The sequence below is a fragment of the Mucilaginibacter terrigena genome, from assembly GCF_004168255.1.
GTDB classification, from domain to species: domain Bacteria; phylum Bacteroidota; class Bacteroidia; order Sphingobacteriales; family Sphingobacteriaceae; genus Mucilaginibacter; species Mucilaginibacter terrigena.
This window is the reverse complement of the sequence record NZ_SEWG01000002.1, coordinates 461,372-517,612: the sequence shown is the minus strand read 5'-3', so window position 1 is coordinate 517,612 and position 56,241 is coordinate 461,372. Positions and strand designations below refer to the sequence as shown.

Below are 56,241 nucleotides of genomic sequence, written 5' to 3'. Positions count from 1 at the left end.
ATACGAATAAATACTAATAATAATTTAACAACACAAAATGAAAAATTCATTCAAAATCGCATTTTTAGCTTTAGCTATCGCTGTTTCAGCTGCTGCTTGTAAAGGTTCTGGTTCTGCATCTTCAGCTGATTCTGCTGCTGATACTACAGTTAAAGTTGACTCAACTGTTAAAGTTGATTCTACAGTTAAAGTTGATTCTACTGCTAAAGTTGATTCTACTGCTGCTGATTCAACAAAAAAATAATTTAACGCAACCCGTTAAATATTAAAGGATTACATTGTAATTTTTTAAGTTTTTTAATTTTTTAAAAAGGTAACCTGCATTTTTTTAAAAAAAAGTGGGTTACCTTTTTTTGTTTTGGGTATTAACTATCGAAAAACTATTAAATCACTTAAAAAAACAAACAATGAAAAATTCTTTCAAAATCGCATTCTTAGCTTTGGCTATCGCTGTTTCAGCTGCTGCTTGTAAAGGTTCTGGTTCATCTTCTGCTGCAGATTCAGCTAAAATGGACTCAGCTAAAATGGATTCTGCTGCTACTACAGATTCAGCTAAAATGGACTCAGCTGCTACTACAGATTCAGCTAAAATGGACTCAGCTAAAAAAATGTAATACATTTTTTTTACAAGAAGCGCCCCCGGTTTACCAGGGGCGTTTTTTTGTGCCTTTTATTTTGCCCAAAACATTCGCCCGCAATTTTGTTTATTGGTGAAACACCCGCACATGAAATACTCCGAGTGGAAAAACCTTAGCGAAGAAGATAAAAAGAACACCCACTGGCGCCACCATCCACGCATCAGGATAGCTACCATATTCAGTATATTATTCGCATTATTATTTTTTGTGGTAATGTTGCGGGTATTGCAAAACAGGCGCGTACACGTAAACCGTAAGCCAAACGCAAAAGAAGCGTTTGCCATAGCCCAGGTTTTTGTAACCGATAAGCTGCGCCAACCCCGTACCGCAAGTTTCCCTAAAAATAATTTTCAGTCGGCTATTGATACCGCGCTTAACAGTTATAATATATCTTCGTATGTAGACGCGCAGGATAGTACAGGCAAAATGGTAAAATCTACCTGGGAAATAAAGCTATCCTATACCGGTGGCGATTGGGCCAACCGTAACAGCTGGAAAGTTAAGGAAATGATCATCACCCGCTAAGGGGCCTTTAAAAATAGGCCCGCCGCCCCCAAATCAAATCCCTTTGATGTATTAGGGTTTTGCAAAAAAAAGGCACAAAAAAAATATTGTTTTAACTAAAAAACAATATTTAAATGCGTTGTACTATTCAAAGGTTACGACCTTCCTCTGAACGCGGATATTATCCAGATGATTATAAGGATGACGACAATTACGGCTATAACGCCTACGGCAGCGCCGGCTTTAAAAATACCGCCGATAACAGAACATCCGCTAAAGGCAACCATTGCCAAAGCGATTAATAATAAGTTAATTTTTCTCATGGTAGATCATTGTAAGATTTATGATGTAAATCTTATTACAATAATCAGACCCGAGTGTTACAGCAACAGATTTGAATCAGATTCTTCTGTTTCTGTGTTCTCGTTTGGTAAAAATTGTACAGCAATCAATACAATAAAGATTGCCAACAGGCTCATTGGTACAAGAGTTTCAACAGCAACTAACAATAGTTCCATAGTAAATTATTTGGGGGATAATAATTAAAACTAATTTATTCTTTGCTTAGCTCAAATCGCTATTCTTCATTCAGGTTGTCTAAATCTAAAAATTGTTTTTTAAAAAATGCAAGGAATGTTGATAAGTTAATAAAAAAGTTACGAAGTGGATAACTATAAGCATTTTGAACAGAAACATAACTTAAAGCCTAATTATTTAAGGCTGATGTGTAAATTCGCTGCCCTATGAAGCCACCTTTAATAACCCTTGATAAAGTATCTGTAAAATTCCCCAACATATTGTTGTTCAGCAATTTAAGCTTTACGTTACAGCAGGGGCAAAACTGGGCCTTAGCGGGCAAAAGCGGCTCGGGTAAAAGCGTTTTGCTACAAGCTATTGCCAGTAATGTGGGTATAAATGGTGGCAGCATCACCTATGGTTTTATGGATGATGTGTATAAGGCCCCACCCACCGATGACTTACTTACATTCCATCGCTTTATAGCCTTTGCAGGGGCCAGGCATCATTTTAAAACCCTTTCCAACACTTCCGATTTTTATTACCAGCAACGTTACAACTCGTCCGACTCGGAAAACACCCTCACCGTACGCCAATACCTGCAAACTGTAAAGGTTAATCAGCATAAACCACCTTACTGGACATTTGATAAAACCATTGCTGCATTAAACCTTACAGAACTGTGCGACAAGCAAACCATTAAATTATCAAACGGCGAAACCAAACGCCTGATGATTGCCGCCGCCCTGCTTAAAAACCCGCTGATACTATTACTGGATAACCCCATGACGGGGCTGGATGTAGCTACACGTAAAGCCTTTAATGTTTTGCTGAATGAGGTTTCGGCGTCGGGCATCAGTATCATGATGGCCACACCTGCATTCGAGATCCCCGATTGTATAACCAACGTTGCTGTGTTAGATAATGGCGCTATCAGCCAAAGCCTAACAAAGCAGGAGTTTGAAACGAGCGGGCATCAATCGGCAGAAAAAACAACTGTTGATACCGCGGCGCTAAAGCAGTTATTAAATACATCGGCAGTAAACCATAGTTACAAGCAAATAGTAAGCATGCGCGATGTGCATATCCAATACGGTGATAAAACCATCCTTAACAAAGTGAACTGGCATATAAACCCCGGCGAGCGCTGGGCATTGCTTGGCCCTAACGGCGCGGGTAAATCAACCCTGCTGAGCTTAATTAACGGCGATAACCCACAGGCATACGCCAATAACATCGTACTGTTTGATAAAAAGCGCGGCACCGGCGAAAGCATCTGGGATATTAAAAGCAAGATAGGCTTTGTATCGCCCGAGCTTTACCAGTACTTCCCTACGGATAACTCCTGCCTGCAGGTTATTGAAAGCGGCTTTTACGATACGCTGGGCTTGTTCCGCCCAAGCAGCAAAGCCAAAGCCGACCTGGCGCTTAACTGGATGAAAGCCCTGGAGATAGACAAATACGCCCGCCAGCTACTTAAAAATATACCTGCCAGCGCGCAGCGCCTGTGCCTGCTGGCCCGCGCCTTAATTAAAAACCCTGCACTACTTATATTTGACGAACCCTGCCAGGGACTGGACGACCACCAGCAACAGCATTTTAAGGCCGTGGTTGATGCCATTTGCGGCATAAGCACCGTAACCCTGATATATGTTACCCACTACCAGCACGAGATACCGGATAGCGTGGATAAGGTGTTGAGGTTGGATAAGGGGGAAGTGGTTAGTTAGAAGGATGAATTTTGAATTGCCTTCTGAAAGCAAAAAATAACATCAACAAAAAGGGAATAATTGAAGGCCAAAAAATATAATACGGCTTTAAAAAACTGATTATCTTATTGAATAATGAAGGTTCATTATTCAATGTGACAGTCCCACACATGATTAAGCCACCCTCATCTATAGTCATTACTCCAGTTTCTGGCTTATATGGCTTTGGCACAGTAATAAACACTTTGTCATTATAAGGGATAAAACCTATTTCCTTTAAGCTATAAGCGGCGTCAATTATATTAACCAGGTCGCGATATTTAGATTTACCGGTAAAATTAACCGTGACACCTTTCCCATATTCTTTATTCCTGATCATCTGTTTACAAATGTCTTGCACCTCTTGCACTACAACTCTATTATTATTCTCATTTCCGGTTATATAAAAATTGGGGTAATTATCAAAGGCCCTGATATTGATTTTAGACTCAAAATGCTTATTCCACTTTTCAATAGTAGTATCATTAAACCAATGCATATCAATAGCAGCCCATTTCTGAAACTGTCCCTGGTATGCAAAATAACAAATACAAAGCAACGGCAAGCATATGAGGCTAATCATCCCCGGAAAGTATAGGCGTTTAAATAAACTTTTCTTAACCCGCGTCATTCACTAAAGTTAAACATAAATATGGATTGTCAACCTAACAACACCTTTCGCCTTAAACCTTTCGCCTTTACCCTCCCACTACGTATATTTGTACATGAATACAGCCGAACTGTTGCAGCGTGCTTTAGCTTTTGATTTTTTGAGCATTGACGAGGGGGTTTACCTTTACAACAATGCCTCAACGGCCGACCTGATGTATGTAGCCAACGAGCTGCGCAAGATCCAGGTGCCGCATGGCAAAGTTACCTGGCAGATTGATAGGAACGTGAATACCACCAACGTTTGTATCGCCAACTGTAAGTTCTGTAACTTCTTCCGCAGGCCGGGGCACGATGATGCTTACATCACGGATATTGAGACCTATAAAAAGAAAATTGAGGAAACGTTTAAATACGGCGGCGACCAACTGTTATTACAAGGCGGCCACCACCCCGATCTTGGCCTTCAGTTTTATACCGATCTGTTCCGCGAGCTTAAACAGCTGTATCCAAAATTAAAACTGCACTCGTTAGGTCCGCCCGAGATAGCCCACGTAGCCAAACTGGAAAGCATGAGCCATTACGATGTGCTTAAAGCCATGAAAGAGGCCGGACTGGACTCGCTGCCCGGCGCAGGCGCCGAGATCCTGAACGATCGCGTACGTCGCCTCATCTCCAAAGGTAAATGCGGCGGGCAGGAATGGCTGGATGTAATGCGCGCCGCCCACCGGCTTAACCTGCCATCATCGGCCACCATGATGTTTGGCCATATCGAAACCATTGAAGAACGCTTTGAACACTTGGTTTGGATCCGCGATGTACAGGCCGAAAAACCCGAAGGCAGTTATGGTTTTGTGGCCTTTATCCCATGGCCTTTCCAGGATGATGGAACATTATTACGTAAAGTACGCGGTATCACCAATAATGTTACCGGCGATGAGTATATCCGTATGATTGCTTTAAGCCGCATTATGCTGCCCAATATTAAAAATATCCAGGCATCGTGGCTAACGGTTGGCAAACAGGTAGCGCAGCTTTGCCTGCACGCCGGCGCTAACGATTTTGGGTCGATAATGATAGAAGAGAACGTGGTATCTGCCGCAGGCGCACCGCACCGTTTCACCGCGAAGGGCATCCAGGATTCTATCAAGGAAGCCGGTTTCGAGCCCCAACTGCGTACCCAAAAATACGACTGGCGCGATGTACCTGCTGGGATTGAAGAGCAGGTGATAGATTATTAAGAAGGGACTTTAGAATCAAGAAGCAAGAACCAAGAGGTTTCTAACTATTTGCGTTAGGGATAGCAGCGGATACCGGCCGGTGACTAAGGCCTGTGCAGTATGAGCGGATAGCCCGGGCTGAAAGCAACGCACCAATAGTCATTTCACGCAAAGACGCAATTATGAAAACAACTTTTCGTGTCTTACTGTCTTTGCGTGAGCACTAACCACGCATAAGGAAAAATAAAATATATTTGCACCTCATGGAAAACATCGGGCAATATATCGAGGCGCTTATTTTTGCATCTGAACAGGGTATCCGTACCGAGGAGATCATTTATTGCCTGCAGGCATCGTTTGAGCATGACTACACTGCCGATGAGGTTACCCGGCAAATAGACGCCATCAGCCAAAAATACCAGGATGATGCGTTCGCTATCGAGGTGGTGAAGATCAACAACGGTTACCAGTTCCTCACCAAAAAAAGATATCACGCGGCCATCAGCCTGCTGCAACTGCAGCGCTCTAAAAAGAAACTGAGCCAGGCCGCGCTGGAAACCCTGGCCATCATCGCCTATAAACAGCCGGTTACCAAAACCGATGTAGAGCAGATCCGCGGGGTAAACTGCGATTACTCGATCCAAAAACTACTCGAAAAGGAACTGATCGCCATTACAGGGAAGTCGGAAAGTGTGGGCAAACCCATACTTTATGGCACCAGCGGCTTGTTTATGGACTATTTTGGCATAAACAACATTACCGAACTGCCACAGCTTAAGGAAATTACCGACAACAGTTCGGCCATTGGCGAGCAATCTGAATAAATTTAAAAATGATTTTAATTAAAAATGATTTTAATTATTTTTACTGGTAAATAATGCTGATTATAGCGCAGCGAAACTAAACACAAAAACAAGTAGGTTATCCGATATAAGTTTTAACAAATAAACATTTATTAAAATGGCAGCTCCAAAAAAACCTTTAAATACCTCTACCAAAAAGATCAGCGATGATGATGATGATGATTTTGATGACGACCCAAAACCGGGCAAAAAAGTGGTGGATGATGATGACGATTTTGACGAGGATATTCCCCTGGATGACGACTTAGGCGTTGCCGGCTTTGACGGGTACGACCCGTACGACGAGGACGACGACGATTAATACCCTTAATGGTATAAAAATATATGCAAAGCATTCAGTAATACGCTGGATGCTTTTTTTATAACCGGCAAAACCCATACATCCCCATGAAGCTTACCGAAGTTAAAAGCAAGGCCGATAAAAACGCGTTTTTAGATGTTGCGCGCATTATCTACAAAGGTGATGATAACTGGGTTTGTCCGCTGGATAATGATATTGAAGCTGTTTTTGACCCGGCGAAGAATAACTTCCATAGCCATGGTAAGGTTACAAGATGGGTGTTGAGGGACGATAGTGGCAACCTCATCGGCCGGATAGCCGCTTTTATAAACGATAAAAAAGCATACCAATACGAGCAACCTACAGGTGGCTGCGGCTTTTTTGAGTGCACTGATGATAAGCAGGCCGCCTTCCTGTTATTTGATACCGCCAAAAACTGGCTGCAGCAAAACGGCATGCAGGCTATGGATGGCCCCATCAACTTTGGAGAGAATGATAACTTTTGGGGCCTGCTGGTAGAAGGTTTTACGCCCCCATCCTACGGGATGAATTATAATCGGCCGTATTACCGCGCATTTTTTGAAGATTACGGTTTTACCACCCAATACGAGCAGATCACCAATCATTTGGATGTGCACAAGCCTTTCTCAGAACGCTTCACCAAAATTGCCAACTGGGTAATGAACAAGCCGGGCTACACGTTCAGCCATTTTAAAACCGCGGAAATGGAGAAATTTGCCGCCGATTTTATAGATATCTATAACGATGCCTGGCAGGATTTTGAAAATTTTGTGCCGATAAATCACACTACCATACTGGAAAGCTTCGAAAAAATGAAGGCCATTATGGACGAGCAGCTGATATGGTTTGCATATGTAGATAACGAGCCTGCAACGTTCATTGTTATACTGCCCGATGCCAACCAAATGATAAAGCCGCTTAACGGCAAGCTGAATTTATGGGGAAAGCTGGTATTTTTGTACCGTAGGTGGCGCGGGGTATCGCGTATGCGAGCCATTGTAATGGGCACCAAACAAAAATTTCAAAAACACGGGCTGGAATCGTGCCTGTTCATCAAATTAAAAGAATATGTGTTGCCCCTAAATCAATACGATGAGCTTGAACTATCGTGGGTGGGCGATTTTAACGAGAAAATGATTGCCATACACGCCGCCGTGGGGGCAACATTTGGCAAAAAGCATTTAACTATGCGTTATATATTTAATAAGCCCGGCTAATATCCGGGCTTATTATTTTATGCGTTGGCTACTTTTTTGTGGCGTAATTCTTCAAAAAGCTCAATAACCTTTTTCTGCAGGTCGATAACCTCAGTTTCGCGGTCCATCAACTTTTTGTTAACGTTCTCCAGTTCGCTGGCAATTTTTTGGTCTTGCTCTACTTCGTTGTAGGTAAGCAGCTGAACTACAGACATTTCGAATAAAACCGCTATCTGCTCAAGGCGCGAAAGGTTTATATCCGTGATACCGGTTTCAATTTTAGAAAATGCAGGAATGGAGATGTCTAAACGTTTAGCAACTTCTTCCTGGCTCCACCCTTTTTGGTGGCGTAATAACCGGATCTTTTTTCCAAGTGTCTTCATATATGACTTTAATTAGGTAAGGTTTCTCAATAGTTAATAAAGTTACAACTTTTTTTATTAACAAACTAATAATCAATAAATTTTATAGTAAATTATTTTTAAGTCCTATTAAATTAATCCCGCCAAAATTACCCGAACTCATCATCAGCAGGTTACTATTGGCAATATTTAAAGCTTCCAGATAGGCTAATAATTTCACCGGTTCATTAAAAAACAGCAGGTTTTTATTTGCAAAGGCCTCTTTTACAGCCTCGGCCGGGTAGGGCTCTATCTTTTTCTGTTCGAAAGTTTTACGGTCTATAAAAACAATAGCCTTATCGGCCTGGTCCATAGTGCCGGCGTATTCGTTCAAAAAATCTTTATTTAAACTGCTAAAAGTATGAAGTTCTATACAGGCTATCAGCTGCCTGTTGGGGAACTGCGTCTTCACAGCTGCTATGGTAGCTGTTAATTTCGACGGCGAATGCGCAAAATCTTTAAATATGGTGGCGTTATCGTTTTTACCAACTACTTCCAGCCGGCGGGCGGCACCTTTAAAGGTGGTAATGTATTGGTAAAAATCGGCGCTGTTGATGCCCAGCGACTCGCATACCAAACGAGCGGCCTGCATATTCAGTAAATTATGCTGGCCAAATACCTCCAGCCCGTAAGTTTTACCATCGGCCACAATACTTGTTACGCCGTTGTCAATGGTGTATTCGGGCAGGCTGTAGGGTATAGTTTCTATGCCGACATTTAACTTTGATACCATTGTATCAAGCACCTCGTCGGTTTGGCTATATATCAACCTGCCATTGGGCTGTATGGTTTCGGCAAAGATCCTGAACTGGTCTATGTAATTATCAAACGTGGGGAACACGTTGATATGGTCCCATGCTATACCGCTGATCACACCAATATCCGCTTTATAGATATGGAACTTTGGCCGCCTGTCAATAGGCGAAGCCAGGTATTCGTCTCCCTCGATAATGATCACAGGTGCATCGTGCGTTAGGCCAACCATGGTTTCAAAGCCTTCAAGCTGTGCGCCTACCAGGTAGTCAAACTTTTTACCTGCTTCCTGCAATACATGCAGTATCATACTGGTAATGGTGGTTTTGCCGTGGCTGCCGCCGATAACCACGCGCAGCTTATCTTTCGATTGCTCGTAAATATAATCGGGGTACGAGTAAATTTTGATACCCAATTCCTGTGCTTTCAGCAACTCCGGGTTATCTATCCGGGCATGCATCCCCAGGATCACCGCGTCGATATCGGCAGTGATCTTTTCAGGATCCCATCCCTCCTGCACGGGCAAAATGCCATACTTAGCCAGGCGCGAAGCCGATGGCTCGAACAGTACATCATCAGAACCGGTTACGTTAAATCCTTTTTTATGCAGGGCAATGGCAAGATTGTGCATAGCACTGCCGCCAATTGCTATAAAATGTACTCTCATTAGTATATGTTAGGGGCAATTAAGCAGCAAATTAACACAAAAAACAGCTGCCCTAACAACAATTTTTCAAATACTATTTAAGCAGCAAAACAGGTATGGTAGAGTTTTTTGCCAGCTGCTGCGATATGCTGTTGTGCATAATAGATTGCAGGAAACTGTAAGTATGCGGCAGGGCAATTACCATCTGTGCTTTGCGGTCGGTTGCAAAATCAAGTATGCCGGTAATAATATCGGGGTTACTTACATAAAAGTACCTGGGATGAAAGCTTTTTAACATGCCGTGCAGGGCGCTTTGTTGTGCCAGTTGTTCGGTATCGGCATCTTTGCCGGCGGCGTTTATATTTACCACCAGCAGCTTAATTACCTGTTTGCCCAATAGCATATGCAAACTATCCATGGGGATATTTTCCTTTACCTTTTTAAAATCGCAGGCTATCACGGCTTCGTCAATTAACTGGTAACGGTAATCGGGCGGCACCACAATAACCGGCGCCGGGCTTGCCTTTGATATTTTGATCACGTGGTCGCCAATACCGGCGCTGCCTTCGCGCACGGTACTGTTGCCAATACTACCCAGTATTACCAAGTCCGCATTGTCTTCGGCAATTACATCAACCACGGCGCGTAAAAGGTGCGAGCGGTTAAGGCGTACGTTTACCCTCACCCCGTCCCTAACCTGTTTGCTTAGCTTGCTTTGAAGTTTTTTCAGCTGCTCCACCCGGTCTTTAGCTTCCTCCTCAATTTCTTCCTGGCGCAGCATCAGCATATTAGGGTCGGGGAACATGCTCTCGTACGGCGAAATGTAGTAAGCGTTCATCAATATAATGGTTGCTACATCGCTTTGGTGACTTAGCCGCGCTGCAAAATCGGCGGCATTGAACGCGGCTTCAGAAAAATCGACAGGTACGAGATAGGTTTTCATATTTGACAAGGTTGAACACCCCCCAAACAGGGTGTTTAAATTTAGCAAATACAAATTTAAAATTAAAGGATACAGCAGGGTTGGAATAGCGGATATTACAGGACAAATTTTGCCGCCACCCACTCTTTGTCTTTTTTGTGGATGATGTATTTGAGGTTATACTTGCGCGCTTCTTCGGTGATGATATCCAGGTCGGGCGATTCGTAAAAACCGCTGAAGTAGATCTCGCCGCCGGGCTTAAGGGCTTCGGCGTAGCGCGCCATCTGGTCGATAAGGATATTGCGGTTGATGTTGGCCAGGATGATATCGTACTGCTGGTTGGGGATAACCTCTTTCGACCCGCAGAGGGCTTTGATGTTATCGATATTATTCAGTGCCGAGTTTTCGATGGTGCTTTCGTAACATACCACATCGTAATCTATAGCGGTAATATCATCAGCGCCAAGTTTGGCGGCAAGTATAGCCAGGATGCCGGTTCCGCAGCCCATATCCAGCACCTTTTTGCCGGCAAAATCATTCTCCAGCATCAGGGCCATCATCATGGCGGTGGTTTGATGGTGGCCGGTGCCAAAGGCCATCTTAGGGTCGATAACGATCTCGTACGGGAACTCCGGCTTTGGCCCGTGGAAAGTCGCCCGAACAAAAACCTGGTCGCCTATCTGTATCGGCTCAAAATTACTCTCCCATACCTCGTTCCAGTTCTTCTGCGGGATAAGCGTAACCTCGTAACTAAACGTGAACATTTCGCGGTAAGCCGCCAAGGTCTCATTCAGCAAACCTTCGTTAAAATCATCTACAGGGATATATGCCTTAAAGCCAAGGTCAACCTCTTCAAAAGTATCAAAACCAATTTCGCCCAAAGCGCCAATCAGTAAGTCCTGTTGGTAATCTTCGGTAGTAATGGTTGTAAAAAGCAGTTCGTAGTAATTCATTTTGTTAGATGGTAGGTTGGGGCTTAAAGTATTTAATGCTATCTATCGCGTAAAGCATCAGCAAATTTAAGGCCCAGTATATTGCCTGTACCCCAAATAATGTAGCCACAGATATCAGCAGCGTATAGTAGCTATCCGCAGGGTTCCAAACAATGTATCCTATAGCTGCCGACAATAGTGAACAAGCCCCTAAAACCGAAAGTACAAGTTTGCGCTTATTTAGTAACTTATTCCAAACCGGAACAATTATCAATAGTTGTGTAAGAAACAATACCGCGTAAAGCAGGGGGCCAACGTACGAAAAGTAAAACATAAGGCTTTGTATCGTAATGGCATTCCCCTCGCCATTTATATCGCGATGCAAATTATCAAGCGCGGTTATCCTGGCAAATACCGAAAACAGTATAAACGTAGGGATAAGGGCTTTGATAAGTAACTTCATGGGAGAGATATGAATATTGAGATATGCGATATGAGACTTAAGACGTTTTGTTTGTCTCAAATCTCATATCTACATCTCAAATCTAACTTAATTGAATGCTTTAACAATATCCGTAAAGTCGCGCGATTTTAGGGATGCACCACCTATTAGGCCGCCATCGATATCCGCGCAGGCAAAAAGCTCGGCAGCGTTTTTTGGGTTACAGCTACCGCCGTACAGTATGGTGGTATCATCAGCAACCTGCTGACCGTATTTTGCAGCCAGTTCCGCACGGATGAACGCGTGGATCTCCTGCGCCTGGTCTGATGTGGCGGTTACTCCGGTACCAATCGCCCAAACCGGCTCGTAAGCCAATACTATCTGTCCAAATTTATCCGCATCTAAATGGAACACACCTTCAACCAACTGGCTTTTGATGATATCAAAATGCTCGTTTGCTTCGCGCTGCTGTAAAGTTTCGCCGATGCAGAAGATGGGTTTTAGACCGTTAGCCAGGGCTGTATCGGTCTTTTTTGCCAAAAGCTCATTGCTTTCGCCAAAATACTGGCGGCGCTCCGAGTGGCCTAAAATAACATAACCGGCACCAACAGACTTGATCTGCTTTGCAGATACCTCGCCGGTGTAAGCGCCGCTTTCGGCCTGGTGGGCGTTTTGCGCACCAACTGATACTTTATTGTAGCCTTTAGCCAGCTGCGCCAGGCTATGCAGGTGAATAAACGTACTGCAAACCACCACTTCCTGGTTACCTGTCGCTTCGTCTTTAACCATGTTTATCACTTCGGTAAATAAACCAAGCCCTTCGGTATAATCAAGGTTCATTTTCCAGTTTCCGGCTACAATTTTTTTTCTCATTTCTATATTTTTATTGATTTTATGATGTATATGATTACACTGATTGATAGCGATCAGTCAATTATTTTCTAAAAGATTTTGTCAGTTCGTACACCTCAGTAAGGATGGCTTTTTCGGCATCGTCAAACTTGCGGTGCGGGCGGCGGCCTATGGCTTTCGCGGCGGTTTCCATCATTTTATCAAAACCGTATTCTACAAAGCCATCCGCGCCACCCCAGCTAAAATCGGGGATATAGTTTGGCGGGTACCCCCCACCAAATACATTGGCGCTAACCCCTACTACCGTGCCGGTGTTAAACATAGTGTTGATACCACATTTGGCATGGTCGGCCATGATAAGGCCGCAAAACAGCAGGCCGGTATTGCGCATGCTTTGGCTCGGGTAATCCCACAGCTTCACCTCGCCGTAATTATTCTTCAGGTTAGAGTTGTTGCTATCGGCCCCTATATTACACCACTCGCCTACCACGGCATTGCCCAGGTAGCCTTCGTGGCCTTTTGAGGAGTATCCCCAAACCACCGCGTTGTTCACCTCGCCGCCAATGCGGCAGTATGGGCCAATGGTGGTTGCGCCGTAAATTTTGGTGCCCATTTTTATTTGCGAGTGGTCGCACAGGGCAAACGGGCCGCGGATATTGGTACCTTCCCAAACCTCGGTATCGGCAGCTAAGTAAATTGGGCCGTTGATGGTGCTAAAACTGCAGCACTCGGCCTGCGCGCCATCCTCGGCAAAAAAATCGTTGCCAATAATGGTATTGGTGCTGCTCATTTTGGCGCTTTTGCGGCCTTTGGTGAGCAGTTTAAAATCTTTACGCAGTTCGGCATCGTTTTTACGGAAAATGTCTTCGGGATGCTTAATAACGATCAGATCGCCGGTATAAACCGTTTCATTAGCGTATTTACCAAAAGGGTCGAAGTTACCAGCGTATAAATCCTTCAGCTTAACAGCAACCAGTTTATTTTGATAAGTTAAAGCCTCGCCGCTTTGTAAGTTATTTATAACCTCAACAACCGCTTCATCCGGGCAAACCGAGCCATTAATAAAAATATTATCGTCCTGAATATTGAGCGGGAACCTGGCCTGCAGGTATGCTTCGGTACGGAAAGAGAAATCTGAGCTTAAATATTTAGCCCATTTTTCGGCGATGGTTAAAATACCTATTCGCAGATCGGCAACCGGGCGGGTGTATGTTAAAGGCAGAAGGGTATTGCGAGCGTCGTCGTCGAAAAGGATGATTGCCATGGGCCAAAAATAAAAAAAGTCCCCCGTTTTGCGGGGAACTTGTAAATATTTTATTGAAAAAACACTTAGCTTCTGTTGTAACGGGTACGGAACTTGTCTATACGTCCGGCTGTATCAACTAACTTCATTTTACCTGTGTAGAACGGGTGCGAAGTGTGTGAAATTTCTAATTTGATCAATGGATATTCGTTGCCATCTTCCCATTTAACGGTTTCGCGGCTTTCGATACATGATTTGGTTATAAAAGAGTAGTCGTTTGACATGTCTTTGAAAACAACTAACCTATAGTTTGATGGATGCAGATCTTTTTTCATTGCTATTGTATACTTTTCTTTCTTATAAAAGAGGTGCAAATGTAACAAAAAAAATCAAAAGTGAAAAGTCAAAAGTAAAAAGTTTTTAACAGGCTGATTTTGCCAATTATTGAGTTAGTGAATTAGCGAATTAGAGATTAACCACGTTCTCTATTTGCTCTGTACAAAAAATCAATCAATCACTAAATAATTAATACTCCGTTGCCCCGATATCAAAAGCATTGCCTGATGGGCGCGCGGTACCGTAATAGTCGGCGTTTATACCGTAAGATGCGGCGTTTGCACCGGCGTTGATGAGCGGCGATGATGGCTGTAAATGAAAATCGTCCCCGTTAAAATTAACAAACCCGCAGGCGTTGATATCGTTACTTATATAATTGTTTAACGCGGTAAGCTTAACCCTGCTGCTTATTTTGTGTATGGCAAGGTTCGAGCCCGGTTTGATGATAGCGTTATTGATAACGGTGTTCATAGGGATGCTCTCGGAGTTCATTTTTATTCCGTCGGCACCCGGTGATACGATAGTATTGTTAATGAATTGGAAGTTTGGCCCCGGTGTGTACCGCGAATCGGCAAAGATGCCGTTGGCTCCGGCGTTGATAATAACGTTATTATATACCACATTATCGCCAAGGCCCAGTACAATAATGCCGTTACCCGGCGCATCTTTAATAAGGTTATTATAACATTTGCCGCCTGTGCCCTCACCTATCTGGATGCCGTTATTTTGCCCGGCAGAAAAGGGCGATAAGCCGGGAGATTTAACAGTGTTGTTATATACCTTACAATCGGCAATAGCGCTGCCCACCTGGATCCCCTCGCAACCGGTAGAATCGATGATGTTGTTATAGATCTTCACATTTTTTACATCGTGGGGCAAAACATTACCACATGCTATCAGACTACCAAATGCATAAAAGGAGTTGCCTATGTAAAGCCCTTCGCCGCCGGTTTTGTGGATATAGTTTTTATGGATGGTAATATTTTGCATGGTGAAATGGCCGCGCTGGGTAGCCACATCGCACGATGGGTCGGTTTTGGCCATGATGCCCGCGAAGCCGCTGTTACGCACTTCTACATTGGCTATCTCAAAATCCGAGCTAAGGTCGTCCATCGTCATACCGATGTTGCCGCCGTTTAAGTCGAATCCATACTTAATGCCTTCGGCGCCATCGCCGGTTATTTTAAAATAGCGGCAGTTTTGGGTTTTAAGAGCGTACGACGCCGTAACAGCAACCTTAAAGGTTACCTTGCCCCCTTTGTTGACGATGGTTATGGGTTGGGCGGCGGTGCCTTTAAAATTTTTAAGCAGCAGCGCGCCGCGCGTACCGGCAGGGATGCATACTACCGAACCCGCGGGGATGTTAGCACCGTCAACAAACCATTCGGATGGTTTAACGGTGTAGGTACAATCAGTATTTGTTTGCGGATCGGTAACGGGAGGTTCAACTTCTTCGCCCTGGGTGGTAACCGTGGGTTTTGCCTTGTCCATAGTGCTTTTAGAGCACATGGCAAAGGTTGATAAAACCAACGCACAGGCTATCCCGCATATAAGGTACTTAGTAATGTTCATTTTTAAGTTTAAACAGCGCTAAAATTATTGGGGCAGGTGAAGATATATATTTATACGCAAATTTTAAACTTATGGTTTCCTTGAGGGTTTATTTTGACATCCTTTATCATGGCTCCTGGTACTCGGCAGCGCCAATATCAAAGTCATCGGCGGCGGGGCGCAGGGTGTTAAAAAAATCATTGACAATACCATACGATAGTACATTTACCCCCGCGTTTATAAGCGGCGATGAAGACAATAAATGATAGTTATCGGCGCTATAATTTACAAACCCGCAGGTATTAATATCATTGCTGATGTAATTATTAGCCGCGGTAAGCTTAACACTGCTGTTCATGGTGTGTATAGCTATGCCCGATCCCGGATCTATGATAACATTATTGATAACCGTATTCATGGGGATGATGGTCGAATTTAATTTTATCCCATCCTGGCCCGGCGAGATAATGGTATTGTTAACAAACTGAAAATTTGGCCCCGGCGTGTACCGCGAATCCGCGAAAATACCATGCGCCCCGGCGTTAATGATATAATTGTTGTATACCAGGTTATCGCCCAATCCCAAAACAATAATACCATTGCCCGGCGCATCTTTCACCATATTATTGTAGCATTTACCGCCACTGCCTTCCCCTATTTGTATGCCGTTGTTCTGGCCGCTTGCAAAGGGTGACAGGCCCGGCGATTTAACCGTGTTGTTAAAAACCTTACAGCCCGAAATGACGCTGCCCACCTGTATGCCCTCGCAACCGGTAGAGTCGATAATGTTGCTGTAAACCTTAACGGTTTTAATATCATGTGGTAAAACCCTGCCGCAGGCCAGTGTAATACCTTCCGCGTAAAACGAATTGCCTATATAGATACCCTCGCCGCCTGTTTTATGGATATAGTTTTTATGAATGATGATATTGCGCATGGTAAAACGCCCGCGCTGTGTAGCCACATCGCAGGATGGATCTGTTTTGGCCATAATGCCTGCAAAACCGCTGTTGCGCACTTCCACATTGGCTATCTCAAAATCCGAGCTAAGGTCGTCCATCGTCATGCCGATGTTGCCGCCGTTTACATCAAACCCATATTTAACGCCCGCAGCACCGGTACCCAGGATCTTAAAGAACTGGCAGTTTTGTGTTTTAAACCCGTATGAAGCCGTAATGGAGGTTGAGAAAGTAACCCTCCCGCCTTTGTTTACGATAATAATGGGCTCATCTGCGGTGCCTTTAAAGTTTTTAAGCAGCAAGGCGCCGCGCGTACCGGCAGGGATGCACACCACCGAGCCAGGGGCTATATTGGTACCATCAACATACCATTGCGAAGGCTGTACAATGTAATCCGGATCGCTGACATCCATCACGGTTTGCCTTTCATCGGCGGCGATATCTTCATCTTCCCCGGTTGTAACAGCGGGACTTTGGGCCGTAACTGTACTTACGGGTTTTTCAATTTTGTTGGGGGTTTTGGTGCACATCGCAAAGGACGATACAACCAGCATGGCTGCCATGCCGCGCAATAGGTAAATTTTCATCAGAGGGGGTAATAAAATGCAAACGGCTTATTATACGGTGTTTAGCACCTTAGGGTTACTCCTAAAAGTTTTGAAAATTTGGAGGGTTGTAAGTCGGTTCGTTGGATGGTTTAGTGGAGGTTAGGTTGGGTTACAAGGCATAAGGCCACAAGCGAGGACGTATGTGGTAGCGTTGGTGCAAGTTAAGGACGCGGGTGCATACTAAGCATACGGCCACAACCGGACACATGCGGTAACATACGAACTACTTTTTATCAACAGTTATAACCGTATTATAATTTAATTGACCTTTAGCTTTGGTAATAGTTACATTGATAGTTACAAAACCATGTGTAATTTTTGTTTCGCGTATCCGATCTACGGCCACTGCCATTAATTTCATATAATATCCGGGCTGTTTGGAAAAAAACATGGTTACATCATTATTCGTCCAAAGTGACGGTAAGTTTTTATAGCATGTTGAATCCCCCGGTTTTAAACCTGCAAACATTAACTCCTTATTATTATACTTAACGGCTATTTTAGTGAATGCAATTTTACCTGCATTTTTAACGCGGATATTAACGCCGCTATCTGATGTTTGACAAGGGCTGTCTTTTAATTGTTCTTGGGTAGTGATCAGATATGATGATTTACAGCCGGATAAAATAATTAAAGCGACTGCGAGTGAAAAGCTTATATATCTCAATGTTAAATTTTTACTGTAATTTACGAAGCATACCGCACATCACCAACTTAAATACTGCAACTAAACGCTCTGGCACAGCTCAATCAGCACCCCATTCGTCCCCTTTGGGTGCACAAAGCAAACCAGTTTATTATCCGCGCCTTTTTTAGGCACATCATTCAATAAAACAAAACCTTCGGCTTTTAGGCGGGCCATTTCGGCAACAATATCGGTAACATCAAAGGCTATATGGTGAATACCTTCGCCGCGTTTCGCTATGAATTTGGCGATAGGGCTATCGGGACTGGTGGCTTCCAGCAGTTCTATCTTATTGGGGCCTGCCTGCAAAAAGGCTGTTTTAACCCCTTCGCTTGCCACATCCTCTATTTTATAAACAGTTGTATTCAGCAGCTTCTGGTAGATGTCACCCGAAAATTCAATATTGTTAACCGCAATGCCAATGTGTTCTATCTTATTCATTTAGTTTAATCAATTTAGTCACCCGATAGCTATCGGGATTAGTGATTTGAAGGGTATTAGTTGGTTATTGGTGCCGGCATTACCTTTCAGCTTTAACCTTTCGCCTTTCACCTTCCTCCTCATGTCCAAATATTGTAAATAAATGGCATCTAAATGCAATTTATAGCGGCTTACTAATGTAAAAGTAAAAGTTTACGTATATTTGTCTTGTTAATTTTTAATCATGAATATCCCCATTTACTTAGATAACAACGCTACAACACCTATGGATCCAAGGGTGCTTGAGGCTATGCTGCCCTACTTTAACGAAAAGTTTGGTAATGCGGCAAGCCGTAACCATCCGTTTGGCTGGGTAGCCGAAGAAGGCGTTGATTATGCACGCGAGCAGGTTGCAAAATTAATTGGCGCTACCGAAAAGGAGATCATCTTTACATCGGGCGCTACCGAGTCTGACAACCTGGCTATCAAGGGCGTGTTTGAAATGTACAAAGAGAAAGGCAACCACATTATCACCGCGGTTACCGAGCATAAAGCTGTTTTAGATGCCTGTAAACATGTTGAAAAACTTGGTGGTAAGGTTACTTACCTGCCGGTTAAAGAAGACGGACTTGTTGACCTTGCCGTTTTAGAAGCAGCCATGACCAACGAAACCATCCTGGTATCTATTATGTATGGCAACAACGAGATCGGGGTTATACAACCTATAAAAGAAATTGCCGCTATCGCGCATAAATACGGTGCCCTGTTCATGACAGATGCTACACAGGCTGTTGGCAAAATACCGGTTAACGTTATTGCCGATGGTATCGACCTTTTAGCTTTATCGGCACATAAAATGTACGGCCCTAAGGGTGTTGGCGCGTTATACGTTCGCCGTAAAGGCCCAAGGGTTAAAGTTACCGCCCAAATGGACGGTGGCGGCCACGAGCGCGGCATGCGTTCGGGCACATTAAACGTACCGGGTATTGTAGGTTTAGGTAAAGCTTGCGAAATTGCAGGTTTAGAAATGGAAAGCGAAGCTATCCGTTTATCGGGCTTACGCGATAGGTTAGAAAAAGCATTAACTGTACTGGAAGAAAGCTATGTGAATGGTAACGTGGACCACCGCTTACCGCATGTTGCCAATATCTCTTTCAAATATGTTGAGGGCGAAGGCTTGATGATGGCCATGAAAGATCTGGCGGTATCATCAGGTTCGGCTTGTACATCGGCATCATTAGAGCCATCTTACGTTTTAAAAAGCTTAGGATTATCTGATGACCTTGCACACTCGTCTATCCGTTTTGGCCTTGGCCGTTTTACTACCGAAGAAGAGGTTGATTACGCTGTAGAAGTAACGAAAACAGCGGTTACCAACCTGCGCAACATGTCGCCGCTTTGGGAAATGTTTAAAGAAGGCATCGACCTCGACTCGATTGAGTGGGCGGAACACTAATTGCCCCCGGCCCCCTGAAGGGGGAGCTGGAATAATTGATTAAGAAATTAAAAATAAACAAACTTCTATTCCCCCTTCAGGGGGTTAGGGGGCTAAATAAACAAAGCTATGGCTTATTCAGATAAAGTAATTGACCATTATACTAACCCCCGCAATGTGGGTACGTTAGATAAAAGCAGCCACAAGGTTGGTACCGGCCTTGTTGGCGCGCCAGAGTGCGGCGACGTTATGCGCCTGCAGATCCAGGTTGATGATAACAACATCATCACCGATGCTAAATTTAAAACCTTTGGTTGCGGTTCGGCAATCGCTTCTTCATCTTTAGCTACCGAGTGGCTTAAAGGAAAAAGCGTTGACGATGCCATGAAGATAGACAACATGGATATCGTAGAAGAGCTTGCCCTTCCGCCGGTGAAGATCCATTGCTCGGTTTTAGCAGAAGATGCTATAAAAGCAGCCATCAACGATTTCCGCGTTAAAAACGGCATGGAGCCAATCGTATTGGAGAAATCACATCACTAATTTTTAGTAGCAAGTATCAAGTAGTTAGTATCGAGACTTTGGTACTAACTTTGAATGAGAAATCTTGATACTTGATACTAATTACTTGATACTAATAACAATGGTAACTGTAACTGATAAAGCAAAAGCTAAAATAGATAACCTGATGCGGGATAGCGGGCTTGATGCCTCGTATTTTCTGCGGGTATCTGTACAGGGCGGCGGCTGCTCGGGCTTATCATACAACCTCGATTTTGATAACGAGGAGAAAAAGGGCGACCAGTTTTTTGAAGACCGCGGCGTACGCTTCGCGCTGGATATGAAATCGTTTTTATACCTGGCCGGTACCGAGCTTGACTTTAGCGACGGATTGAACGGCAAAGGCTTTAACTTCCATAACCCAAATGCTACCCGCACCTGCGGCTGCGGCGAAAGCTTCTCTGTTTAGGCCTCTCCCCGGCCCTCTCCAAAGGAAAGGGTGATTAAGGTAAAAACTTTATATTATAGTAACACAAAATATTAAAAAGGTTGATTATATTTATATAGTCAACCTTTTTTGTTTAATATGATGGAAAACAGGTCGCTTGTTATACTGGGCAGTAACCGCAAAAACAGCCTCACCGAGCAGATAACCCGCAAGGCCCTGGGACAAACCGGGTTTGATCTGATCGACCTGCTCGACCATAAAATTGCCCACTACAACTACGACGGACACTACCCCACCGGTGACGAATTTGAAGCCATCATCAGCAAAGCGCTACCCTACAATAACATTATTTTTGCAACCCCCGTGTATTGGTACAGCATGAGCGGAGTGATGAAAGTATTTTTTGACCGCCTTACCGACCTCATCACCATTAAAAAAGATATGGGCCGCCAGCTGCGTGGTAAATCCGCATCTATGATAGCCGTTGGCGCCGACCCCACTATCCCCGATGGCTTTGAAGTCCCCTTTAAACATACCGCCGCTTATTTGGGCATACATTATAAAGGGTGTACATATTATGCCACGAAGGCATAACGGGAACTATTTAAAGGCAATATCTGAAATACCACCCGGAAGAAATTTAAATCACCAAAAATGCCCTTGGTTGGGTGTTTTAGTTGCTTGTTTATTTTTTGAACCTGATAACATTACAAACGCTTGCTGTAATTAATTGCCGGTCGCTCTATTAATGCATAGAAAATGGCCGAAACAATTATGCTTGTAATTAAGCTTGCAAAAAACAGATAAAACGGCTCAATTTGCCTACTGCGCAACCAACCCACTAAAATATAAGTTACCGGCATGTGCAACAAATATAATGAGTAAGATATTTTGCCGGTGAACATTAAGGGTTTTAAAGAAAACTTATGTTTATATAAAACCACAAAAGCAACGGTTAATAATGGGAAAAGGCCTGATTTAATTGAAACTGCGGCCATAACATAACCTGCAAATAAAAGTAACGACGCAATAAAAAACCCCGTATTAATCTTTTTCACATACCACATAAATAGTATAAAACCCATTGTAAAATTGTAAAGATTGGTGACAATAATACCTGAGTAATTAGCCCCTAAAGCAATACACACCACTGCGGGTATTATTACAGCAACTACTGCTGATTTTGCCGGTATTTTCATCAATACCGGGTACACTAAACCAATAATAATGTAAAACTGAAATTCGATGGCCAAAGTCCAATAAACGTTAAGGTACCACTTAGCATTTGTTACAAATGGCACTAAATAGGTTAAGTGGTAAAAAATTGATCTAAAATTTATGGTGGATAGTGGCTCCAAACCGGCAATAAAAACGATAACTATACTTATCCAATATGGAGGATCTATCCGCAAGATCCTGCGTAACAAAAAAGTAAAGAAATCCTTTAAGATATATTCTTTTTTAAAAAGCGAGTACGGTAATATAAAACCGGAAATAACAAAGAAAATGGCAACGCCGTTTGGCCCAATATTAATAATAGATTGAAATAAACCCGTGGTGTGGTATCCTGTTAAAATACCAATATGAACTAAACAAACCAAAAGAGCTGCAATTGCCCTTAATATTGTGATACTTTCTATCTGTTTATACTGTGCCTGCATCTTCCAAACCAAAAATGCAATTAATTTTTATAAAGACCATAAACAGTATGTACGTAAGTATATTAAGCGGCCGCATTGATACAATACCCCGTAGGATTTATGTTGGCTTATGCGGTTTTTAATTAAATGTAAAATAATTAGCTTTGTTAGCATATAACCTGATATAAACTTGATGAACATTATAGCTGAGCAATCAACTATACCGGAACTGATCCGTAATATTGTTGCCAACATACACCCCGAAGACCATACCTTCCTGATCCACAAAGTAAAAGATACCTGGGTCGAGATCTCTTATAAACAGGCGCTCGAAAAGATCGACGCCCTGTCGGCATGGTTCCTCAATATAGGCATCAAAAAAGGCGACCGCCTCGCCCTCATCATCGAGAATGGCCCCGATTACGTTTATTACGACCAGGCCCTGCAGCAAATTGGCGCGGTAAACACGTCCATTTACCCCACCCTTTCCGAGGCCGAGATAGAATACATCCTAAATGATTCGGAAGCGCGCACCATTATTACGGGCAACCCCTTCCTGTGCCGTAAGGTCTTGAAGGTCGCAAATAATTGTCCTTCACTTATCCGCATTATCCCGGCTTTTGAAGGCTTCGAAAAGTTTACCGAAGGCCTGCAGCTAAACGCAGATGTTGTGGGCTTAAAACGTGTAATTGAAGAAGGTATGGCCATAGTAGATGAACATCGTGCGGCCATCAACGCCGCCCGCGAGGCCATCCTCCCGTCAGATCTTTCCTGCCTCATTTATACATCGGGCACAACGGGTACGCCAAAGGGCGTGATGCTTACGCACCACAACCTTACCGAAAACTGCAAGGCAAGCCTGCAGCAGATCTTTATTATCGAAAAAACCGACCTGTTTTTGTCGTTCCTGCCGTTGTCGCACGTATTCGAGCGCATGGCTACTTATTATATCTGCATGAATAAAGGCTGTACCATAGCCTTCGCGCAAAGCCTGGAACTGCTGGCCCGTAACATGGCCGAAGTTAAGCCAACCGTAATGTGCTGCGTACCGCGCCTGCTGGAGCGCATCCATGATAAAGCCATGAAGAACGGCTTGTCTGCGGGGGGCATCAAAACAAAGATCTTTACATGGGCGCTTAAAATTGGCCGCCAATACCGTTTGGTTAACGAGGCCGGTAAAAAGCCGGGCATCATCCTTAGCGTCGAACAAAAGCTGGCCGACAAACTGGTATTTAGCAAGATAAAGGAAAAAACAGGCGGCCGCTTAAAGGTGCTGCTATCGGGCGGCGGTGCGCTGCCCAAAAATATCGGTGAGTTTTTTGGCGATATCGGCATTAACCTGCTGGAAGGCTTCGGGCTAACCGAAACTTCGCCGGTGATGGCCGTTACCGAGAACGACCGCATTATTTATGGTACCGTTGGCCGCATTATTCCGGGCATTGAGGTGGGCATTCAGCATGTGGATACCAAAAAGATCTATACCAAACAAACCCACGACAGTTTTAACCCCAATTATGAATCGGAAGAGGGTGAGATCATTGTTCGCGGGCATTGCGTAATGAAAGGCTACTGGAATAAAGCTGAAGAAACAGCCGCGGTAATAGACCCTGAGGGATGGTTCCATACGGGGGATATCGGCCGTTTTTACCGTGGTAACCTGCAAATTACCGACCGCCTTAAAAACATGCTGGTAAATGCCTATGGTAAAAACATATATCCTACCCCGGTAGAGAATACTTATTTAAAAAGTCCCAAAATTGAACAGGTGTTTTTAATTGGCGATAAACGCGAATACATTACCGCCATACTGGTGCCCGGCCGCGAATTGCTGCAGGAAACCTTTAAGCTTGGCAACGACTTTTTTGAAAAACCCGACCTGTTCATCGAAGACAAAGAGATCATCGACTGGATAAACAAGGATATAAAGCCACTGTCAAACGAGTTGGCTAAATTTGAGCGCATTAAAAACTTCATTGTAAAGCGTACGCCTTTTAGTATGGAGGAAGGTGAGATAACCCCTACGCTTAAAGCCAAGCGCAAAGTAATAGAAAAGAAATATGCCGATGCTATAGATGACCTGTACAACAACGGAGAAGATGATGCGGAGTAAAGCGAACAGGACAGCCAAATGCTAAAAGAACTTTTTGCCATTAGCGATTATCCCTCGCTGGATACCGAACGCCCATTTCAAAGCAAGTTTGTACTACTGTTAAAAATTTATGGCATAGCTTTCCTGCTTAATATCTTAAGCGCGCCCGTTAGCGTGGTCTGCGATTACCTGGTGACCAACGTTTTTCATCTTAAAAGCATCAGGACACAGTACTGGCAATCGATGTTGAAATTTTTTAAGATGTATGGGTACGCCAGGGCGATCGTCTACATCTGCATTATTGCACCGGTGGTAGAAGAATGTATCTTTCGCCTGCCACTTACCCTTAAAAAACAGCACATCGCTTTAGCGCTGGGCTTTGCTATGCTATTAGCTTCGCGCCTTATACCCGGCCTGCAGCAGCAAGGTACAGTAATAAAGCTTTTAGTGTGGGCTGTGTTAATTACAAGTGGTTATTTGATCTTCAATAGGTTTTTACCCGAAATTAAGCCCCCCGGCAAAAGGCTTCAAACGCGGGTAACTGTTATTTCTATAATAGTTTTTGGGCTAATGCACATTTCCAACTACATGCCGCTGCATTGGGACATATTATTTATATATCCTTTTTACGTTTTACCGCAATTATTTATGGGTTGGTTTTTAACCTATATCCGCTTTAAAAATGGCTTTGTTTGGGGAATTGCGTTGCACATGCTGATCAACAGTGTATCTATGCTGCTGTACATGACATTCAAACCTTAGCGTTATTCGGTTTTTCGAGGTGTGTATTTCCAAAAATCTTTTAAAAGGTTTGGGTTGCCAGTGCCAATATAGCCAACGCCATCTATCGCGAAGCTTACCATATCGTACCGTATAGGGCCTTCAAAATTGGTTATCTTCAACCATTTGTTTCTCATGGTATCGTATTTAAACCAGTCGCCTGCTGTTTCGGTTAATGTAGAGCCAAAACCCACATACCCATCTGTACCTATAGCAAACTGCCCTGTAAAAGCCCTGGGCTTCCCCGGGAAGTCGGCAATTTTTGTCCATTTGTCGGCGTCAGGGTCATACTGCCAAAAGTCTTTTTCGGCAACATCGGGGTAAGCTCCTCCTATACCGGCATAACCTTTTCCGTTAACGGCAAACGCGGCCACGCCAAAGCTGCCGGTACCGGGGTAATCGGCAACGCGCGTCCATTTATCTGCCGCAGCATCATACCGCCACATATCTTTAAAATCGGCGCTGTAATCGTTATCCGTACCCAAGCCCATATAACCTTTGCCATTTATTTCAAAGGCAATAACGTTTTCTCTTTCACCACCTGCAAAATCGGCTTTGCGTGTCCATTTATCATTGGCGGGGTTGTATTCCCAAAAATCATTGTTCTGCGGCACATTATCATCCGGTGTAGCAAGGCGCTGACCGTAACCCGTGCCTACATAACCTTTATTATTGATACTGAAGCCCCTGATATATTCGCCGCCCTGGCCGGGGTAATCAGCCTTTTGGGTCCATTTATCAGTAGCCGGATCGTATTCCCAAAAATCATTTATCAGCTGCGAGTTGAAACCGCCGGCAGCATTACCGCCCAAAATATAACCCTTATTGCCAATAGTAAAACCAAACGACCGTACACGGCCAACGCCTTCAAAATCGCCCAACTGTGTCCAGTAACCGGGTAAACCGTTCTCGTAGTTGGGCACAAAAGGTTTATCTTTTTTGCACGAAAAAAGCGTTAAAGCAACGATCAATAAAATTCCGGCTTTTTTAAATATCATACAGGCTGGTGGCGATAGGTAAATATATCATTTACATTTCAACAATGTATAGCTTATATACGCCGATTTACACCTTTCAGTTGCTTCTCGCGATAATTGGGTCATTGGATGAACCCGACATCTGAACCCGATAGTTATCGGGTATACACATCTGCACATAAATTCACTACCTGTTAAGCAACTCCTGGAAGGTATTAATAAACTGGCCTACATGGCGGCCATCCATTAACCCATGATGCACGGTAACAGAAACGGGCATGCTTTTTTTGCCATCATGTTCGGTAACTTTTCCTAACGAGATCTTGGGCATACTATCCTTAAAGGTAAAATTGCGCGCATGCGTTAACCCGGTGAAATTTACCCATGGTATAGCCGATACATGCAAAACGTTATATACCGGCCTAATTTCAAGGCCCTCGGTACTTTGCACACGCTCAATTTCCAACTGCGCACCGGCTACAAACTGGCCCAGGTCGGGGTGATAATCAATGTAAGAAAAACCGAAGGTGCTATCCGGCCGGCTGATCGTGGTTGATGTATTTACAACATCGTATAAAAACACTTCATCGTTTTCTACCCTGTACCTAAACTCTTCAACTTTGTTGGCGGCCGTTAATATGCAATGCAGGTAATACAGAAAAAAGGATACACCCTGCTCTTTCGCTTTTTGGTAGGCAATAGTTACATCAATATTTACCGTAGCGCCAAAAAGGGGCTCTTCAAACGCGTTAAAAAAGGCGAAATGATGTTTGCGGTACCAGGTATCAAGGTTTATTTTTGTTTTCATGCATTATAGGTACGCTAAAATATCTTTAATGGTAACAGCGCTTTTAAAACGTTCGTTATCTATACTATGCTCAATTTGCTCGTGTGCCCAGGTAATATGGTAAGGCACATGCACCGCGTGGCCGCCAATATTCAATACCGGCATCACATCACTTTTTAGCGAGTTACCTATCATCAGCAATTCTTCGGGCTTTATGTCAAGGTGCTTTATCAGTTTCAGGTAATTGGCATCGTCCTTCTCGCTCATAATTTCGATATGATGAAAGTATGGGTTTAGGCCCGATTTTTTTAGTTTCCGTTCCTGGTCAAGCAGGTCGCCTTTGGTGGCTACCACCAGGCGGTATTTGCCTTTCAAGGTTTCCAGCACTTCTTCTACCCCGTCAAGCAACTCTATAGGCTGGTTCAGCATTTGCTTGCCCAGGTCCATGATCTGCCTTACCACATCGATACTTAAGGTGTTCTGCGTAATTTTCATCGCTGCCTCAATCATCGACAGGATAAAACCCTTAATACCGTAACCGTAAAGCGGCAAATTAGCTAATTCTATCTTTAAAAGCTCGCGTTCCAGTTCGTGCACCGATGCGTATTGCTGCAGAAGGACGCAAAACTGTTCCTCTGTTTGCCTGAAGTAGGGTTCGTTCACCCAAAGGGTATCATCAGCATCAAAAGCGATCACTTTAATGTTCATGGCGCGAAGTTAAGGAATTAGTGATTTAGTGAATTAATGATTTAGTGATTTCCTGTCATGACGAGCTTTTGGAACAATTAACCAAGCAATTGCTATTTAAATTATCTTACATTAACTAAACATGACTTTAACGATATACCATCAACGTGCGCCTTTTTTTAAATGAAATTTTCCTGTAGATCATAACCTCGTTTTCACGTTCAAAAATCAATTCAAGGTTCGTAACTTTCTTAATATTCCACACGGGTTTAGAATTGCCGTATAAGCTGATAAAAGTGATATTATATCCTTTTTTGGTTTTACCAATATCAAAAAAAGTAACGTGCATTTCTTTCCATTCCTGTGGATCAAGATAGCCGGCACTATCGGATTTTTTTTGGTAAGTAAAATTAAATGGCCGCTCTACAGTATCTTTTGTAGCAGTATCTATTCCTACCCAAGTCCCTTGCAGGTAGCTTTTCAACTGCTTTAACGAGTAATTTTTATAAACAACCTCCTTTGGTACTACCGGCTTTGGTTTGCAGGAGCATATATTTACAAGCAAAAATAGCACTAATAAGCATCTGGTGTAGGTTATCATAAAGTAATACTACCAATAACAATTCAATTTACGAGCAAAAACCCTATTTTTGCACCCTTAATAAATACCCTTTTACAATATGAGTATTGCACTATCCGAACAGGAGATCATTCGCCGCGAGTCGTTACAAAAACTGCGCGAGCTGGGCATAAACCCCTATCCTGCCGAAGCTTTTGATGTGACCGCATGGGCACAGGACATTAATGACAATTTTGAAGCCGCACCGGATAAGTATAAACAGGTTGTAATTGCAGGCCGTATCATGACGCGCCGTATCATGGGCAGCGCATCGTTCGCCGAGATTCAGGACAGTACCGGCCGTGTGCAGATCTACATCAAACGCGATGATATTTGCCCCGGTGAGGATAAAACCCTTTACAATACCGTATTTAAAAAACTTTTGGATATCGGCGATTACGTAGGCATTAAAGGCTACGTTTTCCTGACCCAAACCGGCGAGATCTCGGTACATACCGAGGAACTGGTTGTATTGGCTAAATCATTAAAACCACTACCGGTTGTAAAACGCGAAGACGACGGCACCATTCATGATGGCTTTACCGACCCCGAATTGCGCTACCGCCAACGATATGTTGACCTGACCGTTAACCCCGGCTACAAAAACATATTCATCAACCGTTCTAAAGTGATCAGCGCTATGCGCGATTATTTTAATGCGCAGGGCTGGATGGAGGTGGAAACGCCTATCCTGCAGGCTATCCATGGCGGTGCTGCGGCACGCCCGTTCAACACGCACCACAACACGCTGGATATGCCTTTGTTTTTGCGTATCGCCAACGAACTTTACCTGAAACGCCTTATTGTTGCAGGTTTTGATGGCGTGTACGAGTTTGGAAAAATGTTCCGTAACGAGGGCATGGACCGTACCCACAACCCTGAATTTACCGCCATGGAGATCTATGTGGCCTATAAGGATTACATATGGATGATGGCGATGGTGGAGGAATGTTTAGAAACGGTTGCAAAAGCTGTTCACGGGATCCCGGTAGTGCAGGTTGGTAAAAACGAAATAAACTTTGCAGGACCGTACGAAAAACTTTCGATGTACGATTCGATCCTGAAATATACCGGCATCGATGTATCTGCCATGGACGAAGAAGGCTTGCGTAAAGTATGCGCCGACCTGGCCATTGAAGTTGATGCCAGCATGGGTAAAGGCAAGCTGATAGACGAGATCTTTAGCGCTAAAGTTGAACATAACCTGATCCAGCCGACATACATTACCGATTACCCTATCGAAATGACCCCGCTTGCAAAAAAACATCGTACTAAAGACGGTTTGGTGGAGCGTTTTGAATTGTTTGTAAATGGTAAAGAGATAGCCAATGCTTATTCGGAGTTGAACGACCCTATAGACCAGCGCGAGCGCCTGGAAGAGCAACTGATACTGGCCGGTCGTGGTGATGATGAGGCTATGGCAATGGACGACGACTTTTTACGCGCCCTGGAATACGGCATGCCCCCAACATCGGGACTTGGCATTGGTATCGACCGTTTGGTGATGCTGATGACCAACCAGAGCACTATCCAGGAAGTATTGTTCTTCCCGCAGATGCGCCCCGAGAAAAAAGCAAAAGTAGCATCGGCCGATGATTTTATAAACGCAGGCATACCTGCCGGGTGGGTACCCGTGCTAAATAAAATGGGCTTCAACACGGTTGAAGAACTAAAAGCAGGCAACCCCAATAAGGTATTTAACGACCTTGGCGGGATGCGCAAAAAAATGAAGCTGGAAATAGCTATGCCTGCTAAAGAAGAGGTTATGAGGTGGTTTGAATAGATTATTCATGGTTCATGGTTCATGGTTCATGGTAGGAACTTGATAAAACAAAAAAAGTGCGCTGAACAGCGCACTTTTTTTGTTTTATCCCACGGACGGTAAACGTCCACACTTTACTGAAATGCGTATTTCTCCACGCGTCATTGCGAGCGTAGCGTGGCAATCTTCGACAGAAAGGTCGGCGATATGCATGTCGAAGATTGCCACGTCGCTATCGCTCCTCGCAATGACGCTATTTCGCTATGATCTATGAACCATTAACTATGAACACTCTTACTATGATCTATGAACCATCAACCATGAACTCCCTAAATCCGTTAACAAAAAGATAAAGGGAATAAAACTTTCAATTAACAGTAGTTGTTCAATTTTATACCGGACACACTATAATTGAACACCATGACAAATTCTATCCTTGAAATAACCGAAAGTGAATACCTGATAAAGCTGAACAGAAGTAATTTCGACCTGTCGTTTATCCGCAGCCTGCTAAAAATAGTAGAGGTGTCAAAACCCGTTAAGGCTAAAAAGTTAAAGGAAAAAGAAGACGAAGATGAGTACGAATACAGCCCTGCACCTATTGTTGACAGGCACATCGAAGCTTCGCAGAACCACTCGTCAGAGCCGGATTATTTCAGTAATATCGACGAGAAATAAGTATAATTCCCTTTAGAATTTTTGACGGAAACCGCCGCGTACTACCTGCTGCTTATCCATCTGCGCCATTTGGCCCTTCATCATTTTGATCTGGTCGGCAAGCAGTTTGTTCTTGTCATCCTTAGCGGCTTCTTTAAGGTAAATTTCGGCTTCGCGCTTATTGCGTTTTGCCATGGCTATACCCGCCAGGCTAAGTTTTGCTAACGCGATATTATGCGACATGCCCATACCCAACTGCAGCGACTTTTTGAAATACTTTTCTGATTTTAACGGCGCTTTGCGCGATTCTATTAACCCTATAAGCAAGTTGTAGTAACCATGCTGGCTTTTGTATAATTGTGTTTCGTAATTTGTGATCTTTGCAAGTGCCGCTTCTGCTTTTTCGGAGTTTTCGCGGCGCAGGTAAAACTGGGCAAGCAGCATATTTTCGTTAAAAAAGAAGGTAAGCAACACAATACCACCTAATAAAAATGTAGTGACTCCCCAGCCCCAAAAACCAAATGCACAAAGCGTAACCCCGGCACCCATAATAACGCAAGCAACAATTAACCTAACTATATTCGACATAATTTGTATTAGTATAAAAACAGTGTGCAAATATCGTTATTTGTAAGCTAAATAAAACATCAGTATTTAATATTTATGGCCGGAGAATTAGAACCATCGTGGAAGAAACATTTAAGCGCGGAATTTGAAAAACCCTACATGCAGGAACTTAAAAATTACCTGAAAGCTGAAAAGGATGCAGGCTACACCACCTACCCACGCAACGCCGATATTTTCAACGCTTTTAACATCACCCCATTTGACGATGTCAAGGTAGTGATACTTGGGCAGGACCCGTATCACGGCCCGGGCCAGGCACACGGCTTGTCGTTCTCGGTACAAAAAGGCGTGGCGGTTCCGCCATCGTTAAAAAATATTTATAAGGAGCTATCTACCGATATCCCCGGCTTTACCACTCCTCAAACCGGCGACCTTACCAAATGGGCGCAGCAAGGTGTGCTGTTACTAAACGCTACCCTAACCGTAAGGGCAGCCACAGCGGGCTCGCATCAAAAGAAAGGCTGGGAAAAGTTTACCGATGCGGCAATTAAAACACTGTCCGACGAGAAAAAAGGCATCGTATTTATCCTTTGGGGAGCGTATGCGCAATCAAAAGCGGCGCTCATCAACCCAAATAATAATCACTTAATTATCAAATCAACCCACCCATCACCACTGGCGGTAAGCCACGGCGGTTTCTTTGGGTCGAAACCATTTTCAAAAACTAATGAGTTTTTGAAGAAAGAAGGGAAAAAAGAGATTGATTGGCAATTGTAGAGAAGCAGGACAACAAGAATCAAGAGACAAGACATAAAAAACCAGGAATCGAAAGAAAAATTTTCCCTGATTCCTGGCTCTAAAATTCTTGCTTCTCTTATTAGTATTCCAACGGAACTATAGGCTCCTTCTTACTCGTGCTCATGATCATCATGGTTTGGAAGGTTTTAACCACGGTGATGCGGCTTATCTTTTCCATGATCAGTTGCTCGTACGATTTGATATCGCGCACGTAAACCTTCAGTAGAAAATCGCACTGGCCGGTTACGTGGTGGCACTCGGTTACCTCTTTAATGGTTTGGATCTCGTCCAAAAAAGTCTGGATGGTATTTTTTTGATGGAAATCCAGCGAGATCTGTATAAAAGTTTTGATGCCAAGGCCGAGTTTTTCCTCGTCTACAAGGGCATGATAGCTTTTTATGAACTGCGCGTTTTCCAGCTTGCGCACACGCTCTAAAGTCGGTGCGGGCGATAAGCCTATTTCATTTGAAAGCTGCAGGTTGGTTATGCGGCCGTTCTCCTGTAAAATCTTAAGTATCTGTAGGTCTATTTTATCTAATTCTTGAGCCATGGTACGTGCAAATATAAAGTATTCTGTATCTCACAAAATATAATTTTTTTTAAAAGTATTTAAACAAAACTTATTACTTTTTTATTTGTATTTTTAGACAAGTCTAAAAATATTATTAGATTTGTTTAAAATGTACACATTAGCCGAAGAAAACTATTTAAAAGCCATTTACAAGCTATCGCTGATAGCCGAAAATGTAAGCACTAACCAAATTGCTGCCGAGCTGGCCACTAAAGCATCGTCGGTAACAGACATGTTAAGGAAGCTGGCCGAGAAGCTGTTGATCAATTATACACGCTACCAGGGCGTTAGTTTAACGCAGGCCGGCGAAAAGGTAGCGGTAAACATCATCCGCAGGCACCGGCTTTGGGAATATTTTTTGGTAGAGAAGCTGCATTTTAAATGGGACGAGGTGCACGAGATGGCCGAAGAAATGGAACATATTTCCTCGAATGAACTGATTGACCGCCTGGACGAGTTTATGGGCTTCCCCAGTCGCGACCCGCATGGCGACCCGATACCCGATAGCAAGGGCAATTTTAAAAAAAATGACCTTAAACCAATATCATCGGTTGATGTTAATGCCTGCGGGATAATTTCGGGCGTTAGGGACCACTCTTCGGCATTTTTACAATACCTGGAGAAGCAGGGCCTTATCATCGGAAAAAAAATAACAGTAAAAGAAATAATTACTTACGATAGCGCAGTAATACTGCAAATGGATAGCAAAGACCTGCAAATAAGCCGCGACGTGGCCAACAACCTATTAATAGCCCTATGACAACACATCAACACGACAACCACTCATTAGGAAACGTACACAACACCGTAACCACCGAAGGCAAAACCGGCTGGCGCAAGCTTTTATCGTTCCTGGGCCCGGCCTACCTGGTAAGCGTAGGCTATATGGACCCGGGTAACTGGGCTACCGACCTTGCCGCGGGCAGCCAGTTTGGTTACCGGCTGATATGGGTATTGCTATTATCAAACATGATAGCGCTGCTGCTGCAAAACCTGGCCGTAAGGCTGGGCATTGTGCGCGGACTGGACCTTGCACAGGCATCAAAGCACAGCTACCCACGCTTCATCAACTTTTGCCTGTATATACTGGCGCAAATAGCCATCATAGCCTGCGACCTTGCCGAGATCATCGGTATGGCTATAGGTTTAAACCTGCTGTTTGGCCTGCCTTTAATATGGGGGGTATCTATCACCCTGCTGGATACCTTGCTGTTGCTTTTCCTGCTCAATAAAGGCATGCGCAAGCTGGAAGGTTTTATCATTTCCCTTATATTTATAGTGGGAATGGCATTTTTGGCACAAATGTTTATTGTACAGCCCGATGTTATCGATATTGCAAAAGGCTTTATCCCAACTAAATTAAATAACACATCGTTGTACCTTGCTATAGGCATTATTGGCGCAACGGTGATGCCGCATAACCTGTACCTGCATTCGTCGCTGGTGCAAACGCGTAAAATAGACCGCAGCGAGGCCGGCATTAAAAGCGCTATCCGCTATAATTTTTGGGATACCACCATCGCGCTTAACCTTGCTTTTTTTGTAAACGCCGCAATATTGATACTGGCCGCCAGCGCCTTTTTTGGCCGTGGTTACCACGAAGTCGCCGAGATACAGGACGCGCATAAACTGCTTACCAATATATTCGGGAAGCTTGCCCCTGCCCTGTTTGCCATAGCGTTGATAGCCGCCGGGCAAAGCTCCACCGTTACAGGTACACTTGCCGGGCAGATCATTATGGAGGGCCACCTTAACCTGCGTATTGCGCCATGGCTGCGCCGTTTGCTAACACGGTTACTGGCCATTATACCGGCGTTTTTCACCATCCTGCATTTTGGTGAGGCAGGTTTGGGTAAATTGCTGATATTAAGCCAGGTAGTGTTAAGTCTGCAGCTGGGCTTTGCCATTATCCCGCTGATACATTTTACATCCGATAAAAAACGAATGGGAAACTTTGCCACAAAACTTCCGCTTAAAGTACTGGCGTGGGTTTTTGCTACGCTGATAGTGGGGCTAAACGTAAGGCTGGTGATACAGGAAATTGAGACCTGGGCGGCGACGAGCCCGGGCTCGTCTGATCTGGTGCACTTTGTGATATCACCCATTGCAGTAGGTATTGGCTTATTGTTATTATATGTTTTTTTAAGGCCGCTATTTTACAAGCATGCCGATCAGCCCATTTATGTACCGCATGGTATTGCTGCAGCGCTGGATAACCTTGATGCTGTAAGCTATGAAGAGATCGGTATCACCATTGATTTTTCGAAGAACGACCAGGACACTATTCGCCATGCACTGATGCAGGGCGGTAAAAAAGCCCATTATAACCTGATACACGTGGTAGAAACCGCCGGTGCGCGCTATTACGGCAAACAGGTAATGGATAACGAAACCCAAAGCGACGTAGATAACCTGGACAAATATGTTGCCGCATTAATTAAGCTGGGCTACAAAGCCGAAGCAAAAATTGGCTACGGCGGCCCGGCCACGGCTATTGCCCAGATTGTTAAAGACACCGGAATAGATTTCCTGGTGATGGGTTCGCACGGGCACAAGGCATTTAAAGATCTTATTTTTGGCACAACGGTCGATTCGGTACGCCATAAGGTGAATGTACCGGTGCTGGTTGTTAAACCGCAGAAGAAGAGAAAAGACAGTTAGAGCCAGGAACCAGGACAAAATGGAAATTGCCAATACCATAACATTTTTTGCAATGTCTTGATTCTTGATTCCATAACTCTTGGTTCTTATAAAAATTGCATATTTGCAGCGTAATGGAGCAGAACTTATATATCAAGAATAAAAAGGCGTACTTTGAATACCACATACTGGATAAATATACAGCCGGTATAAAGTTATTGGGTACCGAAATTAAATCGATACGCGAGGGCAAAGCCAACGTGAACGATGCCTTCTGTACTTTTATTGATAATCAGCTTTACGTACGCAACCTGCATATCTCCGAATACTCGATGGGGTCGTTCTATAATCACGAAGCTAAACGCGACCGCGTGCTGCTGCTTAACAAAAAGGAACTAAAAAAACTGCATACCCGCGGAGAGGAAAAAGGGCTTACCATTGTACCCCTTGCCCTTTTCATCAGCGAACGCGGCTTTGCCAAACTGGAAATTGGCCTTGCCCAGGGTAAAAAAACCTTCGACAAACGCGAAACCATGAAAGAGCGCGACACCAAAATTGAAATGGACAGGGCGATGAAGAGGTAAAAACCATTATTCTCAAATAGCGTAGGTATTATTCCTGAAATCTGATTTGTGGCTTCACTCTTGTATGATATCTTGAAATACATACCATGAGCAAAGAAACAAATATAAAAGCACAGCAAAAATTTGGCGAAGCCATAAACACCGGTGATCTTGAAATTTTAAAAGATTTAGTCGCGGAAAATTCAATAGACCACGATCCGGCAGAAGGACAAGTTGCCGGCCCACAGGGTTACATCGACTTTTTTACCGAGTTACGCAGTGCATTCCCCGATCTTAAAATTGAAGTAAAGCATTTAGTTGCCGACGATGAAAATGTAAGCTTTGCTTACGAAGTTACCGGTACGCATAATGGTGATTTTATGGGTATTGCACCTACCGGAAACGCCATAAAAGCTCGCGGCATGCAAATAAGCAAATTCGAAAATGGTAAAATGACCGAGCGTTGGGGAAGCTCAAACGAATTAGGAATTTTAAAGCAGTTAGGTAAAAAGATTTAGAAATCATGTTGTAAGTTGGCGGTTGGCAAATTATATGCAAACTGCCAACTAATAACTGCCAACTAACCTACCACGCCCTATCGCCCACCAGCGGCACAAACCTAAACGTATCCAGCACATGCCTTTCGTAATCATGCTCGGCTGTTTTTAGGACAGTTACCATCTTCTGGGATTTTTCGTCGCCTACCGGGATCACGAGGATACCACCTATTTTGAGTTGTTTGAGTAATATTTCGGGGACAGTTGGTGCGCCGGCAGTTACAATTATTTTATCGTAAGGTGCATCTTCGGCAATCCCAATCGAGCCATCGCCCAAAAAGAATTTAGGCTTATAGCCCATGTAGGGCAATACCTGTATGGTACGTTCGTAGAGCTTTTCCTGGCGTTCTATAGTAAATACTTTGGCGCCGACTTCCATCAGCACACAGGTTTGATAGCCGCAGCCGGTGCCAATCTCCAGTACTTTATCACCTTTTTGGATATGTAACAGTTCGGTTTGGTAGGCTACCGTGTAGGGCTGCGAAATGGTCTGCCCGGCTCCTATCGGGAAGGCTATATCCTTGTAGGCCTGGTTCCAGAAGGTTTCGTCAAAAAAATAATGGCGCGGTACTTTGCCTATGGCGGTTAATACCTTTTCGTCCTCAATACCCTTCTTCCTTAATATTTCTACCAGCCTTTTACGTGCCCCCTGTTCGCGGTAATTATCAATAAACTTATACGCCATTACAAAGCAAAGTTATACAAAAAGCCGGCAAATTGCCGGCTTCGTGTGTTGCTTTATAATAAGGCTTTGGCTGTTAACCAATAATGTTTTTAACAATTTCTGGCGTACACTTAGCTTACCTGTATTTCAATTAGGCTAAAGCCAATTGGTCTATTTGCATTAACCGCTGGATAAAGCCAACGGCAATGAACGAAAATAGTTCTCATTCATTGCCATCCCGTTTATGGGACGGCTAAATAATAGCTTAAATCGGCTTCAGCCAAATGCTACTATATATTAAAGTATTACCACCAACCGTGTACGTTATATACGGTAGTACGCGGCTGCGCGGCATAAGCAACAGCCACATCGCGCGCGGCGCTAATTATGCTCATGTCGTTCTTCTGGCCTTGCAGCTTAAAACTCCATTCGCGGTTATCAATTTCCTTAACGCGTTTGGCTACTTCCGCAACAAAAGCTTTAACATCTTTGTAGCAGCTTGCCTGCGGGTCTATCTGCGATAAAACCTCGCTTGCCGCATTAGCACCGTTAATATCCTGGTTAGCCGCCCAAACTGTTTTAGCCTGGTTAAGCTTGGTGGAGCAATCCTTCTCGATCTGTTTTTTGTAGATAGCCGGTACTGCAGCCATTGCACGTCCATAGCAGTTAACACATGCCTTTGGCACCGATGTAAGGTTATAAATAGCCTCTTCTCCACGGCCGGTAGTGGCCAGTGTTTGCGCCTGTTTGATGATCACATCGCAATGGGTATTGTAGTAAGCTATGATCTTGCCCTTACCTTTTTCTACAAAAGCCTGCAGTTTAGGGTCGTCAAGGTTGATGTTTTTAAAAGCGTTGATGTAGGCCTTAGCCAGGTTTTCGCCCACGCCTTTAACCGATACAGCAGTACTTGCAAACTTAGTTCCTTCGTATCCGTCGCCAATGTACAGGTTAACATCCAATGTAAGGGCCGTCATTGGCGGCGCTGTCGACAGCATGGTTTTTGTAAGCACCACCACGTTGGCGGTTATAATAAAACGTTCGCCCTCTTCGCCGCCAAAACCGTTTTGGCTGATGACCTGGTTTAGCTTATTGGCAAGCATATTACGCGCTGCATCAGGTAGTTCATCGGCCTGGTCTGGTATGTATGCAGCAAGTGTTACCCGGCCGCGGTCGTTTGATTTGGCCGCCGGTGTATTTTGCGCGTATGCTCCCATAAACAGGAAGAGCGACATGCAGGTTATGATCAGTTTTTTCATGTTAATTAGCTTTTGATTATTTTTCACCAAGTACTATAACCGCCTGGCCAAGGCCTTTCGCGGTTAATTTGTTTACAATTGAATATGGCGCTGCGGCAAGCATTTTTTGCAGGCCACGGGTAAACCCACGGGCATCAATGGCGTTGCCGTTTGCATCGTACAATGGGATACGCACCTGCTCAAACAGCATCATATTTTCTGTCGCGTCGCTGTTGCTGAAACGGTTTTTAACGGTATTGGCCCTCACCCAGTCTTCAATAATAACATTCAGCTCCTTACCGCCGTACTCGGTTTCCAGGTCGTTCTTCCACGAATCGAATTTTTTGATGCGGATAATGATCTCGCGGCCATTGGCAAACAGGTCGTCGAAATGCCTTTGCAGTCCTGCGTTAAAATTGTCAATTTTATCGGCAACGGCTTCTTCTAATAAAACGGCTGTCTCTGCCGAAAAAGACGGGTTACCCGTACCGCCGGCGGTGGCAACCTCTTTATCAGTATATGCATCAAGCCCCTGCAGGGTAAACCGCACCGATTTTTTAGGGCCTGTTTTTAACACATCCCAGGTAAGCTGGATAATGATATCCGCTTTGGCTACTTTCTTCAATTTATCCATCGGGCTTTCGGATACGCCCGCGCCGCTTTTTGAGGTTAGCACGGCATCCTCCGCACGTTCAGACTCCAGTGTTTTAACAACCGATTCCATGTTTTTTACCGTGAAACCGCGCTCGGCCATCATGCCGTTTATTTTACTTATTACAGCAAGCAGGTCATTACTTTCCTGGAAAGCCCTCTTATAGTCAGGGATCTTCACCTTGGTGCCCTGGTCGTCATACACCTGCATATAGCCGTTGGTATTACACCAAACATCGCTTGGCACTACCATCAGCGTTGGCTTTTTAGCCTGCGAAAACCCGGAGGTAGCCGCGCCCAATATCATTATCGATAAAAGGGCTATTTTAATTATCTGTCGTTTCATTTATTAGGGTTGTGTGTTTTAATTACTTTTTAAGATGCCGTCAGAGATCATTTTTTGTTTCAAAGCCGGGCGGCTTATGCTGATAACATACCCGGTGCTTTGCGCAACGTTTTTCACCTTCTGGTTTTTTGCTTTCTGGCCGGGGCGTTCTTCCTTAAAAGTGGCGAACGGCCTGTAATCGTTTGCGAAAAACCGGATGAAATAATCCTGGTGATTGGCATAGGCATTGGCTTCATTCAATATTGGTTTTACATCGCAATCGGGCTTGCCATCGGTTATGCCGTTAAATAAAACATCGCGTAAAGCGGCCCTTTTAGCATCCTCAATGGCATCTTCCTTATTACGCTTATCAGAGAAAGCCATTACGTTTTGCGCCCCGTCAAACTCCACGCCAAGGCATTCCGTTTTATAGGTGTAACTGCTGTTTAGCTGTTTCTGCTCGGCGCAGCCTGTAAATACCAGCAAACCTGCAAAGCTTAAATACAATAATTTTTTCTTCATGATAATTGATCTTTAAAACCCTGCGTTTAATGATTTAATAATGCCCGCGTCTTCCAGATCCTTACGCAGCAGGGCTACGTTTACCGATACCAGCACGCCAATTTTGTATTGTTTGCCAACTTTCATCCGGTCTTCGGCAGCCACGGCCCCGTCGCTTGCAAGCGAAACAAACTTTTGATACTTGCCGCCATCAGCAAAAAACGCTTTGAACCATTCGTCTTTCTCCTGTTCCAAATTGGAGTTAGTGGTTAGCGGCGGCTTACCAAGAATGCCCTGGTCGCCGGCAAAGCCTTTAAAAATAATACCATGCACCGCGTTTTTTTTGGCTTGCTCAATTGCCACATTAGGCTTTTTTGAGTACGACCATACTTTTAACAGGTAGGTGCCCTGCACGCCGGTACCGGCTACTTCCAGTTCGTAGCGCCAGGCTTCGGTATCGGCATTTGCCTTTTTGTCTTTCTGCGCATAAACGGCGGTCGAAAAGCCGGTTATCAGCAGCATTAGCATTATCCGGATTGTACTATGTTTTTTCATTTTATATATGGTTTTGTGTTTATTTTATCTGTCGTAAAAGCATACCGGCATAAAACTTACCGCCTCCTTTAAAGTAGGTCCTGTCAAGCTCGGGCTGATCTTTATCTTTTTTCTCTTTGTCTTTGTTATCACTTTCAGATACTTCCTCGCCGGCGTTAAAGCGGTTATCCCAGATCTTTTTCTTATCTACCGTAACAGTACCTTTTTTTACATAGGTTGTAAGGCCGGTTTTAGGGTCGATGGTTTGCTCAAGCACTTCAAATTTTTCGCCGCCTTCCAGGCCTTCCTTCATACCGATCTTGGCGGTAACAGGCTCGCCCGAGTATATCGGGGTTTTTGGTTTAAATACTTCATAAGTTTTTTGAAGCTTGGCAAAAACGTGTTCCACGTTACGGACAGTGGCCAGCTCAACTATCTGGTCTTCGGTGCGGGTTTGTTTTAACGAGAAAGTAACCAGGCTGCTTGATTTTTCGCTGCCAATATATTCCATCTGGAACAAATCGGTTTTATCAAACGCTTCTTTCCTTTTAGCATCTATATTACCTTTTTCCATCCACAGGTCGTTATAGAAAACAGCAGCGGTAGAGTCGTTCCATTTAAGGCGGTACAGGTACGAAGTGGTCCAGACAGAGTACCCCTCTTTTGCTTTGTTGTAAGCAATATCAAGCAATTTAAGCGCTGCGGGCTGGAACATGGCAGGCAGGCTGTTGGCTTTTAGCTTAGCTACTTCGCGTATAGCGGCGGCTATAGGCTCGTTACTAACAAATTTCAGCTTGGTTAACACCACAAACGTATTACCGATGAGCTCTTCGCCCGCGTCAGATAACGAGGCTGTGCCCCTTGCACTGCCTTTGGCAATATTAGCCTGCATTTCGGTAGCATCGTATGAGCCGCGTTCGCCAACCAGTTTCATATCAAACGAGCCATCGGGCTGGCGGTTAAACCATTTGGCAACCAACAGGTTGGCTATTTTTTTGTCCTTAACAATTTTATTGGTTATAGTAGGCATATCGGCAGCATCCTTATCAACAATTCCGGCTGTTGCGGTTGATAGCATATTTGCGCCAAAAGCAGCCATACCGGTTTTCCGGGTACCGGCAGTTACTTTTTCCGATTCGCTAAGCGCGTAGCCCGATGGGTCTACACCGGTTACGGGTATAGCATGGTTATTATATTTATCGGGGAATGGCGCCTCGTGATAAGCTTTTATTACCACATCTTTTCGTGGGAAGTCTTCCGATTCCAGCAAAATAAGGTGCAGCGAGCTACGGCGGTACTTTAATTCGGTCGACTGGGTTGCAGGCGCAGAAGTTTGTGCATTTGCAGCAAAACTTAACCCTAAAAACAAGTTTAGTGCAATTGTAAGTTTGTGTGTTTGTTTCATAATGTTGTGAGTGTGTTTAGTATCAATATTCAGCTTTATTTAACCCGTATAAGTTGTTTGGTTACCGGTTAATTATCAGCTTAAAATTAGGCTCAATTAATTTTTACCATATAAGTTATAATCACGTTAATTATGGGTGTTTTAACCCATGTATAATATTATTATACAAACAATATTTGTTTATAAACATGTATGATATAAGTTGCCGCTTTAGTTAATAATGGCTGCTGGTATTTTTTCAATAAAGACCAGTAATTTGCTGCATTGTAATTTTGTTAGCCGGCGGGATACTGCCGGGGGGCCGGGCCGAGAGGGGGGTAAAATGTGACAATAGTTTCATATTTAAGGGATTAAGCTGTGATAAATATAAAATTATTTAGTGCTCAGAACAATAGGGATTGCAGGCAACGGAGAAAAATACCCAATAGTGGGTATGCCGTAATGCTGCGCTAATAAAACACTTACGACTAATGATAATTTGTAAACTTTTAATTACGGAATGTTGTTCAATAAATAATATATTTCATATATATCATTTATAATAAACAATACTTAAATGCATATTACCCCCAAAATTTTAAATAATTGTTAATAATGGCTTAATAGGGGTCTACATCGGGCTGTATAATGCTGCCTTTGCTTAGTTTGGTGGTTTGAAACTGGATAATAACATCCCGGATAATGGCCTTTGCCTTTACTATCGAAATGGTATCGCGCTCAAACTTCAGCATGATAGATTTGATGTAGTAGTTGCGGATGCGGTTTATCAGCGGGGCCTCGGGGCCTATAACGCGGTCGCCGAAATGCCTGCGCAGCTCGGTGGCTAAGTACTCGGCCTGGTTATAAAGGATCTCGGGGTTTTTATGCTTAAGATCCATGCTGATGATACGGAAGTACGGCGGGTACTTAAAACTCTTACGTTCCTCCATTTCGGTAAAGTACAGGTCGTTGTAATCGTTAGCTATTACCTGCTTTATTACCCGGTGGTTGGGGTCATAGGTTTGTATCACCACCTTGCCCTGCTTGTCCCTGCGCCCTGCCCTGCCGCTTACCTGGGCAAGCATCTGGTAACTGCGTTCGTTGGCGCGGTAATCGGGGTATTTTAACAGACTGTCGGCGTTGATGATGCCGATAACGGTTACGTCTGCAAAATCCAGCCCTTTGGCTACCATTTGGGTGCCTACCAGTACATCTATCTTCTTTTCTTCCAGGTTGTTCAGGATGGTCTGCAGCGAATTACGCGATCGGGTGGTATCCAGGTCCATACGCGCCAGGCGAACGTTAGGCATCAATACGGATAGCTCATCCTCTACCTTTTCGGTACCAAAGCCCTTATATTCTAAGTGTGTAGAGCCGCAAGCCGGGCAAATAGTGGGCGAATCTTCCTTATACCCACAATAATGGCAATGCAGTTTATGGGTATGTTTATGGTAAGTTAAACTCACATCGCAATTGATGCATTTTGGCGTATAGGCGCAAACCCTGCACATCAGCACAGGGGCGTAACCACGGCGGTTTTGGAACAGTATCACTTGTTCCTTATTATCCAGCGCAAGCTGTATGTCCTGCATCAGCACGCTGCTAAAATGCGATTGCATGGTTTTACGCTTGGTTTCTTCTGAAATGCTTACCACTTCTATAAGGGGCAGCTGCACGCCTCCGTAGCGCTCGGTCAGTTCTACCAAACCATATTTATGCACACGTGCGTTGTAATAGGTCTCGAACGATGGCGTAGCCGAACCCAGCAGCACCTTACCCTTGTACATATTGGCAAGGTAAATAGCCGCGTCGCGGGCGTTATAGCGCGGGGCCGGGTCAAATTGCTTGTACGATGTTTCGTGCTCTTCATCAACAATAATAAGCCCCAGGTCGCTGAAGGGTAAAAATACCGACGAGCGGGCCCCCAATACCACCTTGTATTCGTTGTTAAGAACCTTTTGCCAAACCTCTACCCGTTCGTTATCATTAAAGCGGGAATGGTAAACCCCTATCATCCCGCCAAAGTAAACACGCAGGCGCTCGATGATATGCGTGGTAAGTGCTATCTCGGGCAACAGGTAAAGCACCTGCCTGCCGGTGGCTATCATATCCTCTATCAGTTTAATGTAGATCTGCGTTTTGCCGGATGAGGTTACCCCATGCAGCAGCACTACGTCCTTTTCTAAAAACTGTTCTTTTGCATCTGCAAGCGCAGTTTCCTGAGCCGGGCTTAGTACAAAATTACTTAGCTGGTCTTCATCCTCATCATACCCCAGGCGGCTAACGTTCCTGTCCTCGGCAATAAAAACTTCCTTTTCAATCAGCGATTTTATACTGGATTCGCCGCTGCCGCTTTCTTCTATCAGTTCGTTTTTTGAAACCGCTTTTTGCTGGCGCGATAATTTAATAAAGGCCAGAACCGCGTCGGCTTGTTTGGGTGCCCGTTTTTCAAGGATGATAAACAGTTCGCGCAGGTTCTCCTGGTTATGATAAGCCGGGTTTAGGGTAAGATAAGTACGCTTGCGCGGCTTGTACCGCTCGCTAACTTCTTCGGATATGGTGATGATATTTTTCTCGAACAGCGATTTTAAGATCGGCATTACTGTTTTTTGGCCTAACAGTTTGGCAATGTCACTAATGGTCAATTCGGGCTGGATATCAAGCGCCTCGGTGATCAGGTATTCCTTATCATGTAACAATGCCTTATCGTACTCAAAGTCTTTGTTTAGCATTACTTTGGTTTCACTGGCCAGTTTTAAGGCCGATGGCAGCGCGGCGTTCATCACCTCGCCCTCGTTACACATGTAATACTCAGATAACCATTGCCAAAATTGCAGCTGTTGCCCGGTAACCACGGGCTGCTCATCCAATATATCTATAATGTACTTTGCCTCGTACTTTTCGGGCGCGTGCTCCGTTATATTGGCTACAACAGCTGTGTATAGTTTGCTTTTGCCAAATTGCACCACCACCCTTTTACCAATGCTTATGGCATTGTTCAATTCAAAAGGTACACGATAAGTATAATTGCGGCTTATAGCTAAGGGTAATATCACTTCAACAAAAAGTGTTTTACGGGTAGCTTGTAAACCATCGGCAAATTCTAACATCAGCTTATTTGTTTCGGAAAGCAGCGAAAGCTAAAAATACCCATCCTATGATAAACAGCAAGCCGCCAATAGGTGTAATTGGGCCTAAAACAGCTAAACCGGGCATACCGATCAGATCGCGGCAGGCTAATAAATAAAGGGAGCCCGAAAACAACAGTATACCAAAGGTGAACAGGTAATAAGTGCTTACAATAACCTTATTTTTAAAGCGGGTAAATGTAGACAGGAACAGCAAAGCAAAAACGTGGTAAAACTGGTATTGCACTGCGGTTTGCCAAACTTCGAGCTGGCGGGGTGATAACGAGGCCTTAAAGGCATGTGCACCAAAAGCGCCGGCAATAACGGCCAGCGCACCCAATAGCGATGCTGTAATTATTATTTGTTTGTTCATGCAGATATAAAAGGCTAAGTTAACCAAATTAGGGTGAAAGGTGAAAGGTGAAAGGTGAAAGGTGAAAGGTGAAAGGTGAAAGGTGAAAGGTGAAAGGTGAAAGGTGAAAATCGCTGCGCGATTTTCTGAGACTCAAATCACTAATTCAATATCCCGATAGCTATCGGGACACTAAATCAATAAATACTCCTAAATTGCACACGTAAACAGGGAATGAGACGATTAATAATTATTACCTTAATTTTACTTGCCGCAACGGCATATATAACCGTTAAGTATTTCAGAAACTTAAACACATCGGGTATGTATGCCGGTAATATTATGCATACCATCCCGGATAATGCAGCTATTGTGTTTGAATTTACCAACGAGAAAAGCTTTTACGATATATACGCCGGCAACACCTTACTGCATAACCTTATAGGCGGGCAAAAAATGAGCGAACTTGATACGGTACGCAATGTATTGTTTGGCAACGCTGCACTCAACTCGTTTTTTTACAGCCGCAATGTATTCATGTCATTATATCCATCGCAAAACAACGATGTGGATCTGTTACTAACCGCATCTACCGCTAAGGATTTTAACCTTAGCGAGTTTGACAAACTGGCCGGGCAGCAAAAAACGGGCATGCTTATCACTCCGCTAAAAATTGGCGAAAAGCGGGGATACAACATATACTTCAATTCGTTAAAAAAGCGTTTTTATATCATAAATATAGATGCAAATATATTTTCGGGGAGTTTTTCAAAGGGGTTGATCACCCAAAATGCCAACTATAAAGCCGACAGGGATAAACAAGCATTTATGCTATTGCCCGATCAGCAAAACTCAAACTCGCTGGCTAATTTGTATATCAATTACCAGCACCTGGGGCCGTTGTTTTCAAAACTGTTTAAAAGCAATAACTCCGATATCTTTAAACCATTCAGGCTGTTGCCTGCCCTGGCAGCGCTAAACTTAAACTTTAAGAATGATGCTGTAATGTTTAGCGGTTACAGTAATATACAAACCAACAAACCGGGTACGTATTTAAATATTTTTGTAAAACAACAGCCGGTTACCAACCAATTAAAGGACTTGTACCCTTCTACAACGGCCTATGCTTTAAACATGGCGGTGTCAAACCCGGTGCAATTTTCGGCCGACCTTGCTGAGTTTTATAAAAACGCAGGCTTACTTACCGAAGAGACCGCATTATTCGACAAAATAAAAGCACAAACGGGGATTGCCCTGCAACACGAATTTGCCCAGCTGCTTGGTAACGAATTTGCTGTTGTAACCACCCGCTACCAGGAAAGGATAGCTATTATACAGGTAAAGAACGGCTCGAAGCTAAGGCCGTTTATAAACAACATAAGCGGTATGATCACCGACGATGTGGGGCAATTCAACTTTGCTAAGGTACCCTACTTTTTATTGGGCGATGCGTTCAGCGCCTTCAAAAAACCTTATTTCCGCATTATTGATAACTACCTGATATTGGCCAACAGCGTTAAAGAGCTTGATAGTTACAACGATACTTACTTTAACCGTAAGTTTTTGAACAAGACACAGGAGTATATAAAATTTGATAATTTGCTGGCAGAGCGAAGCAACATTGCTTTTTTTATCCACTTTAAAAACGCGCAGCAAATTTTAAAGAATGGTTTAAAAGACGATTTTTATATTGCCTATAAAAACAATTCGTTATCCTGGAAGAACTTTTTTGCCTCATCGTACCAGTTTGCCGCAACCGACAAAAATTTTTATACAAACTTTTGCTTATTACAAAATCAGTCCGACACTACTGTTAGTAAAAAAACCAATTAAATAACACATAATACACAACCCAAGCCCCACAAATACGTTAAAGGTTTATATATTAGTTGACGAGTTTTATAAGCAATTTTTAAGCAAGCATAAAACAACAGGTATTGCGAACGTGTATGAAGAATTTTTTATTGGCTATTTGCTTTTTATTTATTTCTGTTGAAACTTTTGGCCAGCAATTTTCCCAGTACAATACAGGAACCCTTTACGATTCGTTTGAAAACCCGGCCCGGGCCGCTTTTATCCCCGATACCACCTACAAAATAGCTTTCAATTTTTTTATCCCAAACTTTAACAGCAATTTATACCTTACCGGCAACGGCCAGGTACCGCTTAAAAGCCGCGCTTTTGATGGTAAATACTTAAATACAGGCTTAACCATAGAGCAGGGCCGTTTTAGCAGGGCTAACTTAAACGCGAACGTTTATACGATAATGTTTAAAGTTTTCACCAGTTTAGACGGCAACTCCGAAGTGGGGTTTTCTACCCAAACCCGTGCAGAAGGCCGGGGGCTTTTTACTGATGAATCGTTGTTACTGCTTAACGGGAGTGATGATTTTAAAAAAGACGATTATTCAAACATCCTTAACAACAGTTATACATTTCAAACCTACCACCAGATAAGCGCGAGTTACCGCGAAAAAATAAGTAAAAACTTTGCCTTTGGTGTAAAACTAAGCGCATTGCTGGGCATACAATATCAAAAGCTGGATATCACCCAATCGCATATACAATTTGACCGTGCAAACGATGCGGCAGATATTACCCTGCAGGGCCAGTATCGTATTAACTACACATCCGGCGAATTCAATAAACGGGATATTATCCCTTCGTTAAGAAACCCCGGGGCAGCTATAAGTATTGGTACCGCTTTTAAAACACGCGATAATTTCAACATTCAGTTTAACGTAAAAGACCTGGGCTTTATACATTGGAGCAAACGGTCAATCGTCAGCGATTTTAACACCACCCGCACCGTGCCCGATATAAACACCTACCGCAGGGAGGATAATTTGTACGCCACAACATATACCATCATACGGTCGGGCGATGCTGCAAAATCATTTATAACACCAACCAACGGTAAACTCGAAATAAGTGCTAACAAATCGTACTGGTTTGATTATGACAAACGCTTCAAATATTCGCCAACCGTTATCCTTCAAAAAGAGGTTTTTTATGATGGCTATACAGCTGCCCTGGTTAATCCGGTGCAGTACAACAACTTTGTTGGTACGTTAAGTGCATCGTATAATAACTATGGGATATTTAGCGCAGGCCTGCAATTTATGGTTAAAGCCCCAAATGCCGAGTTTTATATCGGCAGCGACAGGTTAATGCAATCGGTAAGCCTTGCTGGAGCTGCCGGGCGGAGCGATTCGCAGATCAATAAAAACACTTCGTTTACAGGCGCCGATTTCTTCCTGGGCTTTTCGTTAAAGTTTGGGCAATTGATAGAGCACCCCATGAACTCCAGCCATATACCTTTGGGCGACAGGCCGGGCTTCCTGAAACGCTTATGGAATAGCATATTCCACCCCGGGCGAGATCTGGGCGATTAATAATTACGCGCCCGCTTTTTTACCGGCAATAAAATCTTTAAGATAGTAGGGCTCAAAGTAAGCTACGTCCTCAAAATCGGCCCGGCTAAACTTTTCTAAAGCTATTTGGGTAAGGTGAGTTGCCGAGTTGACAAAATTGGGCAGGAATTGTGCATTGCGGTTATCACCCAGGGTTTCTTTACACTTATCGGCTCCATCGCCAAAAAACAGCACTTTATTCCCGGCGAGTATCCCGCTAAAACTATTCATGTCGATAATCTCGGCTGCGGTTGGTTTTATTACTTCGCCGGCGGCATTAAATACAGCTGTATATACTTCCATGCGGCGGGCATCTATCATAGGGCATAGCAAAACATCGCTGTCAATAGTATGCTCGCGGGCCACCCCGTTAGCCATTGCAGCTAAGGTTTGTACGGCAATCAGCGGCGTATCAAGCGCATAGCAAAGGCCTTTTGCTGTTGATACGCCAATACGCAGCCCGGTGTATGAACCCGGCCCGCAACTTACCGCAATAGCATCCAGCGCAGCGTAGGTGCTGTTGGTTTGCGCCATCAGTTCATCAATATAAACAGTTATAACCTGGGCGTGCATGTTACGGGCGTTGATCTCTTTAAATGCCAATACCTTTCCATCCTGTGCTAACGCTACCGAGCATGATGTTGTCGCTGTTTCTATCTGTAATATCATATTCTAAGTCTTTAGTTCGCAGTCTTTAGTCTTAAGTACAAGTCTATGAACAAACTTCAGACTTTCGACTTAAGGCTTCCGACTTAATTACGGTACCGGGTCGTGCCCATGCCCCCCCCCAGGGATTACAGCGGGCTATGCGTTTTAGGGTTAGCCAGCCGCCTTTAAATGGCCCGTGTTTTTTTATTGCCTCAATACCGTATTTTGAGCAGGTTGGGGTGTACCGGCAGGCATTTGGCAAAATGGGCGATATAAGGTACTGGTAAGCCTTTATCAGCAATAAAAACAACGCGCTAAAGATACGTTTGTTGATATCCCACAAAAATTTCATTTGATAGCTTCCCCCGCAAGCTGTGTTAAAAGCTTAAGCATTTTTTTTTCAAAAAAATCATAAGGGGATATTTCTTTACCAATGTAGCTGATAGATAGCACCAGCTTTTTACCGGCGCCGTTTAGCACATCGTATAACAGCGCTTGTTTATTAAGCCGGTAGGCTTCGCGCATGCGGCGTTTAACCAGGTTACGGTCAACCGCGCGTTTGTAACGCTTCTTGGCAACAGAAAATACTATTTGCACAGGGAATTGCTGCCCGCTATCGGCAAGCATCCACGAAGCTTTAAAGGGATAACATAAAAAAGAAGAACCGTTATGAAAAAGCCCGTCGATAAGCTTTTTGTTACATAACCGTTCTTCTTTTTTAAAAGTATACATAGTTGTTGATGCTGAACCGGAAATATGTTTACACAAGCGGGTCAGCCCCTTTTATCAAGGAGTAAACAACCAGAATTATGCTTTGTGGCTGCGCTCGTCAGATACAGTTAATCTCTTCCTGCCTTTTGCTCTTCTGGCAGCAAGGATCCTTCTGCCGTTAGCAGTTGACATACGCTCACGGAAACCGTGTTTATTTCTTCTTTTCCTTTGTGAGGGCTGAAACGTTCTTTTCATGATATATTATTCTATTATTCTTATCGTCGTTTTAAAAAACAAGAGCGCAAATGTAGCCTTTTTTTTAGTTTTTTCAAATACAAATGTTGTTATTTGATGATGGATATTTATCAACTTATCAACAAACCTAACCACTATATGAAATTTTCGGCTGTTTTACTCTTGTTAATACTCCCTGCCATTGCCTTTTGCCAGGACCCAATGGCGCAAAATTACAAAATATATAATACTGCTAAACAGCGCTTAGCAACCGCCGACGAGATCATAAATGACCTTGACAAGGCCGATGTATTATTTTTTGGCGAAGAGCATAACGACAGCACCGGCCATTACCTGGAGAGCCTGCTTTTTAAGAAAATAGCCGATAAATATCCCGGCAAGGCAGCCCTATCTATGGAAATGTTCCAAACGGATTGCCAAACTGTGCTGAACGAGTACCTGGCCGATATGATACGCGAGAAGAATTTAATTACCGAAGGCCGCGCCTGGAAAAACTATAAAGATTACCGCCCAATGGTTGAAACCGCTAAAGCGGCGCACCTGCCGGTAGTAGCCGCCAACGCCCCTACCCGCTATACCAACATGGTTACCCGCAGCAGTTTAAACAGCCTTGATAAGTTAAGCGCTACCGCTAAGGGATGGTTAGCTCCCCTGCCCATTGATACCGCCACCGGCCCCTATTACGAAAAATTTGTGGCCATAATGGGCGGACACAGCGCTATGGGCAACTTAAAGATCTATCAATCGCAAAACTTGTGGGATGCTACCATGGGCTGGAACATTGCCCAATTTTTAAAAGCGCATAATGGTTATAAAGTGTTCCAGGTGAATGGCGGTTTCCATAGCGAGGAAAAAATGGGCACTGCGGCCCAGCTAAAAAAATACCTGCCTAAAGTACGCATTATCAACATACAGGCTTATGCAGATGATAGCTTCGATAACCCCGACTGGAGCAAATTCACCAAATTAGGCGACTATGTGATCTTAACCAATCCTAAACTGGCGAAGACTTTTTAGTCATTGGGTCATTGGGTCATTGGGTCATTGGGTGGAATATTAAATGACCTGGTTGGTTTTAGTTATTCAAAACTCACCAGCGCGGCCAGGTGCTTTGGGGCTATTTCGCAGTAGGCGGCTTTTATTATTTCGTTTATCATTTCTTCTTTTACTGTTTGCAGGTTAATGTGTGTCCACCCTTGCTTGCCCCATTTGTTGGGTACCGGGAAAATAACCGTACTGTCAAATGTGCAGAAGATATCCTGCTCGGCAGGCGAAAGCTTTACCGTAGCGCGGTTATGTTCGCTAACCATGGTGGCAAAGATCTTTTTATTAACCCGGAAGGATGTTTTCTCGAAGTGCGGTTCTTCCGTAACTTCGGGCAGCGATAAGGCTACTTTTCTGATTGTTTCAACATCCACCATTAAGCTTTCTTAGCCAATATATCCCTAATCTCGGTCAGCAATGTTTCTTCCTTGGTTGGTACAGGCGGGGCCGATGGGGCTGTTTCTTCCTTTTTTTTGAACCTGTTAATCGCCATTATTATCACAAAAAGTGATAAGGCGATAATGATAAATGATATCACCTGCGATAAAAAATTGCCATACTTTATGGCCGTACCGGGGATAACCAACTGACTAAGGTTTGATAAGTTGGCCGCTTTTAGGGCCGGCGTTAATACGGCCGGGGTAATAATATCCTCCACAAGCGAGCTTACTATCTTACTGAACGCGCCGCCTATAACTACAGCTATAGCCAGATCTAAAACGTTGCCCTTAACGGCAAATTCCTTAAACTCCTTAATAAATCCCATAGGTGTAAATTTTAGTGTTATTAAAGTTACCAATAATTGTGCGGCTTGTCCAAACAAAATTCCTTCAAAAACATTTTTACATCGTTAATACATCTGCTGTAACTAATTTTTAAACTTCAAGGTAATTGGTGTATTTTTGGCCTTGTTCATATTATGCTTAAACAAAATCTTCAACAAAAACTTTTACAAAAATTATCGCCGCAGCAAATACAATTTATAAAATTGCTGCAGGTGCCTACCGTATCGCTTGATACCCGTATTAAAGAAGAACTGGAGGAAAACCCGGCGCTTGAAGACCTGAGCTTAACCAACCTGAACGAGCCCGAAGAACAATACCCCGACCGCGACCCCGATGAAGATACGTATAACAGCGACGACGAAAAGGGCGAGATGGACGAGTTCAATATCGACGACTACTTACAGGATGACAACGTAAACGATTACGGCACCCGTTACGACCAGAATGGCGACGACGAGGACGACCGCAAGGAGATCCCTATCGCTGTGCAAAGCTCGTTTTTTGAGAGCCTGCAGGCACAGCTCGACTTATTGCCCCTGTCTGACAAGGACTTTAGCATTGGCAAGCAAATTATAGGCAGCCTTGACGACGACGGCTACCTGCGCAGGCCTATCATGTCGCTTACGGATGACCTGGCCTTTTCGCAGAACGTAATGGCCGATGATGAAGAGGTTGAGGACATGCTAAAGGTGATACAAAGTTTTGACCCGCCGGGTGTTGGCGCGCGCAGCCTGCAGGAATGCCTGCTGATACAGCTTAGACGCAAAGACCCTAACGACCTTATTATCAAAAAAGCTATACTGGTGGTTGAGCACTACCTGGAGGAGTTTACCCGTAAGCATTACGATAAGCTGGAGAAATCCTTGAACATGAACTCGATAGAGCTGCGTGGCGTGGTGAACGAAATACTAAAGCTTAACCCAAAACCGGGCGACAGCAACGAGGTAAGCACCAAGCAAATGCAGGTGATACCCGATTTTCATATCAAGAATAACGACGGTGCGCTGATACTTACCCTAAACTCAAAAAACGCGCCCGAACTGAAGGTGAGCCGGTCGTACCAGGAGATGTTTCAGCATTACGATAAGGCATCGCAAAAAGATAAAAAGTTAAAGGAAGCGGTACAGTTTGTAAAGCAAAAGCTGGATTCGGCAAAGTGGTTTATTGATGCCATTAAACAGCGCCAGCAAACGTTGCTGAAAACCATGAACGCCATCATGCAATATCAATACGATTTCTTCTTAACCGGCGACGACAAAAACCTGAAACCGATGATCCTGAAGGATATTGCCGACAGAATAGGTATGGATATTTCTACCGTATCGCGTGTGGCCAATTCAAAATACGTACAAACTGAGTTTGGCACTTTCCTGCTAAAATCATTCTTCAGCGAAGCCATCCAAACCGAAAGCGGCGAAGAAGTATCAAACAAAGAGGTTAAGAAAATATTGGAAGAGCATATTGGCAAGGAGGACAAACGCCATCCGCTTGCCGACGAAAAACTAACCGATATACTTAAAGACGCCGGCTACAACATAGCCCGCCGCACCGTTGCTAAATACCGCGAGCAAATGAATATCCCGGTAGCAAGGTTGAGAAAGGAGCTTTAGGCGAAGCCCCCCAACCCCCTGAAGGGGGAGTTTTGAAACGCATAAAGCCCTTTGATATTTTTCAAAGGGCTTTATTATACGCATTTGCTCCCCCTTCAGGGGGCTGGGGGCTTACCACCCATGCTGCGGACTGGTTAGTTTATACCGGTTGTTAAGCATAATACCTATTACAATTTCGTGCGACCCATTACTTACGGTGTTAAGGGCCGATGTAGTAGCATCGTACGAATAGCTTACGTTGATGAACGAGCTAAGGTTAAACCCGGCCAGTACGCCAAATGAATCGTCCTTACGGTACGATCCGCCAAACCAAAACCTGTCGCGGAACGAAAGCTTCATATTAACATCAAAAGATGTTGGCGCGGGCTGGATAAATTTCAATAAGGCCGACGGAAGTAAAGACACATCATCATTTAAATAAAACTTATACCCGCCTGTTACAAAATAATGCGGCACGGTTTTGTTTAAGCCCGAATTTGTGCTTGTTGTGATATACTGGTTTTGAGGTAATATTTGCTGGGCCGATACACCAAAATAGTAATTTGATGAGTATGCCCATATGCCCAAACTTGCATCGGGTTTCCACTGGTTGTTGTTAAAATCCCTTAGTACCGGGTCGCCTTGGGTTTCTAAGGTAATAAGCGATGTGTTTATATGCAGTTGGTTAGCCCCTACCGATACACCTACCGAAACATTAAGCTTACTGGTAATACCCAGGTGATATGCATAAGTTGCCGCCATATTTGTCTGATCTATCGGACCGGCCTTATCCGTTATCAGCGTAAAGCCAATACCGTGGTGCGGTTCGGCCGCGCGGTAATCCTGGTAATACATCCTGCTGTAAGGGTTTTGCCCATCTGATGGGAACGAAGTAGCATCGCCCTGGGTAAAATTAGTACCCAATGGCGCGTTTATGCTAAAATAAGCGGTAACAGGTGCCCCTTCAAGCCCTGTCCACTGGCTACGATAGCCTAATTTAACATCAGTGTAATTTTCTATACCCGCTACGGCAGGGTTTAGCAAATAATTATTAAATACATATTGTGTGTACTGCGGGCGTTGCTGTGCATAATTAGTTAGCACAACAAAACAAAGCATAACACTTAAAAGTAAACTTTTCCTCAGCATTATTTAATAATAGTAACACTGCCCGAAATAACTTTCCGGCCGTTTTTAGGGTTTATAATATAGTAATATGTACCGGTGGGAAGCAATGTTCCTTTGTATCTTCCATCCCACGGTATGGCATAACCAACAGACGAATATACCTTTTCTCCCTGTCTGTTGTATATGTCAACCGTATTTCCGGGATAAGTTTCTATATTTTTTATTACCCACGTATCATTTATGCCATCGCCATTGGGTGTAAAGGTATTAACAACCCCTATTTTTTTTAATACGTCAACAAAAACACTGGCCTTTACTTCGCAGCCATAACCATTTGTAACCGTAAGTGTATAAGTTATATCATCTACAGGCGATACCACCGGGCTTAGCAATGTACTATTGTTTATGGCGATCTCTGGCGTCCATTTATAGGTCATACCAATACCTATTGCCTCTGCCGTCAATCGGGTTGATTCGCCTTCGAGCGACGTCACTGATTCCGCCAAATGCACAACCGCTACATCATTCACCCTGATATACATGGTATCTGCGGTTTCGCATCCGTTTTGTGCTACAAAATGATAGATGATCTCGTAATCGCCCCGGCCTACAACTGCAGGGCTAAACACGCCACCGGAGGTAACCCCTGTGCCCGAAAAATAGCTGCTTTGCATGGCAAAACCGTGGTTGTCCGGAACAATTTGCACCGGGTCGTCGTTTGTGCAAAACGGGCCAAGGGCAGGTAACGAAACAACCGGGTTCCCTTTAACTGTGATTACCTCGTCATGAATTTCAAAGCAGGTAACGCCCGAATATGCCTCCATATGTATGGTATATTGCCTTGCATCTGTTGCCAGGTCATAAACATGTACATACTTTTTATCGGCATGAAGGTCTGCGCCTTCAAACACTTCAAATACCTCGGGGTGAGCGGCAAAATCATACCAGATTTTTATTTTGGTAATAGTGCCGGGATCAACGGTAGATTCGTCTTTTATGGTAACCGCGTTTGCGCTGCATAAATTTTCCGCGTTCTCCACTGCAAATTTTGCTTTTGGGTTGCTGCCGCTTACAAAAAACTCATGCGTTTTAGTAACACTGCAGCCGCTTGCGGTGGTTATGGTTAAAGTAGCAGTATATGTACCCGGCTGTGTGTACCTGTGGTGCGGGTCTTTTTGGCTTGATGTGTTTGGGTTTGCTGCGGTGGCATTGGCATCGCCAAAGTTCCATAAATAAGTGAACCCCGCTTCGCTGTTATCAGAAATAGTGCTTTTATCAGTAAAAGCGGCATTATCTGCCGTACAAATAGCCGGTAATGAAAAATCCACCACCGGAATGGGGTTTACCTGCAAGCCGGTAACCGTGGTAGAATCGTTACAGCCGGCATCGGTAAATACGGTGTGTTTTACATTGTAAATACCCGGGTGGTCATAACTATGCACAGCTACATCTGTGGCCAGGGTATCTT

At 43.9% G+C, this 56,241-nt stretch carries 61 protein-coding genes and 1 pseudogene (1 of these 62 running past the window's edge); 26 read left to right on the top strand and 36 right to left on the bottom strand.

Going from position 1 to position 56,241, the window contains the following annotated elements; all coding sequences use genetic code 11:
* Positions 1–37 precede the first annotated feature (37 nt).
* The 5 genes from EWM62_RS06110 (at position 38) to EWM62_RS06090 (ending at position 3,388) form a co-directional block, all read left to right on the top strand.
* Positions 38–244, top strand: a complete 207-nt coding sequence (locus EWM62_RS06110) for a hypothetical protein (RefSeq protein ID WP_129875769.1) — start codon at positions 38–40, stop codon at positions 242–244.
* 163 nt (positions 245–407) lie between these two features.
* Positions 408–614, top strand: a complete 207-nt coding sequence (locus EWM62_RS06105; RefSeq protein ID WP_129875768.1) for a hypothetical protein — start codon at positions 408–410, stop codon at positions 612–614.
* A gap of 111 nt (positions 615–725) precedes the next feature.
* The gene (locus EWM62_RS06100) at positions 726–1,163 is read left to right on the top strand and encodes a hypothetical protein (protein ID WP_129875767.1); all 438 of its coding nucleotides are present in this window, start codon (positions 726–728) and stop codon (positions 1,161–1,163) included.
* 113 nt (positions 1,164–1,276) lie between these two features.
* Complete coding sequence (locus tag EWM62_RS19255) at positions 1,277–1,444, top strand: hypothetical protein (RefSeq protein ID WP_162499789.1); 168 nt, start codon at positions 1,277–1,279, stop codon at positions 1,442–1,444.
* A gap of 441 nt (positions 1,445–1,885) precedes the next feature.
* A complete protein-coding gene (locus tag EWM62_RS06090) occupies positions 1,886–3,388 on the top strand; it encodes an ATP-binding cassette domain-containing protein (protein ID WP_129875765.1) in 1,503 nt (500 codons plus the stop codon).
* Here EWM62_RS06090 and EWM62_RS06085 read toward each other — a convergent pair.
* Positions 3,381–3,989, bottom strand: a complete 609-nt coding sequence (locus EWM62_RS06085; protein WP_129875764.1) for a hypothetical protein — start codon at positions 3,987–3,989, stop codon at positions 3,381–3,383. The two genes, EWM62_RS06090 and EWM62_RS06085, sit on opposite strands and share 8 nt — an antisense overlap.
* Before the next feature lie 142 nt (positions 3,990–4,131).
* On the opposite strand from EWM62_RS06085, the gene mqnC reads away from it, so the two are divergent.
* The 4 genes from mqnC (at position 4,132) to EWM62_RS06065 (ending at position 7,616) form a co-directional block, all read left to right on the top strand.
* A complete protein-coding gene (gene mqnC, locus EWM62_RS06080) occupies positions 4,132–5,256 on the top strand; it encodes a cyclic dehypoxanthinyl futalosine synthase (RefSeq protein WP_129875763.1) in 1,125 nt (374 codons plus the stop codon).
* Positions 5,257–5,498: 242 nt separating this feature from the next.
* The gene (scpB, locus tag EWM62_RS06075) at positions 5,499–6,059 is read left to right on the top strand and encodes an SMC-Scp complex subunit ScpB (protein ID WP_129875762.1); all 561 of its coding nucleotides are present in this window, start codon (positions 5,499–5,501) and stop codon (positions 6,057–6,059) included.
* 136 nt (positions 6,060–6,195) lie between these two features.
* A complete protein-coding gene (locus tag EWM62_RS06070; protein ID WP_129875761.1) occupies positions 6,196–6,399 on the top strand; it encodes a hypothetical protein in 204 nt (67 codons plus the stop codon).
* Between the two features lie 86 nt (positions 6,400–6,485).
* Positions 6,486–7,616 (top strand): GNAT family N-acetyltransferase, encoded by a 1,131-nt coding sequence (locus tag EWM62_RS06065; protein WP_129875760.1) that lies wholly within the window; start codon positions 6,486–6,488, stop codon positions 7,614–7,616.
* Between the two features lie 17 nt (positions 7,617–7,633).
* Here the strand turns inward: EWM62_RS06065 and EWM62_RS06060 are convergent, their stop codons facing one another.
* From EWM62_RS06060 to mce, 12 genes are all read right to left on the bottom strand, one after another.
* Positions 7,634–7,978: a helix-turn-helix domain-containing protein gene (locus EWM62_RS06060; protein ID WP_129875759.1), complete on the bottom strand. Its 345-nt coding sequence runs from the start codon at positions 7,976–7,978 to the stop codon at positions 7,634–7,636.
* A gap of 82 nt (positions 7,979–8,060) precedes the next feature.
* Positions 8,061–9,416, bottom strand: a complete 1,356-nt coding sequence (locus tag EWM62_RS06055; protein WP_129875758.1) for a UDP-N-acetylmuramate--L-alanine ligase — start codon at positions 9,414–9,416, stop codon at positions 8,061–8,063.
* 73 nt (positions 9,417–9,489) lie between these two features.
* Complete coding sequence (locus tag EWM62_RS06050) at positions 9,490–10,338, bottom strand: universal stress protein (protein WP_129875757.1); 849 nt, start codon at positions 10,336–10,338, stop codon at positions 9,490–9,492.
* Positions 10,339–10,433: 95 nt separating this feature from the next.
* Positions 10,434–11,270: a 50S ribosomal protein L11 methyltransferase gene (prmA, locus tag EWM62_RS06045; protein WP_129875756.1), complete on the bottom strand. Its 837-nt coding sequence runs from the start codon at positions 11,268–11,270 to the stop codon at positions 10,434–10,436.
* Between the two features lie 4 nt (positions 11,271–11,274).
* On the bottom strand, positions 11,275–11,712 hold the full coding sequence (locus EWM62_RS06040) for a hypothetical protein (RefSeq protein ID WP_129875755.1): 438 nt from the start codon (positions 11,710–11,712) through the stop codon (positions 11,275–11,277).
* Between the two features lie 87 nt (positions 11,713–11,799).
* Positions 11,800–12,564: a triose-phosphate isomerase gene (tpiA, locus tag EWM62_RS06035; protein WP_129875754.1), complete on the bottom strand. Its 765-nt coding sequence runs from the start codon at positions 12,562–12,564 to the stop codon at positions 11,800–11,802.
* A gap of 61 nt (positions 12,565–12,625) precedes the next feature.
* On the bottom strand, positions 12,626–13,807 hold the full coding sequence (locus EWM62_RS06030) for a putative sugar nucleotidyl transferase (RefSeq protein WP_129875753.1): 1,182 nt from the start codon (positions 13,805–13,807) through the stop codon (positions 12,626–12,628).
* Between the two features lie 65 nt (positions 13,808–13,872).
* Positions 13,873–14,121 (bottom strand): type B 50S ribosomal protein L31, encoded by a 249-nt coding sequence (locus EWM62_RS06025; protein WP_129875752.1) that lies wholly within the window; start codon positions 14,119–14,121, stop codon positions 13,873–13,875.
* 190 nt (positions 14,122–14,311) lie between these two features.
* Positions 14,312–15,694, bottom strand: coding sequence for a right-handed parallel beta-helix repeat-containing protein (locus EWM62_RS06020; protein WP_129875751.1), 1,383 nt, complete (start codon positions 15,692–15,694; stop codon positions 14,312–14,314).
* Positions 15,695–15,800: 106 nt separating this feature from the next.
* Positions 15,801–17,219: a right-handed parallel beta-helix repeat-containing protein gene (locus EWM62_RS06015; RefSeq protein ID WP_129875750.1), complete on the bottom strand. Its 1,419-nt coding sequence runs from the start codon at positions 17,217–17,219 to the stop codon at positions 15,801–15,803.
* A 244-nt stretch (positions 17,220–17,463) separates the two neighbouring features.
* On the bottom strand, positions 17,464–17,907 hold the full coding sequence (locus EWM62_RS06010) for a hypothetical protein (RefSeq protein ID WP_129875749.1): 444 nt from the start codon (positions 17,905–17,907) through the stop codon (positions 17,464–17,466).
* Positions 17,908–17,967: 60 nt separating this feature from the next.
* Positions 17,968–18,366, bottom strand: coding sequence for a methylmalonyl-CoA epimerase (mce, locus tag EWM62_RS06005; RefSeq protein ID WP_129875748.1), 399 nt, complete (start codon positions 18,364–18,366; stop codon positions 17,968–17,970).
* A 223-nt stretch (positions 18,367–18,589) separates the two neighbouring features.
* On the opposite strand from mce, the gene EWM62_RS06000 reads away from it, so the two are divergent.
* The 4 genes from EWM62_RS06000 (at position 18,590) to EWM62_RS05985 (ending at position 21,323) form a co-directional block, all read left to right on the top strand.
* Positions 18,590–19,801 carry an IscS subfamily cysteine desulfurase gene (locus EWM62_RS06000; RefSeq protein WP_129875747.1) on the top strand — a complete coding sequence of 404 codons (1,212 nt, stop codon included), beginning with the start codon at positions 18,590–18,592 and terminating at the stop codon, positions 19,799–19,801.
* 108 nt (positions 19,802–19,909) lie between these two features.
* Entirely contained in the window at positions 19,910–20,323 is a 414-nt protein-coding gene (gene iscU, locus EWM62_RS05995) for a Fe-S cluster assembly scaffold IscU (RefSeq protein WP_067192943.1), read from the top strand.
* Positions 20,324–20,423: 100 nt separating this feature from the next.
* On the top strand, positions 20,424–20,750 hold the full coding sequence (locus EWM62_RS05990) for a HesB/IscA family protein (RefSeq protein ID WP_129875746.1): 327 nt from the start codon (positions 20,424–20,426) through the stop codon (positions 20,748–20,750).
* A gap of 117 nt (positions 20,751–20,867) precedes the next feature.
* Complete coding sequence (locus tag EWM62_RS05985) at positions 20,868–21,323, top strand: flavodoxin family protein (RefSeq protein WP_129875745.1); 456 nt, start codon at positions 20,868–20,870, stop codon at positions 21,321–21,323.
* A 113-nt stretch (positions 21,324–21,436) separates the two neighbouring features.
* Here EWM62_RS05985 and EWM62_RS05980 read toward each other — a convergent pair whose 3' ends face one another.
* The gene (locus tag EWM62_RS05980) at positions 21,437–22,390 is read right to left on the bottom strand and encodes an acyltransferase family protein (RefSeq protein WP_129875744.1); all 954 of its coding nucleotides are present in this window, start codon (positions 22,388–22,390) and stop codon (positions 21,437–21,439) included.
* Positions 22,391–22,562: 172 nt separating this feature from the next.
* Here EWM62_RS05980 and EWM62_RS05975 point away from each other — a divergent pair, with 172 nt between their 5' ends.
* Both EWM62_RS05975 and EWM62_RS05970 read left to right on the top strand, forming a co-directional pair.
* A complete protein-coding gene (locus tag EWM62_RS05975) occupies positions 22,563–24,479 on the top strand; it encodes an AMP-dependent synthetase/ligase (protein WP_129875743.1) in 1,917 nt (638 codons plus the stop codon).
* 18 nt (positions 24,480–24,497) lie between these two features.
* Positions 24,498–25,220 carry a CPBP family glutamic-type intramembrane protease gene (locus EWM62_RS05970; protein WP_129875742.1) on the top strand — a complete coding sequence of 241 codons (723 nt, stop codon included), beginning with the start codon at positions 24,498–24,500 and terminating at the stop codon, positions 25,218–25,220.
* Between the two features lie 2 nt (positions 25,221–25,222).
* Here the strand turns inward: EWM62_RS05970 and EWM62_RS05965 are convergent, their stop codons facing one another.
* The 4 genes from EWM62_RS05965 to EWM62_RS05950 all read right to left on the bottom strand — a co-directional run bounded on the left by EWM62_RS05965 (position 25,223) and on the right by EWM62_RS05950 (position 28,173).
* A complete protein-coding gene (locus tag EWM62_RS05965) occupies positions 25,223–26,236 on the bottom strand; it encodes a Kelch repeat-containing protein (RefSeq protein ID WP_129875741.1) in 1,014 nt (337 codons plus the stop codon).
* Between the two features lie 166 nt (positions 26,237–26,402).
* On the bottom strand, positions 26,403–27,023 hold the full coding sequence (locus tag EWM62_RS05960) for a chloramphenicol acetyltransferase (RefSeq protein ID WP_129875740.1): 621 nt from the start codon (positions 27,021–27,023) through the stop codon (positions 26,403–26,405).
* Positions 27,024–27,026: 3 nt separating this feature from the next.
* Positions 27,027–27,710 (bottom strand): HAD family hydrolase, encoded by a 684-nt coding sequence (locus EWM62_RS05955; protein WP_129875739.1) that lies wholly within the window; start codon positions 27,708–27,710, stop codon positions 27,027–27,029.
* 127 nt (positions 27,711–27,837) lie between these two features.
* Complete coding sequence (locus EWM62_RS05950; protein WP_129875738.1) at positions 27,838–28,173, bottom strand: hypothetical protein; 336 nt, start codon at positions 28,171–28,173, stop codon at positions 27,838–27,840.
* Between the two features lie 196 nt (positions 28,174–28,369).
* On the opposite strand from EWM62_RS05950, the gene lysS reads away from it, so the two are divergent.
* Together lysS and EWM62_RS05940 are read left to right on the top strand one after the other, a co-directional pair.
* On the top strand, positions 28,370–30,091 hold the full coding sequence (gene lysS, locus EWM62_RS05945) for a lysine--tRNA ligase (RefSeq protein WP_129875737.1): 1,722 nt from the start codon (positions 28,370–28,372) through the stop codon (positions 30,089–30,091).
* A gap of 399 nt (positions 30,092–30,490) precedes the next feature.
* A complete protein-coding gene (locus tag EWM62_RS05940) occupies positions 30,491–30,748 on the top strand; it encodes a hypothetical protein (protein ID WP_129875736.1) in 258 nt (85 codons plus the stop codon).
* 12 nt (positions 30,749–30,760) lie between these two features.
* Here EWM62_RS05940 and EWM62_RS05935 read toward each other — a convergent pair whose 3' ends face one another.
* Positions 30,761–31,315, bottom strand: coding sequence for a tetratricopeptide repeat protein (locus EWM62_RS05935; RefSeq protein WP_129875735.1), 555 nt, complete (start codon positions 31,313–31,315; stop codon positions 30,761–30,763).
* 75 nt (positions 31,316–31,390) lie between these two features.
* Here EWM62_RS05935 and ung point away from each other — a divergent pair, with 75 nt between their 5' ends.
* The gene (gene ung, locus EWM62_RS05930; RefSeq protein ID WP_129875734.1) at positions 31,391–32,071 is read left to right on the top strand and encodes a uracil-DNA glycosylase; all 681 of its coding nucleotides are present in this window, start codon (positions 31,391–31,393) and stop codon (positions 32,069–32,071) included.
* A gap of 100 nt (positions 32,072–32,171) precedes the next feature.
* Here the strand turns inward: ung and EWM62_RS05925 are convergent, their stop codons facing one another.
* Positions 32,172–32,642, bottom strand: a complete 471-nt coding sequence (locus tag EWM62_RS05925; protein WP_129875733.1) for an Lrp/AsnC family transcriptional regulator — start codon at positions 32,640–32,642, stop codon at positions 32,172–32,174.
* A 130-nt stretch (positions 32,643–32,772) separates the two neighbouring features.
* Here EWM62_RS05925 and EWM62_RS05920 point away from each other — a divergent pair, with 130 nt between their 5' ends.
* The 4 genes from EWM62_RS05920 to EWM62_RS05905 all read left to right on the top strand — a co-directional run bounded on the left by EWM62_RS05920 (position 32,773) and on the right by EWM62_RS05905 (position 36,384).
* Entirely contained in the window at positions 32,773–33,423 is a 651-nt protein-coding gene (locus EWM62_RS05920) for a metal-dependent transcriptional regulator (RefSeq protein WP_129875732.1), read from the top strand.
* A complete protein-coding gene (locus EWM62_RS05915; protein WP_129875731.1) occupies positions 33,420–35,324 on the top strand; it encodes an Nramp family divalent metal transporter in 1,905 nt (634 codons plus the stop codon). The genes EWM62_RS05920 and EWM62_RS05915 overlap by 4 nt, the downstream gene beginning before the upstream one ends.
* A 113-nt stretch (positions 35,325–35,437) precedes the next feature.
* The gene (gene smpB, locus EWM62_RS05910; RefSeq protein WP_129875730.1) at positions 35,438–35,887 is read left to right on the top strand and encodes an SsrA-binding protein SmpB; all 450 of its coding nucleotides are present in this window, start codon (positions 35,438–35,440) and stop codon (positions 35,885–35,887) included.
* A gap of 86 nt (positions 35,888–35,973) precedes the next feature.
* Positions 35,974–36,384 carry an ester cyclase gene (locus EWM62_RS05905; protein WP_129875729.1) on the top strand — a complete coding sequence of 137 codons (411 nt, stop codon included), beginning with the start codon at positions 35,974–35,976 and terminating at the stop codon, positions 36,382–36,384.
* A 67-nt stretch (positions 36,385–36,451) separates the two neighbouring features.
* Here the strand turns inward: EWM62_RS05905 and EWM62_RS05900 are convergent, their stop codons facing one another.
* The 8 genes from EWM62_RS05900 to EWM62_RS05865 form a co-directional block, all read right to left on the bottom strand.
* Positions 36,452–37,108, bottom strand: coding sequence for a protein-L-isoaspartate(D-aspartate) O-methyltransferase (locus EWM62_RS05900; protein WP_129875728.1), 657 nt, complete (start codon positions 37,106–37,108; stop codon positions 36,452–36,454).
* A 284-nt stretch (positions 37,109–37,392) separates the two neighbouring features.
* A complete protein-coding gene (locus tag EWM62_RS05895; RefSeq protein WP_129875727.1) occupies positions 37,393–38,346 on the bottom strand; it encodes a hypothetical protein in 954 nt (317 codons plus the stop codon).
* 16 nt (positions 38,347–38,362) lie between these two features.
* Positions 38,363–39,322, bottom strand: coding sequence for a DUF6175 family protein (locus EWM62_RS05890; protein WP_203234993.1), 960 nt, complete (start codon positions 39,320–39,322; stop codon positions 38,363–38,365).
* A gap of 18 nt (positions 39,323–39,340) precedes the next feature.
* A complete protein-coding gene (locus tag EWM62_RS05885) occupies positions 39,341–39,823 on the bottom strand; it encodes a hypothetical protein (protein WP_129875726.1) in 483 nt (160 codons plus the stop codon).
* Between the two features lie 12 nt (positions 39,824–39,835).
* Positions 39,836–40,357 carry a hypothetical protein gene (locus tag EWM62_RS05880; protein WP_129875725.1) on the bottom strand — a complete coding sequence of 174 codons (522 nt, stop codon included), beginning with the start codon at positions 40,355–40,357 and terminating at the stop codon, positions 39,836–39,838.
* A gap of 19 nt (positions 40,358–40,376) precedes the next feature.
* Positions 40,377–41,741 carry a hypothetical protein gene (locus EWM62_RS05875; RefSeq protein WP_129875724.1) on the bottom strand — a complete coding sequence of 455 codons (1,365 nt, stop codon included), beginning with the start codon at positions 41,739–41,741 and terminating at the stop codon, positions 40,377–40,379.
* A gap of 599 nt (positions 41,742–42,340) precedes the next feature.
* Positions 42,341–44,830 carry a replication restart helicase PriA gene (gene priA / locus EWM62_RS05870; protein ID WP_129875723.1) on the bottom strand — a complete coding sequence of 830 codons (2,490 nt, stop codon included), beginning with the start codon at positions 44,828–44,830 and terminating at the stop codon, positions 42,341–42,343.
* Positions 44,831–44,834: 4 nt separating this feature from the next.
* Entirely contained in the window at positions 44,835–45,221 is a 387-nt protein-coding gene (locus tag EWM62_RS05865) for a DUF423 domain-containing protein (protein WP_129875722.1), read from the bottom strand.
* Between the two features lie 213 nt (positions 45,222–45,434).
* Here EWM62_RS05865 and EWM62_RS05860 point away from each other — a divergent pair, with 213 nt between their 5' ends.
* Together EWM62_RS05860 and EWM62_RS05855 are read left to right on the top strand one after the other, a co-directional pair.
* Complete coding sequence (locus tag EWM62_RS05860) at positions 45,435–47,033, top strand: hypothetical protein (protein WP_129875721.1); 1,599 nt, start codon at positions 45,435–45,437, stop codon at positions 47,031–47,033.
* A gap of 116 nt (positions 47,034–47,149) precedes the next feature.
* Entirely contained in the window at positions 47,150–48,595 is a 1,446-nt protein-coding gene (locus EWM62_RS05855; RefSeq protein WP_129875720.1) for a DUF5723 family protein, read from the top strand.
* A 3-nt stretch (positions 48,596–48,598) separates the two neighbouring features.
* Here the strand turns inward: EWM62_RS05855 and tsaB are convergent, their stop codons facing one another.
* The 4 genes and pseudogenes from tsaB to rpmH all read right to left on the bottom strand — a co-directional run bounded on the left by tsaB (position 48,599) and on the right by rpmH (position 50,227).
* Positions 48,599–49,282 carry a tRNA (adenosine(37)-N6)-threonylcarbamoyltransferase complex dimerization subunit type 1 TsaB gene (gene tsaB, locus EWM62_RS05850; RefSeq protein ID WP_129875719.1) on the bottom strand — a complete coding sequence of 228 codons (684 nt, stop codon included), beginning with the start codon at positions 49,280–49,282 and terminating at the stop codon, positions 48,599–48,601.
* Between the two features lie 87 nt (positions 49,283–49,369).
* A pseudogene (gene yidD / locus EWM62_RS05845) lies at positions 49,370–49,613 on the bottom strand (membrane protein insertion efficiency factor YidD).
* Positions 49,610–49,993, bottom strand: a complete 384-nt coding sequence (locus tag EWM62_RS05840) for a ribonuclease P protein component (RefSeq protein WP_129875718.1) — start codon at positions 49,991–49,993, stop codon at positions 49,610–49,612. The pseudogene yidD and the gene EWM62_RS05840 overlap by 4 nt, the downstream one beginning before the upstream one ends.
* Positions 49,994–50,068: 75 nt before the next feature.
* Positions 50,069–50,227 (bottom strand): 50S ribosomal protein L34, encoded by a 159-nt coding sequence (gene rpmH, locus EWM62_RS05835; protein WP_082800363.1) that lies wholly within the window; start codon positions 50,225–50,227, stop codon positions 50,069–50,071.
* A gap of 138 nt (positions 50,228–50,365) precedes the next feature.
* Here rpmH and EWM62_RS05830 point away from each other — a divergent pair, with 138 nt between their 5' ends.
* Positions 50,366–51,244 carry a ChaN family lipoprotein gene (locus EWM62_RS05830; RefSeq protein WP_129875717.1) on the top strand — a complete coding sequence of 293 codons (879 nt, stop codon included), beginning with the start codon at positions 50,366–50,368 and terminating at the stop codon, positions 51,242–51,244.
* Between the two features lie 62 nt (positions 51,245–51,306).
* On the opposite strand, the gene EWM62_RS05825 is transcribed toward EWM62_RS05830, so the two are convergent.
* Together EWM62_RS05825 and mscL are read right to left on the bottom strand one after the other, a co-directional pair.
* Positions 51,307–51,648 (bottom strand): MmcQ/YjbR family DNA-binding protein, encoded by a 342-nt coding sequence (locus tag EWM62_RS05825; protein ID WP_129875716.1) that lies wholly within the window; start codon positions 51,646–51,648, stop codon positions 51,307–51,309.
* A complete protein-coding gene (gene mscL / locus EWM62_RS05820) occupies positions 51,648–52,037 on the bottom strand; it encodes a large-conductance mechanosensitive channel protein MscL (RefSeq protein WP_129875715.1) in 390 nt (129 codons plus the stop codon). The genes EWM62_RS05825 and mscL overlap by 1 nt, the downstream gene beginning before the upstream one ends.
* Before the next feature lie 153 nt (positions 52,038–52,190).
* Between mscL and rpoN the strand changes: the two genes are divergently transcribed.
* Positions 52,191–53,666, top strand: a complete 1,476-nt coding sequence (gene rpoN / locus EWM62_RS05815; protein WP_129875714.1) for an RNA polymerase factor sigma-54 — start codon at positions 52,191–52,193, stop codon at positions 53,664–53,666.
* A gap of 111 nt (positions 53,667–53,777) precedes the next feature.
* Here rpoN and EWM62_RS05810 read toward each other — a convergent pair whose 3' ends face one another.
* Both EWM62_RS05810 and EWM62_RS05805 read right to left on the bottom strand, forming a co-directional pair.
* Entirely contained in the window at positions 53,778–54,794 is a 1,017-nt protein-coding gene (locus EWM62_RS05810) for a PorP/SprF family type IX secretion system membrane protein (protein WP_129875713.1), read from the bottom strand.
* Positions 54,794–56,241: the end of a gliding motility-associated C-terminal domain-containing protein gene (locus EWM62_RS05805; protein WP_129875712.1), read on the bottom strand. It continues 2,056 nt past the right edge of the window; only the last 1,448 of its 3,504 coding nucleotides appear in the window; its start codon lies beyond the right edge, outside the window; its stop codon occupies positions 54,794–54,796. Before EWM62_RS05805 ends, EWM62_RS05810 begins: the two co-directional genes overlap by 1 nt.

Bases quoted from the DNA above. Each gene is read 5' to 3' on its own strand.
- EWM62_RS06015 (WP_129875750.1), bottom strand. From the start codon at position 17,219: ATGAAAATTTACCTATTGCGCGGCATGGCAGCCATGCTGGTTGTATCG.
- EWM62_RS05890 (WP_203234993.1), bottom strand. From the start codon at position 39,322: ATGAAACGACAGATAATTAAAATAGCCCTTTTATCGATAATGATATTG.
- EWM62_RS06025 (WP_129875752.1), bottom strand. From the start codon at position 14,121: ATGAAAAAAGATCTGCATCCATCAAACTATAGGTTAGTTGTTTTCAAA.
- EWM62_RS05965 (WP_129875741.1), bottom strand. From the start codon at position 26,236: ATGATATTTAAAAAAGCCGGAATTTTATTGATCGTTGCTTTAACGCTT.
- EWM62_RS05875 (WP_129875724.1), bottom strand. From the start codon at position 41,741: ATGAAACAAACACACAAACTTACAATTGCACTAAACTTGTTTTTAGGG.
- iscU (WP_067192943.1), top strand. From the start codon at position 19,910: ATGGCTTATTCAGATAAAGTAATTGACCATTATACTAACCCCCGCAAT.
- EWM62_RS19255 (WP_162499789.1), top strand. From the start codon at position 1,277: ATGCGTTGTACTATTCAAAGGTTACGACCTTCCTCTGAACGCGGATAT.
- EWM62_RS05920 (WP_129875732.1), top strand. From the start codon at position 32,773: ATGTACACATTAGCCGAAGAAAACTATTTAAAAGCCATTTACAAGCTA.
- EWM62_RS05975 (WP_129875743.1), top strand. From the start codon at position 22,563: ATGAACATTATAGCTGAGCAATCAACTATACCGGAACTGATCCGTAAT.
- EWM62_RS05895 (WP_129875727.1), bottom strand. From the start codon at position 38,346: ATGAAAAAACTGATCATAACCTGCATGTCGCTCTTCCTGTTTATGGGA.
- EWM62_RS06055 (WP_129875758.1), bottom strand. From the start codon at position 9,416: ATGAGAGTACATTTTATAGCAATTGGCGGCAGTGCTATGCACAATCTT.
- EWM62_RS06085 (WP_129875764.1), bottom strand. From the start codon at position 3,989: ATGATTAGCCTCATATGCTTGCCGTTGCTTTGTATTTGTTATTTTGCA.
- EWM62_RS06100 (WP_129875767.1), top strand. From the start codon at position 726: ATGAAATACTCCGAGTGGAAAAACCTTAGCGAAGAAGATAAAAAGAAC.
- EWM62_RS06050 (WP_129875757.1), bottom strand. From the start codon at position 10,338: ATGAAAACCTATCTCGTACCTGTCGATTTTTCTGAAGCCGCGTTCAAT.
- scpB (WP_129875762.1), top strand. From the start codon at position 5,499: ATGGAAAACATCGGGCAATATATCGAGGCGCTTATTTTTGCATCTGAA.
- EWM62_RS05960 (WP_129875740.1), bottom strand. From the start codon at position 27,023: ATGAAAACAAAAATAAACCTTGATACCTGGTACCGCAAACATCATTTC.
- EWM62_RS06000 (WP_129875747.1), top strand. From the start codon at position 18,590: ATGAATATCCCCATTTACTTAGATAACAACGCTACAACACCTATGGAT.
- lysS (WP_129875737.1), top strand. From the start codon at position 28,370: ATGAGTATTGCACTATCCGAACAGGAGATCATTCGCCGCGAGTCGTTA.
- rpoN (WP_129875714.1), top strand. From the start codon at position 52,191: ATGCTTAAACAAAATCTTCAACAAAAACTTTTACAAAAATTATCGCCG.
- EWM62_RS06110 (WP_129875769.1), top strand. From the start codon at position 38: ATGAAAAATTCATTCAAAATCGCATTTTTAGCTTTAGCTATCGCTGTT.
- EWM62_RS05915 (WP_129875731.1), top strand. From the start codon at position 33,420: ATGACAACACATCAACACGACAACCACTCATTAGGAAACGTACACAAC.
- EWM62_RS05830 (WP_129875717.1), top strand. From the start codon at position 50,366: ATGAAATTTTCGGCTGTTTTACTCTTGTTAATACTCCCTGCCATTGCC.
- EWM62_RS05925 (WP_129875733.1), bottom strand. From the start codon at position 32,642: ATGGCTCAAGAATTAGATAAAATAGACCTACAGATACTTAAGATTTTA.
- prmA (WP_129875756.1), bottom strand. From the start codon at position 11,270: ATGAATTACTACGAACTGCTTTTTACAACCATTACTACCGAAGATTAC.
- rpmH (WP_082800363.1), bottom strand. From the start codon at position 50,227: ATGAAAAGAACGTTTCAGCCCTCACAAAGGAAAAGAAGAAATAAACAC.
- ung (WP_129875734.1), top strand. From the start codon at position 31,391: ATGGCCGGAGAATTAGAACCATCGTGGAAGAAACATTTAAGCGCGGAA.
- EWM62_RS06020 (WP_129875751.1), bottom strand. From the start codon at position 15,694: ATGAACATTACTAAGTACCTTATATGCGGGATAGCCTGTGCGTTGGTT.
- EWM62_RS05865 (WP_129875722.1), bottom strand. From the start codon at position 45,221: ATGAACAAACAAATAATAATTACAGCATCGCTATTGGGTGCGCTGGCC.
- EWM62_RS05900 (WP_129875728.1), bottom strand. From the start codon at position 37,108: ATGGCGTATAAGTTTATTGATAATTACCGCGAACAGGGGGCACGTAAA.
- EWM62_RS06065 (WP_129875760.1), top strand. From the start codon at position 6,486: ATGAAGCTTACCGAAGTTAAAAGCAAGGCCGATAAAAACGCGTTTTTA.
- EWM62_RS06105 (WP_129875768.1), top strand. From the start codon at position 408: ATGAAAAATTCTTTCAAAATCGCATTCTTAGCTTTGGCTATCGCTGTT.
- smpB (WP_129875730.1), top strand. From the start codon at position 35,438: ATGGAGCAGAACTTATATATCAAGAATAAAAAGGCGTACTTTGAATAC.
- EWM62_RS05880 (WP_129875725.1), bottom strand. From the start codon at position 40,357: ATGAAAAAACATAGTACAATCCGGATAATGCTAATGCTGCTGATAACC.
- EWM62_RS05885 (WP_129875726.1), bottom strand. From the start codon at position 39,823: ATGAAGAAAAAATTATTGTATTTAAGCTTTGCAGGTTTGCTGGTATTT.
- EWM62_RS05955 (WP_129875739.1), bottom strand. From the start codon at position 27,710: ATGAACATTAAAGTGATCGCTTTTGATGCTGATGATACCCTTTGGGTG.
- EWM62_RS05905 (WP_129875729.1), top strand. From the start codon at position 35,974: ATGAGCAAAGAAACAAATATAAAAGCACAGCAAAAATTTGGCGAAGCC.
- mscL (WP_129875715.1), bottom strand. From the start codon at position 52,037: ATGGGATTTATTAAGGAGTTTAAGGAATTTGCCGTTAAGGGCAACGTT.
- EWM62_RS05990 (WP_129875746.1), top strand. From the start codon at position 20,424: ATGGTAACTGTAACTGATAAAGCAAAAGCTAAAATAGATAACCTGATG.
- EWM62_RS05855 (WP_129875720.1), top strand. From the start codon at position 47,150: ATGAAGAATTTTTTATTGGCTATTTGCTTTTTATTTATTTCTGTTGAA.
- EWM62_RS05860 (WP_129875721.1), top strand. From the start codon at position 45,435: ATGAGACGATTAATAATTATTACCTTAATTTTACTTGCCGCAACGGCA.
- priA (WP_129875723.1), bottom strand. From the start codon at position 44,830: ATGTTAGAATTTGCCGATGGTTTACAAGCTACCCGTAAAACACTTTTT.
- EWM62_RS05935 (WP_129875735.1), bottom strand. From the start codon at position 31,315: ATGTCGAATATAGTTAGGTTAATTGTTGCTTGCGTTATTATGGGTGCC.
- EWM62_RS05980 (WP_129875744.1), bottom strand. From the start codon at position 22,390: ATGCAGGCACAGTATAAACAGATAGAAAGTATCACAATATTAAGGGCA.
- EWM62_RS06030 (WP_129875753.1), bottom strand. From the start codon at position 13,807: ATGGCAATCATCCTTTTCGACGACGACGCTCGCAATACCCTTCTGCCT.
- EWM62_RS05970 (WP_129875742.1), top strand. From the start codon at position 24,498: ATGCTAAAAGAACTTTTTGCCATTAGCGATTATCCCTCGCTGGATACC.
- mce (WP_129875748.1), bottom strand. From the start codon at position 18,366: ATGAATAAGATAGAACACATTGGCATTGCGGTTAACAATATTGAATTT.
- EWM62_RS05810 (WP_129875713.1), bottom strand. From the start codon at position 54,794: ATGCTGAGGAAAAGTTTACTTTTAAGTGTTATGCTTTGTTTTGTTGTG.
- tpiA (WP_129875754.1), bottom strand. From the start codon at position 12,564: ATGAGAAAAAAAATTGTAGCCGGAAACTGGAAAATGAACCTTGATTAT.
- EWM62_RS06090 (WP_129875765.1), top strand. From the start codon at position 1,886: ATGAAGCCACCTTTAATAACCCTTGATAAAGTATCTGTAAAATTCCCC.
- EWM62_RS05940 (WP_129875736.1), top strand. From the start codon at position 30,491: ATGACAAATTCTATCCTTGAAATAACCGAAAGTGAATACCTGATAAAG.
- EWM62_RS06060 (WP_129875759.1), bottom strand. From the start codon at position 7,978: ATGAAGACACTTGGAAAAAAGATCCGGTTATTACGCCACCAAAAAGGG.
- EWM62_RS06040 (WP_129875755.1), bottom strand. From the start codon at position 11,712: ATGAAGTTACTTATCAAAGCCCTTATCCCTACGTTTATACTGTTTTCG.
- EWM62_RS06070 (WP_129875761.1), top strand. From the start codon at position 6,196: ATGGCAGCTCCAAAAAAACCTTTAAATACCTCTACCAAAAAGATCAGC.
- EWM62_RS05825 (WP_129875716.1), bottom strand. From the start codon at position 51,648: ATGGTGGATGTTGAAACAATCAGAAAAGTAGCCTTATCGCTGCCCGAA.
- mqnC (WP_129875763.1), top strand. From the start codon at position 4,132: ATGAATACAGCCGAACTGTTGCAGCGTGCTTTAGCTTTTGATTTTTTG.
- EWM62_RS05985 (WP_129875745.1), top strand. From the start codon at position 20,868: ATGATGGAAAACAGGTCGCTTGTTATACTGGGCAGTAACCGCAAAAAC.
- tsaB (WP_129875719.1), bottom strand. From the start codon at position 49,282: ATGATATTACAGATAGAAACAGCGACAACATCATGCTCGGTAGCGTTA.
- EWM62_RS05840 (WP_129875718.1), bottom strand. From the start codon at position 49,993: ATGTATACTTTTAAAAAAGAAGAACGGTTATGTAACAAAAAGCTTATC.